The 56,372-nt window shown below is 62.6% G+C and carries 59 protein-coding genes and 1 pseudogene (1 of these 60 running past the window's edge); 37 read left to right on the top strand and 23 right to left on the bottom strand.

Annotation, left to right across the window (positions count from 1 at the left end; genetic code table 11):
* Positions 1–142 precede the first annotated feature (142 nt).
* The 3 genes from KIH76_RS05610 to KIH76_RS05620 are packed head-to-tail and all read left to right on the top strand — an operon-like array spanning position 143 to position 1,772.
* Positions 143–334, top strand: coding sequence for a response regulator transcription factor (locus KIH76_RS05610; RefSeq protein WP_236036854.1), 192 nt, complete (start codon positions 143–145; stop codon positions 332–334).
* 59 nt (positions 335–393) lie between these two features.
* Entirely contained in the window at positions 394–894 is a 501-nt protein-coding gene (locus KIH76_RS05615; RefSeq protein ID WP_214374919.1) for a VOC family protein, read from the top strand.
* Positions 891–1,772 (top strand): deoxyribonuclease IV, encoded by an 882-nt coding sequence (locus tag KIH76_RS05620; protein WP_214374920.1) that lies wholly within the window; start codon positions 891–893, stop codon positions 1,770–1,772. The genes KIH76_RS05615 and KIH76_RS05620 overlap by 4 nt, the downstream gene beginning before the upstream one ends.
* Positions 1,773–1,794: 22 nt before the next feature.
* Here the strand turns inward: KIH76_RS05620 and KIH76_RS05625 are convergent, their stop codons facing one another.
* Positions 1,795–1,974 carry a hypothetical protein gene (locus KIH76_RS05625; RefSeq protein WP_214374921.1) on the bottom strand — a complete coding sequence of 60 codons (180 nt, stop codon included), beginning with the start codon at positions 1,972–1,974 and terminating at the stop codon, positions 1,795–1,797.
* A 178-nt stretch (positions 1,975–2,152) separates the two neighbouring features.
* Here KIH76_RS05625 and KIH76_RS05630 point away from each other — a divergent pair, with 178 nt between their 5' ends.
* The 14 genes from KIH76_RS05630 to KIH76_RS05695 all read left to right on the top strand — a co-directional run bounded on the left by KIH76_RS05630 (position 2,153) and on the right by KIH76_RS05695 (position 13,455).
* Positions 2,153–2,917 carry an SDR family oxidoreductase gene (locus KIH76_RS05630; RefSeq protein WP_214374922.1) on the top strand — a complete coding sequence of 255 codons (765 nt, stop codon included), beginning with the start codon at positions 2,153–2,155 and terminating at the stop codon, positions 2,915–2,917.
* 129 nt (positions 2,918–3,046) lie between these two features.
* Entirely contained in the window at positions 3,047–5,134 is a 2,088-nt protein-coding gene (locus KIH76_RS05635; protein ID WP_219069792.1) for a bifunctional indole-3-glycerol phosphate synthase/tryptophan synthase subunit beta, read from the top strand.
* A 21-nt stretch (positions 5,135–5,155) separates the two neighbouring features.
* Positions 5,156–6,025 (top strand): tryptophan synthase subunit alpha, encoded by an 870-nt coding sequence (gene trpA, locus KIH76_RS05640; protein WP_214374924.1) that lies wholly within the window; start codon positions 5,156–5,158, stop codon positions 6,023–6,025.
* Positions 6,026–6,138: 113 nt separating this feature from the next.
* Entirely contained in the window at positions 6,139–7,068 is a 930-nt protein-coding gene (gene lgt, locus KIH76_RS05645) for a prolipoprotein diacylglyceryl transferase (protein ID WP_214374925.1), read from the top strand.
* Positions 7,069–7,132: 64 nt separating this feature from the next.
* Positions 7,133–7,801: a ribulose-phosphate 3-epimerase gene (gene rpe, locus KIH76_RS05650; RefSeq protein WP_214374926.1), complete on the top strand. Its 669-nt coding sequence runs from the start codon at positions 7,133–7,135 to the stop codon at positions 7,799–7,801.
* Between the two features lie 45 nt (positions 7,802–7,846).
* Entirely contained in the window at positions 7,847–8,110 is a 264-nt protein-coding gene (locus KIH76_RS05655) for a phosphoribosyl-ATP diphosphatase (protein ID WP_214374928.1), read from the top strand.
* Positions 8,111–8,182: 72 nt separating this feature from the next.
* Entirely contained in the window at positions 8,183–9,034 is an 852-nt protein-coding gene (gene hisG / locus KIH76_RS05660) for an ATP phosphoribosyltransferase (RefSeq protein ID WP_214374929.1), read from the top strand.
* 12 nt (positions 9,035–9,046) lie between these two features.
* Complete coding sequence (locus tag KIH76_RS05665) at positions 9,047–9,691, top strand: CDP-alcohol phosphatidyltransferase family protein (protein WP_214374931.1); 645 nt, start codon at positions 9,047–9,049, stop codon at positions 9,689–9,691.
* A 114-nt stretch (positions 9,692–9,805) separates the two neighbouring features.
* Positions 9,806–10,732, top strand: a complete 927-nt coding sequence (locus KIH76_RS05670; RefSeq protein ID WP_236036872.1) for a DUF881 domain-containing protein — start codon at positions 9,806–9,808, stop codon at positions 10,730–10,732.
* A gap of 2 nt (positions 10,733–10,734) precedes the next feature.
* Positions 10,735–11,067, top strand: a complete 333-nt coding sequence (locus tag KIH76_RS05675) for a small basic family protein (protein WP_152357535.1) — start codon at positions 10,735–10,737, stop codon at positions 11,065–11,067.
* 3 nt (positions 11,068–11,070) lie between these two features.
* A complete protein-coding gene (locus KIH76_RS05680; RefSeq protein ID WP_214374932.1) occupies positions 11,071–11,904 on the top strand; it encodes a DUF881 domain-containing protein in 834 nt (277 codons plus the stop codon).
* A gap of 15 nt (positions 11,905–11,919) precedes the next feature.
* Entirely contained in the window at positions 11,920–12,357 is a 438-nt protein-coding gene (locus KIH76_RS05685) for an FHA domain-containing protein (RefSeq protein WP_214374933.1), read from the top strand.
* A gap of 66 nt (positions 12,358–12,423) precedes the next feature.
* Entirely contained in the window at positions 12,424–13,011 is a 588-nt protein-coding gene (locus KIH76_RS05690; protein WP_214374935.1) for a MerR family transcriptional regulator, read from the top strand.
* Between the two features lie 81 nt (positions 13,012–13,092).
* Positions 13,093–13,455, top strand: coding sequence for a C4-dicarboxylate ABC transporter (locus KIH76_RS05695; RefSeq protein WP_214374936.1), 363 nt, complete (start codon positions 13,093–13,095; stop codon positions 13,453–13,455).
* 309 nt (positions 13,456–13,764) lie between these two features.
* On the opposite strand, the gene KIH76_RS05700 is transcribed toward KIH76_RS05695, so the two are convergent.
* The 6 genes from KIH76_RS05700 to KIH76_RS05725 form a co-directional block, all read right to left on the bottom strand.
* Complete coding sequence (locus KIH76_RS05700; RefSeq protein WP_214373821.1) at positions 13,765–14,481, bottom strand: HAD hydrolase-like protein; 717 nt, start codon at positions 14,479–14,481, stop codon at positions 13,765–13,767.
* Positions 14,482–14,621: 140 nt separating this feature from the next.
* Positions 14,622–14,969 (bottom strand): RNA polymerase-binding protein RbpA, encoded by a 348-nt coding sequence (locus KIH76_RS05705; RefSeq protein WP_214373820.1) that lies wholly within the window; start codon positions 14,967–14,969, stop codon positions 14,622–14,624.
* A 106-nt stretch (positions 14,970–15,075) separates the two neighbouring features.
* Entirely contained in the window at positions 15,076–17,718 is a 2,643-nt protein-coding gene (locus KIH76_RS05710; RefSeq protein ID WP_219069794.1) for a DEAD/DEAH box helicase, read from the bottom strand.
* 4 nt (positions 17,719–17,722) lie between these two features.
* A complete protein-coding gene (locus KIH76_RS05715; protein ID WP_214373818.1) occupies positions 17,723–18,034 on the bottom strand; it encodes a hypothetical protein in 312 nt (103 codons plus the stop codon).
* Positions 18,035–18,077: 43 nt separating this feature from the next.
* Complete coding sequence (locus tag KIH76_RS05720) at positions 18,078–20,027, bottom strand: helix-turn-helix transcriptional regulator (protein ID WP_219069796.1); 1,950 nt, start codon at positions 20,025–20,027, stop codon at positions 18,078–18,080.
* Between the two features lie 148 nt (positions 20,028–20,175).
* Positions 20,176–21,570 (bottom strand): UTP--glucose-1-phosphate uridylyltransferase, encoded by a 1,395-nt coding sequence (locus KIH76_RS05725; protein WP_219069894.1) that lies wholly within the window; start codon positions 21,568–21,570, stop codon positions 20,176–20,178.
* A 287-nt stretch (positions 21,571–21,857) separates the two neighbouring features.
* On the opposite strand from KIH76_RS05725, the gene KIH76_RS05730 reads away from it, so the two are divergent.
* The gene (locus KIH76_RS05730) at positions 21,858–22,349 is read left to right on the top strand and encodes a winged helix-turn-helix transcriptional regulator (protein ID WP_214373816.1); all 492 of its coding nucleotides are present in this window, start codon (positions 21,858–21,860) and stop codon (positions 22,347–22,349) included.
* A 60-nt stretch (positions 22,350–22,409) separates the two neighbouring features.
* Here the strand turns inward: KIH76_RS05730 and KIH76_RS05735 are convergent, their stop codons facing one another.
* The 3 genes from KIH76_RS05735 to KIH76_RS05745 are packed head-to-tail and all read right to left on the bottom strand — an operon-like array spanning position 22,410 to position 25,122.
* On the bottom strand, positions 22,410–23,057 hold the full coding sequence (locus KIH76_RS05735; protein WP_219069798.1) for a pyridoxamine 5'-phosphate oxidase family protein: 648 nt from the start codon (positions 23,055–23,057) through the stop codon (positions 22,410–22,412).
* The gene (locus tag KIH76_RS05740; RefSeq protein WP_219069800.1) at positions 23,054–24,457 is read right to left on the bottom strand and encodes a sensor histidine kinase; all 1,404 of its coding nucleotides are present in this window, start codon (positions 24,455–24,457) and stop codon (positions 23,054–23,056) included. The genes KIH76_RS05735 and KIH76_RS05740 overlap by 4 nt, the downstream gene beginning before the upstream one ends.
* Entirely contained in the window at positions 24,454–25,122 is a 669-nt protein-coding gene (locus KIH76_RS05745) for a response regulator transcription factor (RefSeq protein WP_219069802.1), read from the bottom strand. Before KIH76_RS05745 ends, KIH76_RS05740 begins: the two co-directional genes overlap by 4 nt.
* 173 nt (positions 25,123–25,295) lie before the next feature.
* Between KIH76_RS05745 and KIH76_RS05750 the strand changes: the two genes are divergently transcribed.
* The 6 genes from KIH76_RS05750 (at position 25,296) to KIH76_RS11560 (ending at position 30,639) form a co-directional block, all read left to right on the top strand.
* Positions 25,296–25,937 (top strand): hypothetical protein, encoded by a 642-nt coding sequence (locus tag KIH76_RS05750; protein WP_236036855.1) that lies wholly within the window; start codon positions 25,296–25,298, stop codon positions 25,935–25,937.
* A gap of 70 nt (positions 25,938–26,007) precedes the next feature.
* The gene (locus tag KIH76_RS05755) at positions 26,008–27,051 is read left to right on the top strand and encodes a peptidoglycan-binding domain-containing protein (protein ID WP_338023588.1); all 1,044 of its coding nucleotides are present in this window, start codon (positions 26,008–26,010) and stop codon (positions 27,049–27,051) included.
* Positions 27,041–27,643: an ATP-binding cassette domain-containing protein gene (locus KIH76_RS05760; protein WP_214373812.1), complete on the top strand. Its 603-nt coding sequence runs from the start codon at positions 27,041–27,043 to the stop codon at positions 27,641–27,643. Before KIH76_RS05755 ends, KIH76_RS05760 begins: the two co-directional genes overlap by 11 nt.
* 11 nt (positions 27,644–27,654) lie before the next feature.
* Positions 27,655–28,737 (top strand): hypothetical protein, encoded by a 1,083-nt coding sequence (locus tag KIH76_RS05765; protein ID WP_236036856.1) that lies wholly within the window; start codon positions 27,655–27,657, stop codon positions 28,735–28,737.
* 487 nt (positions 28,738–29,224) lie between these two features.
* Positions 29,225–29,905, top strand: coding sequence for a helix-turn-helix domain-containing protein (locus KIH76_RS11555; protein WP_236036857.1), 681 nt, complete (start codon positions 29,225–29,227; stop codon positions 29,903–29,905).
* Complete coding sequence (locus KIH76_RS11560) at positions 29,902–30,639, top strand: hypothetical protein (protein ID WP_236036858.1); 738 nt, start codon at positions 29,902–29,904, stop codon at positions 30,637–30,639. The genes KIH76_RS11555 and KIH76_RS11560 overlap by 4 nt, the downstream gene beginning before the upstream one ends.
* A 40-nt stretch (positions 30,640–30,679) precedes the next feature.
* Here the strand turns inward: KIH76_RS11560 and KIH76_RS05780 are convergent, their stop codons facing one another.
* The 7 genes from KIH76_RS05780 to KIH76_RS05810 form a co-directional block, all read right to left on the bottom strand.
* A complete protein-coding gene (locus KIH76_RS05780; protein ID WP_214373810.1) occupies positions 30,680–31,354 on the bottom strand; it encodes an ABC transporter ATP-binding protein in 675 nt (224 codons plus the stop codon).
* A gap of 14 nt (positions 31,355–31,368) precedes the next feature.
* Positions 31,369–32,439, bottom strand: coding sequence for a hypothetical protein (locus KIH76_RS05785; RefSeq protein ID WP_219069804.1), 1,071 nt, complete (start codon positions 32,437–32,439; stop codon positions 31,369–31,371).
* A complete protein-coding gene (locus tag KIH76_RS05790; RefSeq protein WP_219069806.1) occupies positions 32,436–33,509 on the bottom strand; it encodes a hypothetical protein in 1,074 nt (357 codons plus the stop codon). Before KIH76_RS05790 ends, KIH76_RS05785 begins: the two co-directional genes overlap by 4 nt.
* Positions 33,485–34,141, bottom strand: a complete 657-nt coding sequence (locus tag KIH76_RS05795) for an ATP-binding cassette domain-containing protein (protein ID WP_214373807.1) — start codon at positions 34,139–34,141, stop codon at positions 33,485–33,487. Before KIH76_RS05795 ends, KIH76_RS05790 begins: the two co-directional genes overlap by 25 nt.
* 3 nt (positions 34,142–34,144) lie before the next feature.
* Positions 34,145–36,241 carry a hypothetical protein gene (locus tag KIH76_RS05800; RefSeq protein ID WP_219069808.1) on the bottom strand — a complete coding sequence of 699 codons (2,097 nt, stop codon included), beginning with the start codon at positions 36,239–36,241 and terminating at the stop codon, positions 34,145–34,147.
* 13 nt (positions 36,242–36,254) lie between these two features.
* On the bottom strand, positions 36,255–36,908 hold the full coding sequence (locus KIH76_RS05805) for an ABC transporter ATP-binding protein (protein ID WP_214373805.1): 654 nt from the start codon (positions 36,906–36,908) through the stop codon (positions 36,255–36,257).
* A gap of 96 nt (positions 36,909–37,004) precedes the next feature.
* Positions 37,005–39,209 carry a hypothetical protein gene (locus tag KIH76_RS05810; protein WP_214373804.1) on the bottom strand — a complete coding sequence of 735 codons (2,205 nt, stop codon included), beginning with the start codon at positions 39,207–39,209 and terminating at the stop codon, positions 37,005–37,007.
* A 232-nt stretch (positions 39,210–39,441) separates the two neighbouring features.
* Between KIH76_RS05810 and KIH76_RS05815 the strand changes: the two genes are divergently transcribed.
* From KIH76_RS05815 to KIH76_RS05845, 7 genes are all read left to right on the top strand, one after another.
* Entirely contained in the window at positions 39,442–40,077 is a 636-nt protein-coding gene (locus KIH76_RS05815) for a GNAT family N-acetyltransferase (RefSeq protein WP_214373803.1), read from the top strand.
* Between the two features lie 219 nt (positions 40,078–40,296).
* Positions 40,297–41,556: a Fic family protein gene (locus KIH76_RS05820; RefSeq protein WP_219069810.1), complete on the top strand. Its 1,260-nt coding sequence runs from the start codon at positions 40,297–40,299 to the stop codon at positions 41,554–41,556.
* Between the two features lie 49 nt (positions 41,557–41,605).
* Positions 41,606–42,307 (top strand): response regulator transcription factor, encoded by a 702-nt coding sequence (locus KIH76_RS05825; protein ID WP_214373802.1) that lies wholly within the window; start codon positions 41,606–41,608, stop codon positions 42,305–42,307.
* Entirely contained in the window at positions 42,286–43,662 is a 1,377-nt protein-coding gene (locus tag KIH76_RS05830; protein ID WP_214373801.1) for a sensor histidine kinase, read from the top strand. Before KIH76_RS05825 ends, KIH76_RS05830 begins: the two co-directional genes overlap by 22 nt.
* Positions 43,663–44,318: 656 nt before the next feature.
* Positions 44,319–45,017: an ABC transporter ATP-binding protein gene (locus KIH76_RS05835; RefSeq protein ID WP_214373800.1), complete on the top strand. Its 699-nt coding sequence runs from the start codon at positions 44,319–44,321 to the stop codon at positions 45,015–45,017.
* Positions 45,018–45,022: 5 nt separating this feature from the next.
* Positions 45,023–45,835, top strand: a complete 813-nt coding sequence (locus KIH76_RS05840) for a hypothetical protein (protein ID WP_214373799.1) — start codon at positions 45,023–45,025, stop codon at positions 45,833–45,835.
* A gap of 13 nt (positions 45,836–45,848) precedes the next feature.
* Complete coding sequence (locus KIH76_RS05845; RefSeq protein ID WP_214373798.1) at positions 45,849–46,532, top strand: hypothetical protein; 684 nt, start codon at positions 45,849–45,851, stop codon at positions 46,530–46,532.
* Between the two features lie 119 nt (positions 46,533–46,651).
* Here the strand turns inward: KIH76_RS05845 and KIH76_RS05850 are convergent, their stop codons facing one another.
* Positions 46,652–47,218 (bottom strand): hypothetical protein, encoded by a 567-nt coding sequence (locus KIH76_RS05850; protein ID WP_214373797.1) that lies wholly within the window; start codon positions 47,216–47,218, stop codon positions 46,652–46,654.
* Between the two features lie 226 nt (positions 47,219–47,444).
* On the opposite strand from KIH76_RS05850, the gene KIH76_RS05855 reads away from it, so the two are divergent.
* Complete coding sequence (locus KIH76_RS05855) at positions 47,445–48,332, top strand: DsbA family protein (protein WP_219069812.1); 888 nt, start codon at positions 47,445–47,447, stop codon at positions 48,330–48,332.
* Here the strand turns inward: KIH76_RS05855 and KIH76_RS11565 are convergent.
* Positions 48,329–49,765: pseudogene (locus KIH76_RS11565) on the bottom strand (DUF2142 domain-containing protein). The gene KIH76_RS05855 and the pseudogene KIH76_RS11565 sit on opposite strands and share 4 nt — an antisense overlap.
* 152 nt (positions 49,766–49,917) lie before the next feature.
* Here KIH76_RS11565 and KIH76_RS05870 point away from each other — a divergent pair.
* The 4 genes from KIH76_RS05870 (at position 49,918) to KIH76_RS05885 (ending at position 53,363) form a co-directional block, all read left to right on the top strand.
* Positions 49,918–50,439, top strand: a complete 522-nt coding sequence (locus tag KIH76_RS05870; protein ID WP_219069818.1) for a GNAT family N-acetyltransferase — start codon at positions 49,918–49,920, stop codon at positions 50,437–50,439.
* Entirely contained in the window at positions 50,432–50,896 is a 465-nt protein-coding gene (locus KIH76_RS05875; protein ID WP_236036859.1) for an ASCH domain-containing protein, read from the top strand. Before KIH76_RS05870 ends, KIH76_RS05875 begins: the two co-directional genes overlap by 8 nt.
* Positions 50,897–50,928: 32 nt before the next feature.
* Positions 50,929–51,417 carry a GNAT family N-acetyltransferase gene (locus tag KIH76_RS05880; protein WP_219069820.1) on the top strand — a complete coding sequence of 163 codons (489 nt, stop codon included), beginning with the start codon at positions 50,929–50,931 and terminating at the stop codon, positions 51,415–51,417.
* Between the two features lie 611 nt (positions 51,418–52,028).
* The gene (locus KIH76_RS05885) at positions 52,029–53,363 is read left to right on the top strand and encodes an MFS transporter (RefSeq protein WP_219069822.1); all 1,335 of its coding nucleotides are present in this window, start codon (positions 52,029–52,031) and stop codon (positions 53,361–53,363) included.
* 131 nt (positions 53,364–53,494) lie between these two features.
* On the opposite strand, the gene KIH76_RS05890 is transcribed toward KIH76_RS05885, so the two are convergent.
* Positions 53,495–54,199, bottom strand: a complete 705-nt coding sequence (locus KIH76_RS05890; RefSeq protein ID WP_219069824.1) for a GNAT family N-acetyltransferase — start codon at positions 54,197–54,199, stop codon at positions 53,495–53,497.
* Positions 54,200–54,285: 86 nt separating this feature from the next.
* Here KIH76_RS05890 and KIH76_RS05895 point away from each other — a divergent pair, with 86 nt between their 5' ends.
* Positions 54,286–54,702: a peptide deformylase gene (locus KIH76_RS05895; protein WP_219069826.1), complete on the top strand. Its 417-nt coding sequence runs from the start codon at positions 54,286–54,288 to the stop codon at positions 54,700–54,702.
* 145 nt (positions 54,703–54,847) lie between these two features.
* Here KIH76_RS05895 and KIH76_RS05900 read toward each other — a convergent pair whose 3' ends face one another.
* The 3 genes in view from KIH76_RS05900 to KIH76_RS05910 are tightly spaced (at most 48 nt apart) and all read right to left on the bottom strand, a layout consistent with a single transcriptional unit that may run on beyond the window.
* A complete protein-coding gene (locus tag KIH76_RS05900) occupies positions 54,848–55,312 on the bottom strand; it encodes an aminoacyl-tRNA deacylase (RefSeq protein WP_219069828.1) in 465 nt (154 codons plus the stop codon).
* Positions 55,313–55,345: 33 nt separating this feature from the next.
* Positions 55,346–55,711: a phage holin family protein gene (locus tag KIH76_RS05905; protein ID WP_214373787.1), complete on the bottom strand. Its 366-nt coding sequence runs from the start codon at positions 55,709–55,711 to the stop codon at positions 55,346–55,348.
* A 48-nt stretch (positions 55,712–55,759) separates the two neighbouring features.
* Positions 55,760–56,372: the end of an MATE family efflux transporter gene (locus tag KIH76_RS05910; RefSeq protein ID WP_219069830.1), read on the bottom strand. It continues 770 nt past the right edge of the window; 613 of the gene's 1,383 nt are visible here — the last part of the coding sequence; the start codon falls outside the window, past its right edge — the gene reads right to left on this strand; its stop codon occupies positions 55,760–55,762.

A 56,372-nucleotide genomic window follows, 5' to 3' on the forward strand; every position in this document is an offset into this window, starting at 1 on the left:
GACTCCACTTTCCAAGGAGACTGAAGCTGCAACGCGGCGGTGAACAGACAAGAGGTATCCATGCCTCCAACCTACCCGACCGGCATCACCTCACACCCAAACCACCCACCACAAACAGCGAATAGCCGCAAAATTCGGCACTTTGGGTCCACGCGAACTGGAAATCGCCGCACTGGTCGCCGAAGGATTGGACAACACGGAAATCGCCGGCCGGCTCTGCATCCAACCCGATTCCGTAAAGAAAACCGTCACCCGCATCCTCGCCAAACTCAATGCACGCAGCCGCGTCAACATCGCCGTCCTGTGGTACAAGGCCGGAATGGACGGCATGTAACACCGTCAGCACTCACATCCAATCGAACGCATGTGCGAGATCCGCGCTACAGTGACAGTATGCTTGACCATCTGACGCTTACGGTGCGCGACATCGACCGCAGCATCGCGTTCTACACGAAGGCGCTCGCGCCGCTCGGATACTTCGCCAAAGCCCACCACGAACCCACCATCGGATTCGGACTCGACGACGGCACGCCCCACTCCGACTTCTACGTGTCGCCCATGGACGAGCCGACCGCCGCAACTCGACCGGACGACGCCACGGCCGCCGATCAAATCGCAACAGACGCGACGCCAGCCTGTCCGGTCACCCACATCGCGTTCCTCGCCGACAGTCCCGCCGCCGTCCGCGCATTCCATACGGCCGCGCTCGCCGCCGGAGGACAAGACAACGGCGCACCCGGGCCGCGCGCCTACCATCCCGGATACTATGCGGCATTCGTCCTCGACCCGGACGGCAACAACATCGAGGCCGTCACCGACTGGAGCGGCTGGCCCAGCGCAACGAACGACAAGCACAACCAGAAACACGAAAACCAGGAAACGAGACGATCATGACGCAACTCCTCATCGGATCGCATCTGTCCACCAGCGGCGGCTGGAACAAACTCATCGAACGATCCCACAATGAAGGCGGCACCACGTTCGCGTTCTTCCCACGCTCGCCATACGGCAAAAAATCCACATCCCTCACCACCGACGGCGCGACCGACTTCGCACGCCGACTCGTAGCCGAACACTACGGGCCGCTCGTCGCACACGCCCCATACGTCTACAACCTCGCCGCCAAAGACCAAGCCAAACGCGAATTCGCCATCCACGCGCTCGCCGAAGACCTCGAACTGCTCGCGCCCATCCGCCACGCTGGACAGGAGATCTACCTCAACATCCACCCCGGCTCACACGTCGGACAAGGAGCCGCGGAAGGATGCCGGCTCATCGCCGACGGGCTGAACCACGTATACGACCTGCTCTCCGAAGACGGCGACACGGACGACAGCGTGCCGATCCTGCTTGAAACGATGGCCGGCAAAGGCACCGAATGCGGACGCGACTTCGACCAGCTCGCGACAATCATCGGCCACGTCGACCCCGACCATACGGCTCACCTCGGCGTCACGCTCGACACCTGCCACGTCTACGACGCCGGATACGACCTCCTCAACGATTTCGACGGAGTCCTGCGCCGACTCGACGACGCCATCGGGCTGAACCGCGTCAAAGCCATCCACGCCAACGACTCGCAATACGGCCTCGACTCGCACAAGGACCGCCACGCCAACATCGGCGATGGACAACTCGGCACCACGTTCTTCACGCAACTCGTCAACGACCCACGCATGGCCAGCCTGCCCATGATCCTCGAAACCAAGGAACAGACGGCCACCACGCACCGCGACGAAATCGCACTGCTACGCGGACTGCGCAACGCCTGACCGAACCGATCAGACCGACCGTTTACTCGGCCCGATCGGGCGATCCCTCACGATGGAACACCAGAATCCCCTTGGCCGAATTCGTCACCGAAAACGACACCAGCCGCCAACCCTGCGACTCCATCTCATTCGACTTCGCCTCCACCTGCTGCGCCATACTCGCGGCACGCGGCGCATAACCAACGACGACAGACTTATACATGGCAACCTCCCCGAACCTACAAACAGCCCCCACCATAGTCGGCATATCTTGCCAGCCAGTGACCCTCACATGAACAATCACACACGGCTGCACCACCACGACGCGACTATCATGGACCAGGGAGACCGTGAACGATAACACCCGCACGGTCGCAACCCTTGAACCAAGGAGGTTCACAATGAACACCACCAGCAAACGCGCCGTCGTCACCGGCGCATCCAGCGGCATCGGCGCCGCAAGCGTACGCGCACTCGTCAACGATGGCTGGACCGTCGTCGCCCTCGCACGACGCGAGGCAAAACTCAAGGCGCTCGCCGACGAACTCGGCGACAAGGTCAGCTACGAGGTGTGCGACATCACCGACGAGGCGAGCACGCAGGCGGCCGTGGACAAGGTGCTGGCCGGCGGGCCGGTCAAGGCGCTCGTCAACTGCGCGGGTGCGGCGTTCGGCAAGGATCCGGTAGCCACCGCGAACCTCGACGACTGGCGTAACATGTACGAGCTGAACGTGATCGGCACGCTGCGCATCACGCAAAAGCTTCTGCCGGCGCTCAAACAGGCGCCCGGCGGCGGCACCGTGCTCGTCATCTCCTCGACGGCCGGCATCGAACCGTACGAGGGCGGCGCCGGATACTGCGCCTCGAAGTTCGCGGAAAAGGTGATGGCACGCGTGCTGCGCCTTGAGCAGATCGGCGAGCCGGTGCGCGTGATCGACATCGCCCCGGGCATGGTGCACACCGACGAGTTCTCGCTCAAGCGCTTCGGCGGCGACGAGGCGAAGGCCGCGGCCGTGTACGCCGGCGTGCCAGATCCGCTCACGGCCGAGGACATCGCCGAATGCGTGCGCTGGGCGCTCGGCCAGCCCGACACGGTCGACATCGACTCCATCGTCGTGCGTCCGCGCGCCGAAGGCTCCTACACCAAGGTGTACCGCGAACGGTGACGCATGCGGCATGACGGGTACACCGGACGACGGGGACGGCCGATCGCCCAGAATGTAGGACGACGGAGGCGCCCGCCGCGTCCGGTGCCCTAGAGTGACGCATGATCGACCACAGACAAAGGGAGGATCATGTCGGTATTGGACGAATTGGTGGCGGGCGCGCTGGAGGACCAGCAGACCCGCGAGCGCACCGTGTCGCTTGAAGATGTGAGGAAGGCCGCCTTGGCGGCCCCGGCGCCGATCGATGCGAAGCGATGGCTCAAGCGCGCCGACGGCATCCCGGTGATCGCCGAAATCAAGCGCGCCTCCCCGTCCAAGGGCCATCTGAGCGACATCCCGGATCCGGCCACGCTGGCCCGCGAATACGAGGCTGGCGGCGCGAGCGCGATCTCCGTGCTCACCGAAGGCCGCCGGTTCCTCGGCTCGCTCGACGATCTCGACAAGGTACGCGCCGCCGTGCACATCCCGGTGCTGCGCAAGGACTTCATCGTCACCGACTACCAGATCTATGAGGCGCGCGCCCACGGCGCCGATCTCGTGCTGCTCATCGTCGCCGCGCTCGACGACGCGACACTGAAGCACCTGCTCGGCCTGGCACACGAGCTGGACATGACCGCACTCGTCGAGACACACACCCGCGAGGAGATCGAACGCGCGATCGCGGCCGGCGCGAAGGTGATCGGCATCAACGCGCGCAACCTCAAGGATCTCAAGGTCGACGTGAACAAATACAACGAGCTGGCGGCGAACCTGCCCGACGACGTGATCCGGGTCGCCGAATCCGGCGTGTTCGGCGCGGTGGAGGTCGAGGACTACGGCCGGGCCGGCGCGGACGCCGTGCTGGTGGGCGAGGGCGTGGCCACGGCCGCCGATCATGAACTTGCAGTGGAACGACTAGTAAAGGCAGGAGCAAGAGTGAAAGCATCCGAAACCACCCCGTTAAGCGAGCACCAGGGACCGTACTGGGGCCAGTTCGGCGGCCGGTACGTGCCCGAGGCGCTCATCACCGCGCTGGACGAGCTCGAACGCGTCTACGATGAGGCCAAGGCCGACCCCGAATTCCACAAGGAATTCATGACGCTGCAGCAGCGCTACGTCGGCCGTCCGTCGCCGCTCACGGAGGCGCCGCGCTTCGCCGAATTGGTCAAGTCCAAGACCGGCCTTGATGCACGCATCTTCCTCAAGCGCGAGGACCTCAACCACACCGGCGCGCACAAGATCAACAACGCGCTCGGCCAGGCGCTGCTCGTCAAGCGCATGGGCAAGACGCGCGTGATCGCCGAGACCGGAGCCGGCCAGCACGGCGTGGCCACCGCGACCGTGTGCGCAATGCTCGGCCTCAAGTGCCGCATCTACATGGGCCAGATCGACGCCCGACGCCAGGCGCTCAACGTCGCCCGCATGCGCATGCTCGGCGCCGAGGTCGTGGAGGTCACGCTCGGCGACCGCATTTTGAAGGACGCGATCAACGAGGCGCTGCGCGACTGGGTCACCAACGTCAAGGACACGCACTACCTGCTCGGCACGGTCGCCGGCCCGCACCCGTTCCCGGCGATGGTGCGCGACTTCCAGAAGATCATCGGCGAGGAGGCCAAGGAACAGCTCAAGGACTGGTACGGCATCGACCACCCGGACGCGATCTGCGCGTGCGTCGGCGGCGGCTCGAACGCGATCGGCATCATGAACGCGTTCCTCGACGACGAACGTGTCAACCTCTACGGCTACGAGGCGGGGGGCAACGGCCCCGAATCCGGACGTCACGCGATCCGCTTCGCTCCCGGCACCGGCCAGCTCGGCATGTTCCAGGGCGCCAAGAGCTACCTGCTGGAAACCGACGAGGGCCAGACGCTCGACACGTATTCGATCTCGGCCGGCCTCGACTACGCGTCCGTCGGCCCGGAACACGCGTGGCTCAAGGACATCGGCCGCGTGAACTACAGCTGGGCGACCGACGACGAGGCGATGAACGCGTTCCGCGACCTGAGCCAGACCGAGGGCATCATCCCTGCCATCGAAAGCTCGCATGCGGTCGCCGGCGCATACAAGGCCGCCGCCGATCTCAAAGCGAAGGGATACGACAAGGCCGTGATGATCATCAACATCTCCGGTCGTGGAGACAAGGACATGGCGACGGCCGGCAAGTGGTTCGGTTATCTGACCGACGAGCAGGCGGCCGCGCTCGACGTGACCGGCGCGCACGGCGACACCGTGGCCTGAGGAACGAGGGGAGAATCGATTATGACGAACACAGCAACCACGCCGTCGGGCCAGCCCCTCGGCATCAGCCACAAGCCCAGCCGCACCGAGGCGATGTTCGACGCGTTCAAGGCGGAGAACAAGCCCGCGTTCATCGGCTACCTGCCGTACGGCTTTCCGAACCCGGACGTCTCGCTCGACGCGCTGCGCACGATGGTCGAGCACGGCGTCGACGCGGTCGAGATCGGCCTGCCGTACTCCGACCCGGTGATGGACGGCCCGGTCATCCAGGCCGCCAGCCAGATCGCCCTGAACAACGGCGAAAGCATCCATGGCGTGTTCAAGGCCGTCGAAACCGTGGCGAACGCGGGCGGTGTGCCGCTCATCATGAGCTACTGGAACCTCATCTACCACTACGGCGTCGAACGCTTCGCCCGTGACTTCGAGAACGCCGGCGGCGCCGGATTGATCACCCCGGACCTCATCCCGGACGAGGCGGGGGAGTGGATCGAGGCGTCCGACCGTCACGGCCTCGACCGCATCTTCCTCGTGTCGCCTGATTCGGCCGACGAACGACTCGCCGTCGTGTCGAAGAACGCACGAGGCTTCGTGTATGCGGCCGCCCGCATGGGCGTGACCGGCGAACGCGCTTCCATCGACGCGTCCCCGGAGACGCTGGTCGAGCGCACCCGCAAGGCCGGCGCGAAGAACGTGTGCGTCGGCATCGGCGTGTCCACACCCGAGCAGGGAGCGAAGGTCGGCGCGTACGCCGACGGCGTGATCGTCGGATCCGCGCTCGTGCACACGCTGCTGAACGACGACGACCGGACCGCGAAGGACCCGGCCGAAGGGCTCAAGGATCTCGCAGCCAAGACCGAATCGCTCGCCGACGGCATCCACAACGCGCGCTAGGGCGCGACGGGTCCGTGGTCTCGGCTGGAACCGGTCCCCAAAGCCACCGGTTCCGGCCGAACTGCGGTAGGCTGGCAGAGGCAATCCAAAAGTAGAGAGGCGAGCATTCCACGATGAACCTGGCTTATATTCCATCACCGACGTTCTCATACTTCCAGATCGGACCGGTGACCATCCGCATGTACGCGATCTGCATCCTGATCGGCATCTGCGCGGCCGTCGCGATCCTGACGACACGTTGGAAGCGCGTCGGTGGCACCTTCGACCAGGTACTCGACACCACACTCGTCGCCGTGCCGAGCGGACTCGTCGGCGCGCGCCTCTACCACTGCATCACCACGCCCGACCAGTACTTTCCGCCCACCGGCAGCCTCGTCAACATCCTCAAGGTGTGGGAGGGCGGCATGGCGATCTTCGGCGGCATCTCCGTCGGCGCGCTGGCCGCATTCCTGTGGTGCCGCCACAAGCGCTACCCGTTCGCACTGCTCGCCGACGCACTCGCCCCGGGGCTCATGGTCGCGCAAGCCATCGGACGCCTCGGCAACTGGTTCAACCAGGAGCTGTACGGCAAACCGACCACCCTGCCGTGGGGGCTCAAGCTCAACGACGCCGACGCGATCGGCAAAACCGAGATCTGCTACGACGGCCAGGCATGCCCGACCGGCACGCTGTTCCACCCGACGTTCCTGTACGAGATGATCTGGAACCTCATCGGCGCGGCCATCATCGTATGGCTCGGACACAAGTTATGGGGAGTGCTCAAGGCCGGACAGCAGTTCGCCATGTACCTCATGTGGTACGGACTCGGACGCACCTGGATCGAAATGATCCGCATCAACTACTCGACGATCATCCTCGGCCTGCGCATCAACGTGTGGACCGCGATCCTGTGCTTCATCCTCGGATGTGTCCTGTTCGTCCTGCTCTGGCGCTTCGGCGGCGACAGCGAAGCGCTGTCCCGCAGGCTTACCTCGGTCACGGCCGACGAGCTCGAACGCCAGTCGATCGCCGACGGCGGCAAGCCGAAGACGAACAATCAATGAACAACCGCGACGAACGGCGCCGTACAGGGTCGTTCGTCGCTCAGACTCCATAGAATAGGCAACCATGACTACGATTCAAATCGCTCCCAGCATCCTGTCCGCTGATTTCTGCAACCTCGAGCGCGATCTCAAGGCCATTTCCAATGCCGATCTCGTTCACGTCGATGTGATGGACCACCACTTCGTGCCGAACCTCACCCTTGGCGAGCCGATCGTCGGCCGCATCTGCCAGGTCACCGACCTGCCGGTCGACGTGCACCTCATGATCGAGGACCCGGACCGCTGGGCCCCCGAATATGCCAAGCTCGGCGCCGCGTCCGTCTCCTTCCACATGGGCGCCACCCATGCGCCGGTGCGTCTGGCCCGCCAGCTGCGTGACATGGGCTGCAAGGCCTGCTTCGCCGTGCGCCCGGCCGAGCCGGTCGAACCAATCTTCGACATCCTCGACGAGTTCGACATGGTGCTCGTCATGACCGTCGAGCCCGGCTTCGGCGGCCAGAAGTTCCTCGACAACCAGATGGCCAAGGTGCGTCGCCTTCGTGACGAGATCACTCGTCGCGGCCTCGCCACCAAGATCCAGGTCGACGGCGGCGTGAGCCCGAAGACCGCGCACATCGTGGCCGAGGCCGGCGCCGACGTGCTCGTGGCCGGCTCCGCCGTATACGGCGCCGAGAACCCGGCCCAGGCCATCGACGACATCCGCGCCAAGGCCCAGGCCGCGTTCCGCGCCTGAGTCCACGCACATCAGCCGTATACCCGCATACCAAGGAGACAAGGCATGAAGACCTTCGAATCGTTGTTCGCCGAGCTGAGCGACAAGGCTGCCACCAAGCCGGCCGGATCCCTCACCGTGGACGAGCTGAACAAGGGCACCCACTTCATCGGCAAGAAGATCGTCGAGGAGGCGGGGGAGACGTGGATCGCCGCCGAATACGAGGGCGCCGACCGCACCGCCGAGGAGATGAGCCAGCTCATCTACCATCTGCAGGTGATGATGATCGACCGCGGCATCACGCTCGAAGACGTATACAAGTACCTGTGAAATCGAACCGGGCCGGTTGCCCCGCATCGCCGCACGAGAGCGGATAGCCACCGGCCCAAGGGGAGGAAAATCATGTTGCGAATCGCCGTACCCAACAAGGGCATGCTGTCGGAACCCGCATGGAACATGCTGTCCGAAGCCGGATACCGTCTGCGGTCGAACCCGCGTCAGCTCGTCGTGGAGGATCCGGACAACGACGTCGAACTGTTCTACCTGCGCCCGCTCGACATCGCCGTGTACGTCGGTCGCGGCACGATCGACGTCGGCATCACCGGCCATGACCTGCTGCTGAATTCGGGAACCGAGGCGAAGGAACATATGGAGCTCGGCTTCGGCGCGTCCACGTTCCGTTTCGCCGCCCCGAACGATTCCCCGATCAGCACACTCGAGGACATTCAAGGCAAGCGCGTGGCCACATCCTTCGACAAGCTCGTGCACGACTACCTGGCCGCGCACGGCATCGACGCGGAGACCATCCACCTCGACGGCGCGGTCGAATCGTCCGTGCAACTCGGCGTCGCCGATCTCATCGCCGACGTCGTGTCCACCGGTACGACGCTGCGCAACGCCGGCCTGCGCATCTTCGCCGATCCGATCCTGCACTCCCAGGCGGTACTGATTCGTTCGCCGCGTCTCGATGAGCACGACGAACGTCTGGTCAAGTTGTCCCGTCGTCTGCAAGGCGTGCTCACCGCGCAGCGGTACGTGCTCATGGACTACGACATCCCAGTGTCCAAGGTCGCCGCCGCGGTGGACGTCACCCCCGGTTTCGAAAGCCCGACCATCTCGCCGCTGCACGACAAGCAGTGGGCGGCCGTGCGCGTCATGGTACCCAAGGCGAAGGTCAACCACCTGATGGATCAGCTGTACGAGGTCGGTGCGCGCGGCATCATCGTGACCGCACTGCAGGCTTCGAGAATCTGACGCATCCGCCGCATGTTCGATTTCAAACGCAAGTTCAGCAAGAAATACAGTCCGGAACCCCGTGACATCTACGTCACGGTCCCGAACATGATCAGTCTGCTGCGCATCATCTCGATCCCGATCATCGCGGCGCTGGTCGCGCAGCATCACATGATCGAAGGGCTGGCCGTGCTCGCCGTCTCCGCCATTTCCGACAGTGTGGACGGCATCCTTGCACGAGTGCTCGACCAGGTGAGCAAGGTGGGCCAGATCCTCGACCCGATCGCCGACCGTCTGCTGATCCTGTGCAGTGTGCTCGCGCTCGGCATCGCGGGCATCATCCCTTGGTGGATGATCATCATCGTCGGACTGCGCGACCTGCTCATGGGTGTGCTGGTGCTGGTGCTCGCCCAGCACGACTATGGCCCGCTGCCGGTCAATTTTGTCGGCAAAACCGGTACTGCGATGCTCATGATCTCCATCACCGCGCTCATTTTCTGCGACATCTGGACCAACCCGATGGTCGATCTGCTGCATCTGGCCGCGTTGGCCGCCGGCATCTGGGGTGTCGGACTGTACTGGCTTGCAGGATACATTTACCTGCGTCAGGGCATCCGTCTGATACGCGTCGCGGACACCGCCGGCACCGCAGTCCGCGTGCGCGACGAGGTCGACTGACCCATGACCGACGTGATGCAGCAGGAGCCGGAAACGTTCGATTCCGCAGAGACGGAACGCTCCGAACCAGAAGAGCGCCCCGTCTCGTTTCCCGTACCGGTCGACGCCGCCTCGATGCATCGCAGGGCGGTGTTCTCCAGCTCGGTGTCCGCGATCGCGTCGCATCACGCCTCGCTGCCCCTTGATGTCGGACAGGCGTCCCGTCGGCACCGCCGCAAGGCGCACGACGGCTCATTGCAGTTATTGGATGATTTGACGAACCGTCCGATGGATCCTCTGTTCTCGGACTCCCGTCTTGCCTCACGCCGCAAGACGCCCACGTGGGAGGTCTGGCTCACCCGCGTCGTGGTGTTCCTCATCTGCATCGTGGTCGGGTTCTACAGCTGTTTGTTCGTGCAGCAGCTGCACACCGATCCGCGTAAGGAAGTGCGGCAGAACTGGGCCAACGAACTGGAAGGACTGAACACGCGCGTCGACGCGCTCAACGGCGAGGTCGCCAACCTGCAGAGCGAGGTGACCAAGCAGTCGAAACAGCTGGGCGATGTATCGCAAAACGACACGCTCACCCAGGACGAAATGGTCAACGGACTGTCCAAGGTCAGCGGCGAAGGCATCGTGCTCACGATCGCCAACCCCCTGGCGACCGACGACACTTCGGCGAATGGCACCTATCATCGCGACAGCACGGCGTCGCAGATCCGTGTGGTCTCTGACGCCGACCTGCAGCTGCTGGTGTCGCTGCTGTGGCAGTCGGGAGCCGAGGCCATCTCCATCAACGGGTTCCGCATCGGCGTGCAGACCTCGATCCGCACGGCCGGTCAGACGATCATGGTGGGGGTCAACCCGGTGCAAAGCCCGTACCGGATCGAGGCCATCGGTGACAGGAATGCCCTCGCCGAGGCGCTTGGCTCGTCCCAGCAGCCGAAACTCTACGAATCATTCGCCAAAGCGGGCATCTATCCGCAGGTTTCGAAGTCCAGATCGCTTACACTGGAAGCGGCATCTTTAGGCAATCTTTCCTATATGAGAAAGGACGAATGACGATGGCAGCGGTGTTGGGATTGATCATTGGCGTGGTCGTCGGCCTGTTCGTCAAACCCGATATTCCGGTCGTACTGCAGCCGTATCTGCCGATCATGGTGGTCGCCGCGCTGGATGCGCTGCTTGGCGCGGCCCGCGCATATTTCGAACGGAGCTTCTCCGACAAAGTGTTCGTGATCTCGTTCATCTCCAATGTGGTCACGGCGACGTTGCTCGTGTTCCTCGGCAACCAGCTTGGCGTCGGCTCGCAGCTGCAGACCGCCGTCATCGTCGTGCTCGGCATCCGCATCTTCTCCAACGTATCGGCGATCCGCCGGTTCATCTTCAAGGGCTGAGCCATGGCACGACGCAAACGTCATCCGCAGGACATGCTGACCAGGTTGCACCTCCAGCATGCGCAGGACAAGGCAAACGACCATACCGAAACCGGCTCGTTCCCGGTCGTGCGCAAACGCAGAGGAGGGAAGCGTTCGCTCAACGCGAACGCGACACGCATGCGGCTGGTTACCAGCCTGCTCATAGCGGTCATGTGCGCGTTGCTGTCGTTCGCCTACATGATCCAGATCAACAACACGAAATCCACGTACGAGACGATGAGCGAGGACGAACTGGTGCGTCTGATCAACGAGACCAGCAATCAGGTGCAGAGCCTCGAACAGCGCAAAAGCGAACTGACCAGCCAGCTCAATTCGCTCAAGGCCACGGCCGACAAGCAGGCCGCCGCCCAAAAGATCGCCAAGCAGAACGAGGAGACGAACGGTATCCTTTCCGGCCGACTCGCCGCGAAGGGCGAAGGCGTGATCATCCACATCACCAAGGGATCCAAGGCCAATGTGGACGCGTCAACGATGTTCACGCTCCTCGAGGAGCTGCGCAACGCCGGAGCCGAGGTGATCGCCATCAACACGGTGCGCGTGGTCACGTCCACCTACATTAGCGAAACGACTGACGGCACGTTGATCTGCGACGGCGAAACGCTGGACACGCCGTATGTGGTCAAGGCGATCGGCGATCCTCAGGCGCTGGCGAATGCCGTGAACATCGCCGGCGGCGTCGGCTCCCGACTCAAGGTGAAGTACGGTGCGGACGTGTCCGTATCCACCGAAGACGAGGTAAAAATCGACGAAACGCGACAGGCGCGGCAATATCAGTACGCAACGCCGATCGAATAGGTACAATGGAGCATTATGACGAATCCGATTCCTACCGCAGGCGAAACGACCATCATCGGCCTGCCTGCCATCACCATCCCGATCACGACCACCGGCGATCGTCCGCTGACCCAGGAGGATCTCGACACGATCGCGCGTCTGTCCGAGGGCACGGCGTTGCTCGTGTCCACCCGCGGCGCGGTGTCCGGTTCCAGATACCTGCTGGACGAGGATGAAATCACGGTCGGCCGTGACCCTCGCGCGGATATCCTGCTCGACGATTCGACCGTGTCACGCTCGCATGCGGTGTTCCGCCGCACCGGGAACACGTTCGAGGTCGTCGACGCGGGCAGCCTGAACGGCACGTACGTGAACCGCCAACGGGTGGATCGTGCGACGCTGCGCAACGGCGACGAGATCATGATCGGCAAGTTCCGTCTGGTGTTCTTCACCAAGTCCGCCGTGATCGCCTGATTCACGGTGACGAGCATCCCCGTGTCCTGACGGTGACGGAGGAGTCCTGCAGAAGGGAGCTGTGCCATGAGCGTGCGGCAGGCCATCCAAGGTGAGCTGTTCACCGCGGGGGAGGAGCAGGACGCCAAGCGTGGCTACAGGGGCACTGTCGCGTCGAAGGTCGCCGGCATCACGTATCGGCAGTTGGATTACTGGGCGCGCAAGCAGATCGTCGAGCCCTCGATCACTCCGTCGCACGGTTCCGGTTCGAGACGCCTGTACTCCTTCAAGGACGTGTTGATCCTTGCCGTCTCCAAGCGTCTGCTGGATGCCGGAGTGAACCTGCAGAACGTGACGGCCGCGATCGGGTTCCTCGCCCAGCGGACCGCCGGACAGCTCGAGCACATCACGATCATGTGCGACGGGCAGCACGTTCATGAATGCACGACCAGCGAGCAGATGCTCGACCTGCTGCAAAGCGGCAAGGCCGTCTTTGCCGTATCGGTCAGCTCATTGTGGTACCAGATCGAAAAGGCGCTGGAAAACGAGGATTACGTCGATCTGGACAAGACTCCGATGACCATCGTGACGGGACGTCCGATCGACGAGCTCACCGCGATGCGCATGCGTAAGAAAATCGCCGAGAACAAAGCCCGACGTCAGGAAGCCGCATAACTGCCCGCATGTGGCATCATCGTGCAATTGCTGCGACTGTGCTGAAACGACGAACTGAACAGGGGCGGGGAGAAGGACTGTATGATCGATCTGCTGCCGTTGCTGCTGTGGCTGTTTTCGCTGTGCTGGTCCGCGGCGGTATGCGTGATATGCGTGGTGCGAGGCCATCTGTTCGCCGGCGGTCATCCTGAGGTCGAGCCGGTCAGCTGGACCGTGATCTACGCACAGGTATGTTCCGTGGTGCTGTGCGCCGTGCCATTTCTAGCGCTGATGCTGCTGCAGCACGACATCGACGCCGTTATGCTGGCTTGGTACGACCGCTATCAGATCGTCGGTGCGATAGTCGCCATCATCCCGGTGATCGCCGAATGGGTGCTGATGTTCATGCAATCCAAACGCGCCGAGCGCACGCAGATCGACCGCATACTACATGCCAAGCGATGATCGCACATTCCTGTATGAGAATTTTTCCATATGCGGCGTCGTCTCCGGCAAACCCACCAAGGTAAGCCAGCGAAGCGAAGCTTGCCAAAGACGAGCGGTTATGTCAGCAAGACGCAACGCCCAGTGACGTCTCGCGACATAACCGTGAGACGTTATGTCCGATTGCTGCGCAATCTGACATAACGTACATTATCGGATAATATGATGCTGTCGTGTCCGTACGTCTCCGCGCATATTCGTCCCGGGCCTACGGTCTTCTGACACTGCGGAAACGGCCGTAAGCCCGGGATCAATCATTGAAAAACCCGCTCAGCCGAAGTAATCCTCGACCGCGCCTGACAGTTCGGCCACGGTATCGAGGATCCGGTAGCAACCGTGCTGCGCGAGTTCGCCGGGTTCCGAATAACCCCAGCCGCAACCGAGGCAATCCAGACCACATGCCGAGGCGCCGTCCGCGTCGGTCCAACGGTCGCCGACCATCAGCGCGCGGTCACCTGCCGCGGCATCGAATCCGATGCGATCGAACGCATACCGGATCACCTGATCCTTGTCGAGGCGCGAATTGTCGCGGCTGGCCCCGTACACGCCGTCGACCATGCCGGTCAGGCCGAAATGATCGCAGATCGGCACGGCCTGATACTCGGGCTTGCAGGTGGCGATGGCGAGATAATATCCGGCCTTGCGCAACGTAGCCAGCTGCTTGGGAATGCCGTCGTACACGCGGTTGTACAGGCGTCCCGGCACCAGATGCCCAGGATCGTTCGGATCGTCGAACACGGCCTTGTCGGCGTAGTATTCGCGGTAGATACGCACGGCCTCATCCAGTTTGCCGTCAGGGATATGGTTGCGCTTGAACGATTCAATAATGGCCGGGCCGATGAACCGGTGTAGCTCGGCGTCGTCCGGCACTGGCAGTCCCAGTGCCTCGAACGCCTTGACGACGCAGGCGATGATGCCGAAATGTGACTGCGTGAGCGTGCCGTCCAGATCGAGCAGCACAACGTTCAGCGGATGGTTCTGGGTCATGGTCATCTCTCCCCTGTGTTCGGCGGCAAACGCAACGCCGACGATTGCAAACGCATACAATTATGCCCGGCCATCATGACCGGGCATCAGTTCACGTGTTGTTCAGCTTGTGCGGGTCGGCCGCGTCGGCGCACGCGCGATCACTCGTAATCGGGGATCCATCCTTCGCGGTGCATCTGCAGTCGCTTGTCGAGCAGGGCCTTGAGTTCCTCCTCGCTGCGGCGTTCGAGCAGCATGTCCCAGTGGGTGCGGGTCGGCTTGGTGATCTCGTCCGGTTCCTGGTCCCCGTCGCCCTCGCGATGCGCGGTGGCGCCGCAACGGCACTCCCATTCCTCGGGGATCTCCGCACCGTCGGCGAACGGCAGGATCGTACGATGCCCCTTCGGGCAGATGTACGCCACTTCCGTACGCGCCGCGAAATCGACGTTTTCGTCGGATTCCAGCGATTTCGCGCCGATGCTCATGCCTCTGAGACTACGTTCCGCCATGAGTTCCTCCTTATATCACAATCCGTACTACGTTATCGAACAGTTGGGACGGGCGTTCTATTCCCGTTCGGCCTAGTATCGACTGATCGCTGTGATTGTCGGCCGGTCAGTCCACGCCGGAATACGAGACGATGCCGCGGTTGACCTGATCGGCTGCCTCATGTGCGGTGCGGGCCAGTGCCTCGCCTTTCTCGCCCAGCAACGGAGCGGCTGTGGCGATCTGCTGGAGCATATCGGCCAGTCGTTTCGCGTTGCGTACGAAGTCGCCTCCCGTCAATTCGGTGCCGCGCAGGATCGATGCGAGTTCCTCGCCGTCCGCCCATTCGTACATGATGTCGGCGATGCCGAAATCAAGTTGAGCCGGCGCGTCCAGGCTCGCGTCCTCGCATTCGATGCGGATTTCGCCATGGATGCCACGTAGCTCCTGCGCCGCCCATGCGACAGGCCCCTGCGAGCCGCCCGGATAGTAGCGCGGTTCTCCCCCGCCGCCTCGCCGCGCCTCGTAGATCAGCGACGACAATACGGATGCGAGGCACTGCGGCGGCAGCATGTCGAGTGTGCCGGCGCAGATCGCTTGGGCGAGCACCAGATCCTGCTCGCTGTACAGGCGGCGCAGCAGCTGGCCACGTTCGGTCAGCCGGTATCCGAGACGGGTATCCGCCGTCGTATGGCCGGCCGCATTGCCGGTGCCGACTGACGCGGCCGGCGAACCGTCCTCACGTTCGAGATAGCCCAGCCGGTACAGGATGTCACAGATGCGGTCGAACTGACGTGCGACCGATCCGGTGCGTGAATCGTACCGGTCCCGTACCCGTTCTAACTCTCGCGTCTCACGCGCCCAGCGATGTCCCCACTTGAGATGCTGTTGCAAGTCGGGGCAGCTGCGGCATGGATGCTCGCGGTCGGCTTCCTTGAGTTCGGCGATCTGCCGATCCAATTCGCGGAACGCTGCTGACCGCTGCTTGTCGGTGCGGAACGATGTCTGCTTGAGCTTTCGGCGGCCGGCCTTCTCCAGATCAGACAGTTTCATGCGGATCGTCATGAAGTCCTTGAAATCGCCGTGATCGCATATGAACGCCTGCTCGTAACCTGCAAGGGCCTTCTCGAGCGTGTCGATCTGCGATTCGAGTTGCCACGCAGACTCGTTGGCCTCCCACTGTGCGAACGAATGGTCGAGCGTGACGCGTGCCGTCTCGTAATCGCTGGAATTGAGCAGGTTGACGGCCATGTTGAACGTCGGACGGAAACTCGAATGCAGCGGGTAGACGCGCTTGCTGGACAGTGCGGCGGCCGTGGCCGGAATGAACCCGCGATGATCCACAACGATGGCATGCCCGATGGTGTCGATGCCTCGGCGCCCCGCGCGACCGGTCAGCTGGGTGAACTCCCCCGGCGTAAGCTGCACGTGCCCGGTTCCGTCGAATTTTTCGAGCTTTTCAACCACCACACAGCGTGCCGGCATGTTGATGCCGAGCGCCAGCGTTTCGGTGGCGAACACCATTTTGATCAGACCTTCTTCGAACAGTCGTTCGACGATCTGGCGGAACAAGGCGATCATGCCTGCGTGATGCGAGGCGAAACCCTCCTCGAGCGCGAATCGGAACTTCGAGAAGCCGAGCGCCTTGAGATCGGTTTGCGACAACTGGCCTTCGACCATTTCGTCGACGATGCGGCGAATACGGCGCACCTCATCCTCGGTGGTCAGCTCCAGTCCGGCGTTGATGCACTGTTCGACCGCCTGGTCGCAGCCGTTGCGTGAGAAGATGAAGTAGATGCCGGGCAGCATATCGAGATAGTTGAGCTCGTCGACGACCGCCCAACGTTTGGGCGTATGCCGTTCCGGCTTGCCACGCTCCGGTTTGCCGTTCGCGCCGCCACGCCCACGGCCGTTCTTGCCGCCGCGTTTGGACGGGCGCTCCTCGCCGCGTCGGCGTGCGGCCCTGCGATCGAGCTGGTCGAGGCGGTTGACGAGTTCGGCGTTGAGCTTGGTGGTCTGCCGGCCGTATTCGTCATGCTGGTAGAGGTCGATGAGTTCCGGTTCGGTATGGTCGTCCGCCTGCACCAGCACATGCTGTTCGAGCGGCACCGGACGCGTTTCGGAGACGACCAGCGTCGTCTCGCCACGCACGGAGGTGATCCACTGCGAGAAATCCTCGACGTTCGACACGGTGGCCGACAGTCCAATGATACGCACGGACTGCGGCAGGTGGATGATGACCTCCTCCCACACCGGTCCGCGGAACCGGTCGGCGAGGTAGTGCACTTCGTCGAGGATCACGTAGCCGAGCGCGGTGAGCGTGGTCGAATGCTCGTAGAGCATGTTGCGCAGCACTTCCGTGGTCATGACCACGATGTCGGCCTCGGAGTTGATGGAGGTGTCGCCGGTGAGCAGGCCTACCTTGTCGGATCCGTACACGGCCACGAGGTCGTGGTACTTCTGGTTGCTCAGCGCCTTGATCGGCGTGGTGTAGAACGCTTTGACATTGCGTTCCTGCGCCAGATACATGGCGAAATCGGCAACGACGGTCTTGCCTGCGCCGGTCGGTGCGGCGACGAGCACGTTGCGGCCGGCCTCCAATGCCTCGTTTGCCTCACGCTGGAACTCGTCGATTTCGAATGGCAATGTCGCCGCGAATCTTGCGGCCAACGACCGAGCCTGAGCCTTGGTCTTCTGGAAGGCGGCATAGCGTTGCGACGGAGACGGAGAAACCGTGGAATCGGTACGGGAATTGCGATGATGACGCGGCATGATCCTACTTGCTGTTCCATTCCGCCCATTGGCGGATATGACGTTCGCGCTTGGCGGCCTGTCGTTCGACGACTTCGGCATGTGCGGTGGCATACCGGTCGGCGACATCGGCCAACGGTTCGGCGAAGGACGGTGTCTGCATGGTCTCGGCTGTCGATTCCGGCTCCTGCATCGCGTTTAGCAATTCGCCGATACGCGCGCCGACGCCACTGACGTTACGAATGCCGCGCATCGCATGGATGACGGCATAAGCCACGCCGGCGACGATCATGGCGATCATGAACAGTGCCAACAGCAGCCATATCCACCACGGCATGGTTCCCCTCCTTCACCTGTCCGCTACGCGGTTTCCGATACGACTACTCGCCGGATTCTTCGCTGTCGTGTTGGCTGACGCTGAGCTCACGCTGTGCACGGGCCACGATCATCGTGCGTAACGTCTCAGGGGCCACTGCGGTGATGTGACGGGCGTGCGCGATGCAGAACGCCACGAACCACGAGTCGGACGACACGGTCAGATGCACCTTCTGCCCGTCGCCGTACGGCTCGACGGTGGCGCCGGACAGCGTCTTGGGGAACGACAGATCCGGCTGATCGGTGATGAACACCGCGGCGGTGCCATTGTCGAAGCTCCACTTGCGCAGTTCATTGACCGGCACATCGGGAATACTGATCGGCTTGGTCGGCTTGACCAGTTCGGCCCGCTCGATGCGGGCGAGACGCAGCACCTGCCAGATGCGCGGCTTGCCGTTCGCCTTGTTGATGCGCGTGTCCTTGACGACCAGATGCTGTTTGTCCTTCGGTGCGACATCCGCGACGTCGGTCCATACGGCCGCATAGTACACGCCCTCATCCACGAAGATCTTCGCAGGGGCGACGAGCTTGCGACGGGTACGGCCCGCGCCGTCCGTGTATTCCATGTCGAGCAGCGAATCGGTGGAGATCGCACGCTTGACCGCGGAGAAGCTGCGCGGCTCAAGCTCGTACCCGGTCAAGCTCAGCCACGGGGTCTCCCCCGGCACGACGTGCGCGTGCAACCGCTCGTACAGCGAACGTGCCTGATCGCGTTGTTCTTCGGGCAGCAGCGGCGAATGCGCCAAGTAGCTCACCGATGCGGTCAGCAAGCTCAGATACTGTGGCGAAATGCCGGCCAGACGCTCCAAACCGAGCGAATTCGTAGCCGAGACGATGCCTTCGGCGTCAAGCAGCGACCAGTCGATGTCGAAGAACTGGCTACCGGCCATCTCCCCGTCATCGGACACGGTGGTGAGCGTGTTGATGTCCTTGTGGATCACGTTCACGAACTTCTTGAGCTCATCCTCGCTCTTCGCCTTGCCGATGAAGCGTTCGGCGAGTTCCGCAAGCGAATATTCCTCGCCAAGATGCGCGGACAGGAACAGCATGAGACGCAGTCGACGATCGACCTCGCTGCCAGTCTGGAACGAGGCGCTCTTCTTCTGGTGCGCCTTCGACAGCTCGGGATCGTCGTCATCATCCGCCCCGGAACGGTCGTGATGGCTGCTGATCGCCGAGGTGACGACGGTCGCGCTGTTGTCACCGGACGATTCGTCGGCGATCGCGAACTGTGTGGCTGCATCAAGACGACGATGGAACGCAGCCACCGCTTCGGGCGGGCTGACCACATAAGCTCCCGGATGCTCGAGCACGAACATCGCCAGATCGTCGGAGTCGGTGTACGCGACGTTGATATGCTCGCCGTCGACGTCCACAGTCGCGGCGAACCGGCGCGAATCGATCACCTTGACCAGTGTCTCGGGAATGGTCTGTGTACCTAGGCCGGGAGCGATCGAATCAAGACCCAGACCTGGGATGGGGGTTTGCGGCACGCGAGGTGTGGTGCGTGAGGCATGTTGCTGCGCCTGCTGCTCCTGCTTGGCCGACGTGGAGGACACGGAGATGGAACGGGCGAGATAGTTCGCCGCAGCCAGCACCGGCAGATCCTCCTGCTCGAAGTGCAGACGGATACGCGGTTCGTCGCCAAGCTGCAGACGGTACGATGCGAAATCCTGACCTTCCGACTTGGACGAATACTCCGGCTGTCGCGATTCGATGGCAATGCCCATAGCCGCCAGTTTGGCACGGTCACGCTGGAATTGCTTGGCGAATGCCGCCTTGGCCGCCTGATCCGCAAGCTCACCATACGAATCCGCGTACGCCTTCACGCGCTGCGCGATCTGACGGGAGGTAAGCCACTGCGGAAACGCGGATGACAACACAGCCAGTACGTCGAGCTCGTGCTTGCCCCACTTGTCGGAAAAACGCCGCCTTCCGTTGGTTCCCTCTGCCATTAGTCCTCACGTATCGTTAACGTTTCGTTATAAGTGCGCGCCGTAACGGCAACACCTCACTCTATATTAGAGGCAATTTATGCAAAAGGCGGCATTTTCGAGAAAAAAACCGCCTTTTTCCTGTCGGCCTACTTTCTCAGACCCCCGATCACACCCAATCGTCCGGCTCGATGCCCTGCGGTCCGACGTATTCGCCGTTCGGTACGTAGCTCGGCTCTCCTTGGTCGGCGAGCTTCGCATCCGAGAACAGGATCACGTCGCGGCCAAACGTCCAGTCGCCGGCGATCGTGACGGAATTGGCCGCTGCTAGGGAAGGCACTCCGTAGGGGAACCGCTCGTCGAAATCGGCGATGGTCTTGTAGTAGCGCGGATCCAACGTGACGTTTGGGAAGATGTAGTTGCCGTCCTCCATCTCATACGAGTCCGTCAGATGGAATCGGTCGGAACGCATGATGAACAGGTCGTCGGTGGTCTTGACCGGCAGGAAGCGCATGCGGTCGACCTGCACGCAGATCGCGCCGTCGAACAGGCTTACCGCCGCGCCCATCGCGGTCTCGAGCTGGATGACGGGGGTCGAGTCGGGATCGGTCGGATCGACGGTCTTGTGATTGCGGATCACCGGCAGCGGCAGCACGCCGTTGTATTCGGCGAGCTTGGCCTTGAGCGCATCCACGCGGATCCACAGGCTGTTCGTGTTGAAGTACGGGTGTTTGCGGATGTCCTGGGCCGCGGCCTTGTCGTCGGGATGCACCTGGCTCATCTCACGCAGCACGAGACGTCCGGTGGCCTTGTCTCGCACGATGTGACCGCCCTTGCGGTCGGCGTAGGTTCGTGTGGCGACCTCGACCATGAACGGTGCGCCGGTGTTTTCGAAATGCTGGGCCAGGGTGCGTGACGGCCGGGCGCCCAGATTGTCGGAGTTCGAGATGAACAGGTACTTGAAACCGTGCTCCTCGAGCTTGTCGAGCAGACCCGACTCCCAGATCGTGGAGAACAGGTCGCCGTGCCCCGGCGGGCACCATTCAAGCTCCGGGTTTTCGGGGAACGAGACCGGCTCTCCGGTCGCGGCCACGATCTTCGGCTCCTGATGCTGCACGATCTCCACCGGGATGTCGTCCTGGTGGAACTTGCGGTTGCGGTGGATCACCTTCATGGTGTCGGCCGACGTACGGAACGAGTTCATGAGCGTCAGGGGCAGCTGAACGCCCAGGCGTGCGCGGGTGGTGAGCACCTGGCCGAGGATGATGTCGATGAAGCGCACCTGCTTGGCCTTGTGTCGGCGCACCGGCAGCAACGACTTGGCACATTCGAGGCCCATGGAGGTGCCGAGGCCGCCGTTGAGCTTGAGGAAGGCGGTCTTCGAAAACGCGTCCACCGCCTTGTCGTGGTCGATGGTCTCATAGACGTCGTGGAAGCTGGGTACGCCGGTCAGCGGCTCCACATCGGATTCGCGGATCCAGCTGCTGGCCTCCTCGTTGCGCCATACGTCGTACAGTCGCTTGAACTGCGAGATCGCCACATCGCTCATGCCCTTGGCATGCATCTTCTCTGCAGAGAGATCGAACACGTCGGTCACTGCGCATCCTTTCGGAAAACGAACAAAACTGATGAACAGTCTAGCCGAAAATCGTCTGACGGTCACACATGGATAAGGGGGTGTTCGTAAACAATTGGTGAACGCGACGGCACGCTGCGTGTCGCGCCATGCCGCAACGCGCGCGTGTCGATGTGCCAGTGTCTTTTGTCAAAGCTTGCCGTATGCTGGAAAAATGTTTATGACAACCTTGGCATAGACAGAGATAGCACAACGACGTGAGAATGGAAGGTTATATGGCAGGTCGTCATAACGTGAATATCGACGAACATCATTATTTTGATTTATTTGAAGCCGTTTCCGGTAAATGGTCGGTGCTGGTCATCGAACTGTTGCGAGCAAGGCCTCTGACATTCAAGGAAATATGCGAACGTTTGCGTTCCATGCCCGAGAGTGAGGCGAGAAACACGTTGACACGATTGCAACGAGCGGGAGTGGTGGCCATTCGGGCGAACAGTTGCATGCGTACGAACGCCCAATACATGCTGACTGATGTCGGCAAAAGCGCGTTGCCGCATGTCGCCGCACTGCATTTGTGGGCCAAAGCCAATTACGAGTACGCCGTGATATACGCCGATGCCGCCCGCTGCGCGCAGCGTTACATCCTGATCCACAGGCAGGTCATCGGGTATGAAGAGCAGCCGGACGCCGACACACTGGAGCGCGAGGAGACCGAGGAACAGTGTGATTCTTCCGCGAACCAGGAATGCGCGGACGCCGAGGAATGAGCAGATCCGGCATTGCCCCTTCACGTTGCAGCGGCAACGCCGGATCTGTAACGTCATTTGTCATGCAGCGGGAGCGCTGCCATCCGGCCGTTCGGTACGGACACGGCTGCCACGATCCGGTTTTGCGTGTGATTTGGCAGTGAGCCGGGTTGCCGTGATCTTCCACACTGTGACGCTCATCACCTGCGCATCGGTGAACTCGACGTGCGGCATGTGCGCCTGATGCGCCATGAGCAGCCGCAGTCCGCGCCGGCGTTCGTCGAGATCGTCCACGATCGAGGCGACGCCGTTGCCGACGATCGACGTGAACGCCTCACCCCAGTTGCATGCGGCCCGTCCCTCGATCACCTCGCAATCCGTGCGCATGGCGAACGATACGGGCAGCCGGTTGCCGGCCGCGCGGATCGCGTCGAGCTTGCGTCCGCGTGAAGCCGAATGCATCCACAATGTCAGGTCGCCGGTCGCCGGATCATAGTCGTACCCGAAGTTCAACGGCACGATCGTCAGCCCCTCTGCATCCACATACGCCATGTCGACGATGTCGCACCGGCCGATGATCTCAGCTATCTGCTCACGGTCGACGATCTCCCGATCCGCCCGCCGCATACGCCGATGCTCGCCGGCGACCGTACGCTCGTCATCCCGGCGCTTCGGCCGGCATCCGCCGTCAATCGGATCGTTGGCGTTGCCGGTATTGTCCGCGCTCATAATCGGTCGTTCCCCCCGTCTTCGGTCGTCGTTGTCGATGAGGAACATGCTATACCGACGGGCTGCATATCCGATGACACAGCGCTGTCCATGTGCGGTTTCGGCTGCATAGATCGGCGTGCATTCGTGTCAGGCAGTCGCACGGTGACGGTCAGCCCTCCGTGCGGGTTGGCGTGCAGGTTCATGGTGCCGTGGTGGAGTCGGACGATCTCGTCGCAGATGGATAGGCCGAGTCCGTGGTTGGGGGTGCCGTGCCGGTTGCTGATTCTGCTGTCCGGGCCACGGTTGAACGTGGCGAGCAGTTCCGTCGGGTCGATCCGGGTGAGGTCCTTGCCGGTGTTGGCGATGGTGAGCGTCGCATAGTCGTTGCCGTTGCCGTCGTCGTGACTGGTTGCGGTGGAGATATCAATGCGACCGCCGGGAATGTTGTGCTGTGCGGCGTTGAGGATGAGGTTCATGACCAGTTGGCTGATAAGCATGTGGTCCGCCGATAGTGTCGCGGGCGCGAGCGACGCCGTCACCGTCAGCGGGGCAAGGGCGTCGTGTTCCTTGTCGAGAACGTCTGAGACGACGTCGGCGAGATCGATGCGGGTGAGATCCGTGTGGTCGAGGTGCTGGATGCGGGCGAGTTCGAGCAGTCGGAGCACGAGCGTCGTGCCGCTGCGGTTGGCGTCGAGCGCCTTGCGCACGAATGGGCGGGTCGCGTCGTCGAACAGTCCCGCGTCGAGTGGGATCTCGAGGGCGGCCGAGGTGGCGGCGAGCGGGTTCTTCAGTTCGTGGGATGCGTTGGCGATGAACTGTCGCTCCCGTTCGATGGCGTCGTTCAAATCGTGGAGCATGGTGTTGTAGGCGTTGGCGATGGTCGTGGCCTCGTCGTTGCGTTCCGGGATGCTGACGGCATGGCGTGCGGACAATGGCCCGTCCACGTTCGTGATCTGCCTGGCCACCATGTTGATGCGTTTCTGGCTGTTGGTGGCTATGGTCCAGGTGAGGATGGCCGCCAGCACGCCGAACACGAGGATCGGCGCGATGGTCGTGGCGAGTATGAGATCGCGCGTCCGGTCGTTGCCCGCCGTCGCCTTGAGCGACAGTCCGTTTCCCCTGTCCTCATTGACGTGGATGGATGTGTAGCCGGAATCGTCGCCGTCGGAAGAATGCGACTCTGGTTGGCGGAGAGACTTGTCCGCGGTGTCGGAGTCCGTGCTCGTGTCGATGCCGCCGACCGTTATGGTGGACAGTTGCCGGTCCACGATGAGGAACGTGCCGGCGGTGCCGACGGTCGTCAGCAGCAGGAACGCGATGACGATCGTGGCGGTCAGACGGCCGCGCGTCGACCATTGTGATGGGCGAAGAATGCGCGGACATGATTGCGGTTCGTGCATGGTGCGCTGTTGGTTCATGATATGCGGTATCCCTGTCCGGGCACGGTCTCGATGAGGTCCGGGTCGCCGATCTTGGACCGCAGCGTGTACACGGTGCTTTTGACGATGCTTTTGACGATGCTTTTCGTGTGCGCGTGGTCGTCCTGCCAGACCTCGTCGTACAGGCGGTCGACGCCGACCACCGCGCCGTGCGCCTCCACCAGCATGCGCAGCACGGCGAGCTCGCGTTGGCCGAAGCGCAATAGCTCGCCGTTCATGCTGATGTCGCCGGTGCGGAAATCGGCCCGGAACCCGCCCCGCACGAACGGTCCGGTATCGGCCAGGCCAAGCCGTCGCTGGACGGCTTCGACGCGGGCGAGCAGTTCGGCGTACGCGAACGGTTTGGTCAGGTAATCGTCCGCGCCGAGTCCCAGTCCCTGCACGATGTCGTCGGTGCGGGAGGCGGCGGTGAGCATGAGGATGTGAACGGGATCGCGTCGCGCCCGCAGCCGACGGCAGATCTCGTCGCCGTGCACGCCGGGCAGGTCCCGGTCGAGGATCAGCAGATCCCATCGCGCGCCGTCCAGTTCGTCGATCGCGTCGCGCCCGTCGTAGACGACCGTCGTGTCGAAGCCCTTCATGCGCAATCCCATGCCGACCACGTCGGCGAGGTTCACGTTGTCTTCGACGACCAGCACGCGCATCGACGTCTCCTTTCCGGTTGATTGGCTGCGGCACATCATATCGGCCGTGGCGAACGAGGTCGGAAATCGGTCAAAAACGGTCGGAACCGGGTCGAAACCGGCAAAACCCATCGAACCGGCTCATACGGTGTGTTCCCGTCACATCAATGTTCAAACGAAAGGAGCACATCATCATGCTGTCGAAGCGGATGCTGCGCGTGGTTGCGGCTGCCGACGTGTTGTCGGTGGTGTTGGGTTTGGGGGCGTGTTCGATGCCGGGTTCCGGGAATGCCGGCGCGTCGGACGGGGCTTCCTCCTCGTCTTCGTCGTCTTCCGGATCGTCGTCGTATGAGGCGGAGTTGAAGCAGGCGTTGCAGTCGGCGTCGAGCGATTTCGAGCGCGGTGTGCTGGAACGCGCGGTCAAGGCGGGCAGGATCAGCGAGTCGGATTACCGGGAGGCGAACGAGAAGTACCAGGAGTGCATGGCCGCCAAGGGCGATGACGTGGAGTTCGACACGGACCAGTCCACCGGGTTGATGCAGGAGCACATGAATACGGACGACAATTACGATTCGGCCAGGGCGAACGAGGACAGTATGGCGTGCGCGAAGGGCACGAACCTGCAGATCCGCGACCTGTACGAGCGTATGGTGCAGAACCCGTCGGACGCGGACGAGATCGAACTGGTCGTGGGTTGCCTGAAGCGGCGTAAGCTGGTGCCGGACTCGTTCACGAAGCAGGATTACCTGACCGAGATGGGCAAGCCCGAGGGGTCGTCGAAGCTGGACACGTCGTCGGACGCGTTCTCCCAGTGCCTGGCGAACCCGAGCAAGTAAAGAGGGGGTGCTGCTCGTGTTTCGATCCGGAAAGAATAGTAGTGCTCGCACACGTCGTCGGGTGAACGGCGTGGGGTTCGTGGTGGCGTGCATGGTCGCGTGCCTGGCTGCCGGCATGGGATTGGCCGTGGGGTTGGAGCGGATGGCGACGCCGCCGTCCCTGTCGGCTTCCCCGGATGCGGGGAGTCTTGCGTTGGGGTCGGAGGAGTTCGACGACGCGCGTTCCCTGAACGTGGACGTGACGGCGTCGCCGGCCGGCGGGGTCGCGTTCCCGGTGTCGGGCAGGGTCACGTTCGCGTCGTGTCCCGCGGACGGCGTGGTGCGTTCGGGCTCGCACGAGTACGACGTGGACGGCACGCCATTGGTGAGCCTGCACACGGACACGCCCTTGTATCGTGATCTGACGTACGGGGACAAGGGCGACGACGTGACGGCGTTGCAGGACGAGCTGGCCGCGCTCGGCTACGGGGGCTCCCGGTCGGGCGTGTTCGACTGGGCCACGTGGGACGCGTGGCGTCGCCTGTACGCGGCGAACGCCGGCACGGCCGCGGCGACGGCCAGGGTCCAGCAGGGCGCGTTCTCCCGCGCGTTGGCGGTGTGGCTGCCCGCGCAGGCGATGAGCGTGTCGTGCGCGGCGTCGCTGGGTTCGACCGTGACCGGCGATTCGACTGATTCGCCCGCGTTCCAAGCCACGGCCGGGGTCGCGTCGGTCAAGGCCGCGTCCCTGCCGGACGGCCGCATCCAGGGCGATCGCGTGGTCGAGATCAACGGCAAGGACTATCCCATCGGCGACGACGGCATCGTGTCGGACCAGGCCGCGTTTCAGGCGATGGCCGGATGGTCCACGTACACGGGCGCGCGCAAGGACGGCGAGGACGTCACGAGCGTGACCGTGACCTACAAGCTCAAGGAGCCGATCGGCGTGTACTCGGTGCCCGCGGCCGCGCTCACCGGGCTCAAGGGCAGCGACGGGTGCGTGGTGGCGACTGACGGCACGAGCGTCAAGGCGCACGTGGCCGGCAGCTCGTTGGGCCGCACGCTGGTCACAATCGACGGCAAGGCGCCCGCGCGCATCAAGGCCGATCCGGGACAGGCGGCGTGCGATGCGCGTTGACCTCGACCACGTCGGCCACCGGTACGCCGACGGCCCGCTCCTGTTCCACGATCTGACCGCAAGCCTCATGCCCGGACACGTGTACGCGTTGACCGGGCCGAGCGGCGCGGGCAAGTCCACGCTGCTCGGCATCATCGCCGGCTGGACCACGCCCGCCGAAGGCCAAGTGACCCGACAGGGCATCGACTCGATGCGCTGGATCTTCCAGAACCCGCACGGCGTGGCCCAACGCACCGCGATCGACCACGTCAGCCTGCCCCTGCTCGCCAAGGGGCTCCCGCGCCGCGAGGCCGAGGAACAGGCGCGCACGCTCATGGACCGGTTCAACCTGACCCGGGTCGCCGACCGCAGGTTCGCGGAACTGTCCGGCGGCGAGGCCCAGCGCCTCATGCTCGCCCGCGCGTTCGCCGCCCAACCCTCGCTCATGCTCGTGGACGAACCCACCGCCCAGCTCGACATGCACACCGCGGCCACGGTCAGCGAATCCCTCTCCCGCATCGCCCGCAACGACACGATCGTCGTGGTCTCCACCCACGACCCGAACACGCGCGACGCATGCACCGACATCATCGATCTGAAGAACTACCAATGAACCACACCACGATGAAAGCAACCTCCGTCATCTCCGAGGCATGGCGCTCCATCACCAGCGGCGCCGCCCGCCTCGCCCCGGCCGTCCTCGCCCTGGCCCTGACCGCCGCCGGCATGGGCATCATGGACATCGCCGCCGGATCGGCCATCCTCGACCAGGCAAACGCATACCGGCAATCCGGGGCCGACATCCTCGTACTCAACGCGCCCGACGGCATCGACGCGGCATCCTGCGAACGCCTCACCAGCCTCACAGGCGTCCAGGCCGCCGGCGCAATCCGCGCAGCCGACCCGCTCACCCTCGCGGCCCTGCCCGACACCACCACGCCCCTCTACCAGATCACCCCAGGACTGGCCAAACTCCTCGACACGAAACAGGACGCGAACACGACCGGACTGATCGCCTCCCAGCAAGTCGCCGACACGCTCGGCACCACCACCGGAGGCACGATCGGCCTCGCGGACGGACGCACCGCACACGTCAAGGGCGTCTACCAATACCCCGACGACGGACGCACCCCCGGATACGCGTACGCGCTCATGGAGGAAACACCCGCCACCGGCACGTTCGACGCCTGCTGGGCCAAGACCTGGCCGCAAACCAGCCAGACCCGCAACGCCCTCTGGTCCACCCTCACCCCGAACGCGAAAACCACCGGCGACGACGCACCCACCCTCGGCCAGCTCAACACCACCAAAGGCGACGGCTTCGACGGACAAACCCTCTACCGGCAACGCTCCACACGCATCCTGCCCGCCTGCGGCGCGCTCATCGCCCTCATTATCGGATACCTGCTCATACGCGGCCGCCGGCTCGAAATCGCCTCCGCACTGCACTGCGGCGTCCCCAAACCCGCACTCGCCACGCAGATCATCATCGAAACCGGCATCACCATCCTGCTCGCCACCGCCATCAGCCTGCCCATCGACATGACCGCCGCCAGACTCCTCATCGACGCCACCGACCGAACCACCATCACCCTCAACGCCATACAAACCACCATCACCACAGGCGCCGCCTACCTACTCGCCACCACCATCACCACCCTCCACATCAAGGAACGACACCTCTTCACCTACTTCAAAGAACGCTGAGGCATGTCGGAGCAAAGAAATCGATCACATCTGATTTCTTTCTTACTTCTTGAATCACAATCAGATATGTTCGATTGCCGACGATCGTAGCCATCGACGGCGATACGGCGGGAATAAGACGCATCCTCTTCTGCCGCACCGCAAGAGGTATCTCTACTCCTCCATTCAGCTGGTGGGACCTTGTGCAGGTCATATTCGGGGAGTGCTACGCGCGGGGATGACCGGGACGAGAAACACTATGACGGCGATTTCCGCGTGACATCCCGCAACGGCAGAGGTTATTCCGATCACGGTTTGACGTACATCGCCATCCAATGCCGTCACTAAAACGCAACCAATCCGCTGCAGACTTCATTGAAGTGGGATGTTGGCCGCTTATGCTCGAATGAGCATTGAGATGTCCTATTACTCGTTGTATACAGAACTATTCATGATCAAGAATAGTTCTGTATACAATAGGGGCATGGCTATTAGAACGAATCGGACATTGCTCACACGGCAGGAAGCCGCACGCCGACTCGGAGTGAGCGAGAGACGAGTCAACGCGCTTTGCGCCACAGGCCAGCTTGAATCGTTTCCCGTAGGGAACAGCACGCTGATCACCGAGGATTCCGTACGCCGTCAAGCACAGTGGCAAGGTGCGGACGGGCGTCCGTATTCGCCGGATATGGCGTTTGCCGCGTTGTATATGATCAGCGGGCTCGACACCCCGCGGCTGGGCCGGCAGCAGCGGTACCGGCTCAGGGGATATCTGAGGCAGATGGATGTGGAGAGTCTGGTCCGTCTCACGCGCAGGCGCGCGACGATGGTCGAATACTGGTGCCGGGATTCCAACCTCACCAAGGTCGAAACCCTCATCCGTCCCTCCGCCGCCACCGGAGCATTGGCCACCTCGTTCCAATTGACCGCCACAGACGTGGTGGAAGGCTACGTCACCGCCGATGCTCTGGATGACGTCATTCGGCAATGTCGGTTGAAACAGGGTGCGACGCCAGTCCGGGTGCGGCTCCATGTCGTCGATAGTCTTCCCGCCGGTGAGGGTCCTATGCCTCTCGGCGTATGTGCGGCCGATCTGGCCGAATCCAACGACCCGAGAGAATGTCGCGCCGGCTTGGAAACCCTCCAACAGCTGATCGACGACTACCACTGCAAGGAGCATCAGGCATGATTCCGACGATCCACATCCCCAACACGGGCCATCCATGGAGCACCGTGTACGCGGTCGCCGCGGCGAACATCCCGGAATCATGGCTGCTCACGGGCGGACTCATGGTCCAACTGCACGCCATCATGGGAGGATTGACCGCGCGCCCCACCACCGACGCCGACCTGCTCGCCGACCTCATAGCCGACCGACGCGGCATCGCCAAGCTACGCGGTATCCTCGCTGCCCGCGGGTTCGAGACGCAACCGGGCACGCTGACCGGATACACGACACGCATGAGCGCGCCAAACGGAGACATTGTGGACCTGCTGGTCGCCGATCACCTGCCCAAGTTCCTCGGGACTGACGCGACCATAGCCGGTACGCCGGTGCTGTCCATGCCGGGCGGCGCTCAGGCCGTGGAACGCAGCATGCAGGTCGGACTCATCGACGACCAAAGCGGGATCGAAGCCGCAATCCGCATCCCGGACCTGCTCGGCGCACTGATACTCAAGAGCGCGGCCTACAGCGCCGACCACGCCGGCTACGGTGAACGTCACCTCTATGATGCAGCCATGCTTGCGTCGCTCATCCCGGACCCTGACGCTGAACTCATGCGCCTGCACAGCAACACCGATCGCAGACGCATCAAACTCCTGCACGACAAGCTCACCGAGGATTCACCTTATTGGGACAACCTTGACGAATCACACCGTCAAGACGGGCTCGACACCATTGAAACGCTTGCCACATGGTAAATCATCTCCTGTAGATTTGGTCGATACCTTGCGGGCGACCTCAGAGGAATGCGCCGTCTCGCATGGTGAGGGTGGTGTCGCATTGGGTTGCGACGCGTGGGTCGTGGGTGGCGAGGATGAGCGTGGCGCCTTGCTTGCATTGCGCGAGGAGCATGGTCATGATGGTGTCGGCGGTGTGCGTGTCGAGTGCCGCGGTGGGTTCGTCGGCGATGATGATGGCCGGGTGCATCACGGTCGCCCTGGCGATGGCGATGCGTTGCCTTTCGCCGCCGGACAGTTGCCCGGGCATGCGTCGCGCCTTGCCGGCGAGGCCGACCTGTTCCAGTGCGGCCGTGGCGCGTTGCCGGCGTTCGGCGCGCCTGATCCTGGGGTGTGCGTATTCCATGGGGATGGCGACGTTGGCCCATGCGGGCTCGTCTTCGAGGATCGCGTAGTCCTGCGGGATGAAGCCGAACATGCGGTTGCGCCATGCGGACCGGTCCTTGTCGTTTTCCGGTGCCGGGCGTCCTTGCAGGAGCAGGGAGCCGGAGGTGGGTTTCATGGACAGTCCGATCATGCGCAGCAGGGTGGATTTGCCGCATCCGGACGGTCCCATGATGGCGATCGACTCCCCGGCCGAGGCGTGCAGGGATACGTCGTGCACGGCGAGGAGCTGCGCCTGCCCGTCCGTGTATCGTTTGGTCAGGTTTCTGGCGTCTATGGTCGTCTGTGGCATGGTCGGTGCTTCTTTCATTGGATGTGTGTGGTTGCGCGTCGTACGGCGATCGTCCAGACCAGGATCGCCATGGCGAGGATGACGGCGATCATCGTCCGGGATGCGGTGGCCACCGGTTCGCCTATCAGCTGGAAGCACGCCAGTACCACGGCGGCGGGCAGCAGCATGCTGAGGATGAGTCCGGCGACGCGGACCGCCTCGCCTACGGCGGTGGCGCCGTAGAGCCGGCGGACGAGCATCGGCGGCTGTTCCCTCGCGAGGGTCACGGACAATGATTGGATGATCACGATGACGGTGAGCGCGAGGAAGGCGGACAGTCCGAGCAGGTACATCAGCGCGCGCACGATGAGGTCCTTGTCCCGTTGGGGTTGTTCCGTGTTCAGCCGGTGCGGCACGAGTATCAGGCCGGCGTCGCGGCTTCCCGTGATGAATTCGTCGAGCTGGGGCCGGGATGGGTTGAACATGACCGTTTTGGTCACCGCCTCTTCGAGTTCGATGTCGTTGAGCCGGTTCAGCGAACTCGGGTCGAGTCGGATGACGATGGTCCGGTCCAGGTTGAGGCCGGCGGTGTTCGGGTCGAATATGGCCGCCGAGGCCGGCAGCGTGCCGGTTACCTTGACGTCGGCGCCGGCGATATGCACGCTGTCGGGCGCCTGCGCCCGGTCCACCCGGTAGCCGATGGACGCGCAGGGCGCGTGGGAGCACAGGCCAAGCCGGGGGAACACGTCATCGACGTTGCCCATCAGGACGATGGCCGGTATGCCGTTGGCGAACCCGGGATCGTCGATCCCGATGTTGTTGACGATCGCGGTGTACGCCCTGCCCTGCTCCAGCATGTCCCGCAGGCCATCCGCCACCTTGGGGTCCGTCTTGCTCGGGGACTGCAGGAGGTATTGCGGGGAGAACGTGACCGCGTCGGCGGCCCGCAGACGAGCCTCGCCGCCGATCACGCTGGACTCGGTCAGCACGTCGCTGAGCGTCATCGTGAACACGCTGCCCGCAAAAACGACGAGGAGCGTGATGCCGAGGATCGACCCCCATCGCCTCAATCCCATGCGGACGCCGGTCATCAGTTCATGGATCATCGTTCCACCTCGTCATTCGATCGTATGCCGAGCCACTCGGCCAACGCCGTCGCGCACACCGTCAGAATCGTGCCGACGGCGAAGGCCGCGACGAACGCGACGGCCGGGCCGATGCCGGTCCTGCCCGACACCACGGTGATGAGCACGGCGCTCAACGCGGTTCCCGCCAGCACGCCCGTCACGACCGGGACGATGGCCGCGCGCACCCGTCCCGCCCACACCTGCCTGCCGGTGGCGCCGAACAATCGCCTGACATGCAGGTCCGCCCTCCTCGCCGTCTCCATCGTCATGACGCACACGCAGGCGCAGACCAACGCCAGTACCAGAAACAGCAAGGTGATGCCCACGAAGGAGTCACCGGCAAGGGACGACCACAACGACTGAGCCTGCGGCTGCGTCACGTCCATGCCGCAGCGCGCGAACAGGTCCGAGATCTCCCGGAGCCGCTGCGGGTCGCTCGTATTCACGTACACGCTGCCGGGAAACAAGGGAACCGCACCCAACGGGAGCACATACTGCAGGTTGCCGCCCGCGTTCACCCCCGGAACCCTGACGACACCGCCGATCGAGAACCCCGCGGGCAGCAACGGCACGTCGCCATGTTCGCGCCATTGGCCGGCCGAGAACGACGACTCGATCACACAGGCCACGCGACTGTTCATGTTCCGGCATTCTTGCGGAAGCGCATCAGCCCATCCGATAGAGGACCCCGACGACTGGAACACGATCGCCGGCCAGCCATCCCCCACGGAACCCTCCACCAAGGAAATACCATGACCGGAAAGATACTCGGCCAGATCACGCGTCGCCTCAAGACTCTTCCCCTCGTCGTGCCCGGCATCCGCCGACGCGGTCAACACCAGCTGCGCCCGCGCATCGGACATGCCCCATTGCGAACCACGCCAATCAAGAACGCCCCAGTACACAGCCCACGCAAGAAATGAAGACAACACACCCAACAGCAACGACACCACGGCAATGGAGACACGGAACCCATTCGGAAATGACCTATCCATGCAACGCCCTCCGACCTTGTGCCGGCGCATCACAGTTGGATGGTCCAATCGCATGCTTCGGCCACGTGGTCGGAGTGGGTGGCGATGATGACGACGGCGCCGTTCTCGGCCATGTCGCGCAGGGTGTGAATGACCATGTCGGCGTTGTCATGGTCGAGGGCGCCGGTGGGCTCGTCGGCGAGGATGACGCCGGGCCGTTTGACGATGAGGCGCGCCAACGCGACGCGCTGCTGTTCGCCGCCGGAGAGCTGGAAGACGGGGTCGTGCTCGCGTCCCTTGAGTCCGACGCGGTCCAATGCCCGGCTGATTCGGTCTCGCCTGTCCTGCCGGATGGCTGTGCCGTGCATTGCCACGTCGAGGTTCTGTTCGATGTCGGCGTTGTCGATCAACGCGTAGTCCTGGAACAGGTAGCCCAGGGTGCGTTTACGGAACAGCCTGGCATGACGCGGGTTCATGGCCGTCAGGTCGTCCGGGCCGCATTCCAGGGTTCCGGCGGTGGCGTGTTCGAGCAGGCCGATGATGTTCAGCAACGTCGATTTGCCCGAGCCGGACGGTCCGGTCAGCGCGATCATCTGTCCCGGTTCGATGCGGAACGTGAGGTCGCGCCACAGGGTTCGTTTCCCGAAGGTCTTCTCGAGTTTGGTGGCGGTGATGGGAGCTCCGGGCAGGGAGTGGTGGTCGTGCATGGTTTATTCCTCTCTGGAGTGATTGGCGGCGAGGGCGCGCTCGTAGCGCGCGGTCGCCAGCAGGTAGATGAGCATGTTCACGATGGTGACCATGGCGATGAACGCGGGCTGCCAGCCGCCCAGCAGGTAGATGTCGGCGACGCTCTGGGCGCCCGTGGGGGTTCCGGAGCGCAGCCCGCTTTGGATGACCAGATATGCCGAGTAGAGGATCGGTGTGAGGGCCAGGACGGTTTCGACGGTGATCGCGAACCGGTGGGTGGCCGGGAAGCTCCAGCCGTGCACGTAGCGGGCGAAGATGCGTTGGGCACCGCTGCGCACATGCGTCTGGGCGGCGGCGATGGCCGAGGCGATGAGGATGGCGATGGCGACGAGCACGTTCATCAGGTGGGTGCGCAGATTTGCCCGGAGTTTCGCGAAGTCCGCGGCCGCTTTTGCGCTGACGCTGCTCACGGCGTAGATGAACGGCTGCAGTCCGGCCTCGCGCAGCGAGACGAGCGCCTGATCCGGGTCGGTGAGCATGGCATTGCCTCCGGAGGCGTAAGCCGTGTAGTCGTCGGGCGAGAACACTCCGGTGCCGGAATCCACGCCGACGAGCACCGCGTCGTGGAACAGGGTCTTCTGGTTCGGCATGTTCTGCTGTCCGTAGCCGAACAGGGACTGGCCGGGCTTGCCCGTCAGCACGGTGATCCGGGGTGCTGCGACGCCATGCATCTGGCTCTGCGAGCCGATGAACGCCCGTACGATGTTCTCGATCCTCTCGCGTTGATCCTGTTTCGAGGCGGGTATCACCACCAGCACCCCATGGTCCGGCACTCGTGTGATCCGCCGGCCCGAGGCGTCTTGCACCGTCTGCGCGTGCAGATAGTTCGAATTCACCATCAGCACGTCCCCGGACAGGGAAGACTCACCGTCCGCAGACGAGCCCGTCTGGTTCGCAAAGGCGGAAAGCTGCTCCAGCGTGTATCCCTCCTCGGCGAGGATCATCCTGCCTTGTCGCTCCTGCGAGATCAGCCATTGGCCCGTCGCGGCCGAATACCGGTCCTGCTCATCCTGGGAGAGCCGGGGGTTGAGTCTGATGGCGCTGGCACGGCCCGCCGTGGCCCATGCCTGTTGGGCTTCGGCCTGGTCCAAGGCCTGGCCTGCGGCCATCCCCGCGTAGACGGCCGCCCAGACGGCCAGGATCACGGCGGGCACGCGCACGCAGTAGACCAGCCCGGACGCCAAACGCGCCGGCAGACGTCCCTTGAGCGCGGCCAGCATCGACGAACGGGACGCCACCGCAAACCCGACGAGATACGCCACGACGATCACCATGAGGAACACGGCGAACACACCGGCCGCCAACGCCAACGCCGCGCCCATATGCGACGCATGGTTGTACATGGCCAGGAATCCCATGAACCCCAGCAGCACAGCCAGAGTCGAGGCCAGGGCCTGGCGGATGTTGGCGCGGACGTCACGCGCGATGACGCTCCAGTCGGAGTTGCCCTGCAGGCGCTGCACGGCATACCCTTTGACGTTCATCAACGCGAACATGCCCGCCAGCATCGCGCACAGCAGAACCGTCACCGCAAAACTCACCCCCAGCGGCTGATTGCTCAGCCACTGCGCGTACGAAGCCGTGTAGTCGGTCTTGACATCCACGTCGTATCCGTCCGTGCGGAACCGCTCGGCGAACGCCCGGGTCGAGGCCGGATCGCCGTACACGTAGTAGCTGCCGCGCGGGTCCTGCCCCGAGAGCCGGCCGAAAGGCAGCACCGTCGTGTTCATCGAACGCGTGAACCCCGGATACCCGTCGGCCAGCCAACGGGCCGGTTCTCCCGACCGGTTCCCGACGGCCACATACAGCGTGCGGGCCCCGCCCGGGTCTTTGATATCCTCCACCAGCTTGACGATGTCGGCGCCCGTGTCGCCGGCCGTCCGTTCGATCCCCACGATGGTCGACGAACTGGGCGCGGACGGCGTCGACCCCGACACCTGCACCGTGCCCTGCACACCCAACGGCGCCACGGCATCCAACCCGCTGAGCATCACGAACGAACCAATAACGGCGACCAGCACCGCCACCAGCACCGCAAGCTGAATGGTCCTACCTCGCATCACGATCTCCTTGTCATGCCGCGTGGCGCAGTTCCAGTACCCGGTCGCATTGCTGCGCGATGCCGGTGTCGTGGGTCACGACGATCAGCGTCTTGCCGTATTCGTGCTGCAGGGCGAGCATCTCGTCGAAGACGTGCTGGGCGAGCGTGTGGTCGAGCGCCCCGGTCGGCTCGTCGGCGAGGAGCACGTCGCCGGGTTTGAGGATGCACCGGGCGAGGGCGACGCGCTGCTGTTCGCCGCCGGACAGGGTCGCGACCTTGTCGTCGATGACGTTGCCGAGGCCGAGTCGCGTGAGCATGGCTTTGGCCTTGCGCTGCTTGACCTGCTTGCCGCCGGGCATGAACGCCATGCCGAGCATGACGTTGCCGAGGGCGCTCAGATCGTTGATGAGCGCATACGATTGGAACAGGTAGTTGATAGTCGTGCGGCGCAGCATGGTCGCCTTGCCGCTGTTGATGTCCGGCAGTTTTTGCCCGTCGAGTGTGACCGTGCCGCCGGTGGGCGAATCCAACAGTCCGATGATGTTGAGCAATGTCGATTTGCCCGAGCCGGACGGGCCGATGATGGCCAGACTGCCGCCGGTCGGCACGGTGAAGGACAGGTGCTGCAGGATGGTGCGGCTGCCGTAGGTCTTGCACAGATCGTTGACGATGATGCTCGTGGACATGGGATGCTCCTTGTATAAGCGCTGGTTGAAAACGGCTGAGTGTGGTTGAGTGATGGTTGAAACGACGCCGGAATGCCGGTCCGCGAATGCGGCGGTTCATTCCGTTTTGATCATGGTCTGCAGCTGGCTCGTGGCGAGCGTCCGCGACTGGACCGTCATGAGGACCAGCTGGAACAGCATGGTCACGGCGGCCGCGATGACGCCCGCCTGCGACCCCAGCAGCAGCGCTGCGAGCAACACGATGGCCGATACGGTGATGATGAGCGTGAAGGCCGGCGCGAAGATGCGTCGCAGTGGGTAGCCGAGTAGTCGTTTGACGGCGATGGTCTCCCGGTAGGTCATGGCGTAGATGCGGCATAGGGTGGCGACGCCGATGAGTTGGAAGATCATGGCGGTAATGGCGAGGCCGCCGAAAAGCTGCATGAATTCGGTGAGGCTTTTGCGCATGCCGGCGATGAAGTCGGCGGTCGTGCGGAAGACCGGATTGTTGTCTTCGAGATGGTACTTGGCGAGGTAGCCCGGTGCCGTGTACCGTTGGGCGGCGGCCGCGTCGAGTTTGATGTAGCTGTTCGTCAGACCGACCGCGCCGAGGCTTTCCGTCTCGAACGGCGTCATGTTCGCGCCGGTGGCCAACAGGATCACCGGGTCGGTGACGTCCGAAGGCTGGTCGGGGTCGTCGCTCCACGTGAACAGCGGCGTGGACGGATGGTAGGTGACGAAGCCGACGGCGCCCGTGTTCATGAAAGTGGTGTGGATGGGGCTTTCCCAGTCCTTGTATTTCATGCTGGTTTCGGTCAGGTAGCCGCGCATGCGTTCCTGTTCATTCTGCGGCATGGTGTCGGGGATCAGGTAGACGCGTTCGCCCGCTTCGGCCCGCGCCGCCACGTTCGGGTCGACGGTGAATCCTTGCGCGGCGAGGTAGTTCGGGGACATGGTGAAGTACCAGAACGCCTGTTCGGGAACCTGTTGGTAGAGGTGCCGCCAGGATGCGACGAGGCTGCGGCCGTAGTATCGGGTGTTGGCGAGGTATACGCCGTCTTCCCGTTCGATCGACGTGTACCAGTCGTAGATCTCCTTCGCATGGTCGTCGGACAGGCCGGACGTCGACGTGTGGTTCGTGCCGCGCGAGTCCTTGTACAGGATGCGCATCGACCGGTATCGGCTCCATTGCGCGCTCACCTGCGTCAGGTTGCGGACGCCGGCCATCGGCGCGTCCACCGCGTGCGCGCCGGCGACCAGTCCGGCCGACGCGAGCACGTACACGATCGCGATCACGACCAGCATCGCCCGTTTCGATACACGGTTGCGGATCGCCGCCACCGGCCGCACCGACAGCAACGCCAGTACGCCGCAACCCAACGCCAGCAGCACGATCGCGGCCGTGGCTAGGCTCGGCGCCAGCATGGCCAACGCCAGTTGCGGCGTGAACGGGAATCCGCTCAACCCCCAGCCGATGATGAGGACGGGGATCGGGATTATCACCGGCAGGAACAGCAGGAACGGACGGTACAATACGGCCCCGTACCCCAGTCGCGACCATCCGAGCAGCATGTACACGCCCAGGCGAGAGAACTCCTGGAACGTGCCCAACACCACGATCAGTATCAACGCCAGCGACGCCACGGCGATCAACGCCAGCGTGACCAGCGTCATGAAACTGTCCGTGAACGACGAACCTGACGAAGCCGACGTCAACTGGTCGCCGGCGATGCCGCTCGCCTCGCTCACGCGGGACACCAGATCCCGGAACTGACCGTCGTCCAATCCGACGATGCGATAGTCGCCGTTGACGGTGCCGGACTGACGCACCAACGCATTCAGCTGCATCACCACCAGACGTACACCCGTACGCGTGCCGGGCAGGTCGGCGATCATGTCCGGACGCACCTGGTCCAATCCCAACGTCGCGTTCTCATTCGTCGCCGTCATCAGCCGGGAGAGATTATGCTCATCCAATATCGATGCGCCGAGATACCGCAGTCGCATCGTCGAGGCATGCGCCGTCACGTCACCGTACACGCCCAACCGGTACCCGCCCGCGGAACCATCCACCGGCGACGTCAGCAAATCCGAACGCACGACCACACCACCGTCAGCGCCGACCGCATCCAGCAGCACGTTCAGGGTCCGGTCGGACCGGTCATGCGGCACATCGGACAACGACAACAGGCGACCCTGTTTCGGATACTCGCGTATCGCCGTGAAATACCCGTCACCCAACACGAACACCGACATCAACCCGGCCAATGAGACCAACACCACCATCAACACACAGACGGCGACCTTCAACAGCCTGTTCATGCTGCTCCCCTTCCCCGCCGCAACCTCGCGACGAATGTTATGGCTCCATGATCTTCCGGTTCGCAGGAGCCATCCATCGGGCGCGGGGATGAACGCGCGCATCATCCGTAAGGACGATGCGCGCGGTTCTCGCTGTGCTTGGTCCGCCGGCCGGGGACGGGTCTCCCCCATATCCGAGTGCGCTGTTGTAACGTTGGTCTGGAATTCGCATGCCAAATAGTTGGGAGGTACGATGAGCGACATTATCGAAACCGCGCGTCTGCTGCTTCGCCCATGGAAGATCGAAGACCGTTCCGAGGCCGCATCCCTGTTCAGGTACGCTTCGGACCCGCGGATCGGTCTGCCGTGCGGCTGGCCACCGCATCAGGACATCGAAGAAAGCATGCGCGTCATCCGTGACGTGTTCTCCCCGACCGAGCACAACTGGGCCATCACCATTCGGGACGCCGCGGCGGAAGACATCGATGCCGACGTTGACGAACCCGTCGGCTGCGTCGAATTGAAGCCGCTCCGCCACATCGATAACGGGCCGGACTGCACGATTGACGAACGCTACGCCCGGCACGTCGGCGGCAACGCGCTGGAACTCGGCTACTGGATCGGCCGCCCGTTCTGGGGCAAGGGATACATGCCCGAGGCGTTGCGCGCCGTGCTCGGCTACGCGTTCGACACGCTGCACGTCGACGCCGTGTGGGGTGCGCACTACACGGACAACACGCAGTCCGGCCGCGTGATGAAGAAATGCGGCATGCAGGTCGCCGGCGAATCGAAGCACAACCATTTCCCGCTCATCGACGAATACCATGACGAGACCCTCCGCATCATCACCGCCGGCGAATGGCAGACGGGGCGCGGAACCATCCGGTAGGTTCGCGGCAGACGATTCAGCGCTAACCCAAATCGTTCGTCGAAACGCCGTGGGGAATCGTAAACATCCGATCCTTCCCCGTGAATATGCGTCGCCATGACCAATACCAACCGATAGCCACCACGATATAGACTGTCTATAGGTCGATATTGCCAAAAACGACCTATAGCATCATTGTTGCGACCCTTGCAATGGTCGACTGACTGGAAAGCGGCGCATATGGGAACAGGCTACAAAAGCATCAGACAGACCGCGCATATGAGCCGGTCAACGAAGAGGCCGGAGGAAATCGCCGACGAAGAATATTTGCGGCGTCTTGACGGGTGGAGCACGTTCCGCTCCGGCATCACCCTGCGCGGGCATGAACTGTTCGTCGTCAACTTCCGCGAACTCGCCACCATCACGGACGATATCCGGGAGCGGGAGACGCGGGTCGCGGCATTATGGGACGCGCTGCCGCCGATCGCCAGACGCGCGTACCTGTACGATCTCATCGGCGAGGAGATGCAAAGCACCAACGGCATCGAGGGCGTGCGATCCACCAGGCAGGAGATCAGCCTCGCGTTGGAGGCCGCCACGGAACATGGAGGGCATGCGCGGTTCAGCGAGTTCGCCCGCCTGTTCCTCGCGCTCAGCGACGACGACCCCGCACGCTACGCGCTGCCGGAAACGCTCGAGGACATCCGTGGCATCTACGACAAGGTCGTCGCCGGGGAACTCGACGACAACGACAAACCGGACGGCGACCTGTTCCGCAACGGCCCCGTGTACATCGACGAGCCCACGACCGGGCGGCGCGTCCACACCGGCGTCACACCGGAATCCGAGATCAAGGTCGCGCTCACGCAATGGCTCGCGCTCACCCGCAACCGGGACGTGCCGCCATTGATCCGCGCCGCCATGTGCCATTTCGCGTTCGAGTACATCCACCCGTTCTACGATGGCAACGGTCGTACCGGCCGGTTCCTGTTCGCCCTCCAGCTTCGACAGCATCTGAGCGTGCCGACCTCCATCAGTCTCAGCCCGGTCATCTCCGACGGCAAGAACCGGTACTACAAGGCGTTCGAGGACGCGCAGCACCCGTTGAACCGTCTCGACGCCAGCCTGTTCTCATATCGGATGATGGAATTCGTCACCGAAGCGCAACGGCGCATCATCGACGATTTGTCCATCAAACGATCCATACTGCTGCGGTCGTTCGCGGCACTCGACCGACTGCGTTCGGAACGGGACTGGAACGACGATGCCACGAACATCGTAGCCGCACTCATCCAAGAAGAACTCTTCGGGATCGCCCCCCCCCACAGCGTAACCAGACCGCGGCTGCGAGAATCGATGGGATTGGGGCGGAACAGAACCAATCATGCGCTGGATGCCCTTGTCGGAGACAAAACCATCATCGCCACCGGGCAACGACCGGTACGATACGAATTGTCGGGCGCCATGCGCACCGCGATCATGGGAGAAGACCAACGATGAGCCGTCGATATGATGTCCGTTGACCGGATTTGTTATGGGATGGTGGCGTATGTACGACAGGAGACGGTTCCGTCTTGGGATGGTGGACAACGACCAGTTGACGTTGACGATGCTGACGTTGCTGGTTCATCGCGATCTTCCCGAGGTCGACGTGACGTGGGCGTGCCGGCGTGGCCGGGATGCGGTCGCCCGCTGCCTGTCGGCCGATTCGCGTCCGGATGTGCTGCTGGTGGATATGTCGTTGGAGGGGTTGAGCGGCGTCGAGGTGTGCCGGCAGGTGCGTGCGGCGACGGCCGATGTCGCGTTGATCGGCGTTACGTCGTTCTCGCTGGAGCATTACGCGGCCGACGCGCTGGCCGCGGGCGCGCAGTGCGTGATGGACAAGGCGCGGGTGAAGGATGTCTGCGATGCGGCGGTCACGCTGGTCAACGGTCGTATGCCGCGCACCCGGTATGTGTCCGATCTGACGGCCGCGCAGTCGCATGCGCTGCTCGCGAAACATGATGATACCGGCGCTGATAGCGATTCCGCTACACGCTCGGCGACTGCGGCCACGGCCGTCGCGTCGTTGACGGAGCGTGAGCGTGAGGTCATGCGCTTGTGCGCGCAGGGCCGGAGTTCGCGCGAGATCGGCGAGCTGCTTGGCGTTGGCGAGTCGTCGGTGAAGACGTATGTGATGCGCGCGGCGAGGAAACTGGGCGCGCGGAATCGGACGCAGGCGGTGGCCGAATGGCTGATGTTGCAGGATTAGTTCGCCGCGCGGGTGAGCGTGTTCGTGCCGCTGGCGTAGGGCCGGTCATGTGGTGCGTCGTGTTGCTGTCCGCCGGTCTGACGGTGTTGGAGATGTTCGAGTATCCCGCGCAGCTCGTGGCGACCACGGTGCTCACGGTCATCCATATCCTGTGCCTGCTGGTGTTGCCGTTCTTTCCGTTGCCGATGAGCGTGGCGGTCGCAGTCACGTATGTGGGGTGCGCGTTCCTGCCGGATATGAGCGGGGCGAGCCTGTTCTACGGCATGTGGGTCGCGCTGGCGGCTGCCGGACGGTACGGTCGGTCGCGATGGTGGCGGCTGTTGCCGCCGTTGATCGCCGCGGTGCGTTGGATGGTCTCGGCGCGCGCCGGCATCCCGTTCGGCGACTACGTGATACTACTGGTGTCGTTCTTCGTCGCGTATGCATTCGGCCGTGCGATGTCGTGGAGGGCCGTGGCCATACAGGCGGAACAGGACCGGCTGCGCTATGAGCGAGAGCGTGAACAGGTGGAAGCCATGCGCCGCGACGCGCGGGCTGCGAGCCGCATCCACGACGCGGTGACGAGCGAGCTCGCGTACATGGCCATGCGATTGGACTACGAACGGTCACGTTCGACGAACGACGAGCAACATACGGCGTTGTTCGATGATCTGTACCGGCGCACGATCGACACGCTCGGCGAGGTGCGCACGGTCATCGACATGCTCGACGGGGACGGTGAGGACACTGATACCGGATCACATCACGATCGCATCGGGGATGATCACGGCGACGGTGACGCATATCGGAGAGATGGCACCGACGACGGCAACACCGGACATTCCGGAGACGACGATATCGAAATCGGAAACTCGACTGCGGCTTCTTCGTCGTGCGTCACGTTCCCCGAGCGTATCCATGACGTACTGGACCACGGCGACCGATACCTGTCCCGGCTTGGTTTCGCCGGCGATTCAACGCTGATCGACAATCCGACCACGGACAAGCCGACGGATACGGCTGACGTTACCCACGAACGCGAGTCCGCCGTGATCGACCTGCTGCGCGAGCTGTACACCAACATCGCCGTGCATGGCGACCCGTCCGGCGAATACCGTGTGGTCGTGCGCCGCAACCGTGATGGCCTGTCTGTCGATCAGGTCAACGACATCGCCACACGATCGCTGTTGCCGGACAAACCCCACTCCGGCAAGGGACTGGCATTGCATCGCACCTGGTTCGCCACTCTCGGCGGTTCGATCAGCACGTCCGCCGAAGACGGCACGTGGATCCTGCATGCGGCTCTGCCGGCATCATCGAAGATGATGAAACCGTTACGAAACGACGGTCGTCCGTTGCATGACGACTTCCGATGAAGGCGCTCATCCATTCCTTTCCGTGTCCGGCGCAAGAAATTCGGGAAATCAACTCCATACTCCCGAATTTCCTGCACTGAGCAATCCGCAGCGCAAGGATTTCGGGAAATCAGCCCAGTCGTCCCGAATTTCTTACACTGACTGACGCTCACCGCAAGAAATTCGGGATGATCGGCCTCTTTCCCCGAATTTCTTGCACCCGGAGGCGTGCATGTGGTCGGATTGCCGGATTCCGTTTGCACAAGCATAGAGCGCACCACCTCCGTCGCTCCCAAGTCATCGGGCCACTCGAGAATGATGTGCCGCAAGCCCGCCCGGTGAGGATACGAGGTCGACCGACGCCCCCTGTCATTCATGGGACCCGGCCTCCACGTACCTCTGTCAGGGTCAACCTGTTCATCGATGAATCCGTCAACGCGGCACCATCATTCGGCCTCCACATGCACCAAAACATCAACCGAGGTTCTGCATCCCTATGAAGAATCCCCTCGCCCACGTCGGTGGATGACCGCCGACGCCCTTGTCGTCTTTGGTTGACGAATACTTCCCCGATTGGCACGATCCTGCGTTGACGATCATCATGGAGGAGTGAAACGCAGCAGTACACAGATGAGACTGTCCCAAAAGTCCATGGTGTTTTAAGAGGGAAGATTGCGATGATCGAGATTTCGAGGCTTTCCAAGACCTATGACGACAAGCGTGTGTTGGATGACGTGTCATTCCAAGTTGAGCAAGGCAAGGTTACGGCGTTGATCGGGCCGAACGGCGCCGGCAAATCGACGCTGCTGCACATCCTGCTCGGATTGGAACCGGCCAGTAGCGGTACAGCCTCGTTCGACGGCAAACGATACAACAAACTTGGCCCCGATCCGCTCATGGTCGTCGGTTCGTTCATTGACGGGCTGATGCCGTATCCATCACGGACGGGGCTCAATCATCTTCATTGGATCGCGCTGGCCGCCGGCATCCCGTTCTCCCGTTGCGATGAATGCCTGCGTCTTGTGGACCTGTACGAGGCACGCAACCGCATGTATAAGACCTATTCACTCGGCATGAAGCAACGGCTGGGCATCGCGACCGCGATACTGACCGATGCCCCGTATCTCATTCTGGACGAGCCGTTGAACGGTCTCGACCCGGAAGGCATCAAATGGGTGCGCGACTTCATCAAGGACTACGTCTCGGATCACAGGACCGTCCTGGTCTCCAGCCATTACATGGCCGAACTGGAACTGGTGACCGACCGCGTCGTGGGCCTGTCGAACGGGCGGAAGGTGCTCGACGATGACATCGACACGCTCCTCGACGGTTATGGCAGCCTGGAACAGGCGTACTTCAATGTGGTGAAGGAGTGAGCGTCATGGGAACGAATGTTTCATCATCCCGGTATGTGTCCTGCTCGCTGGTGCGGTACTGCGCGAACCGGCAGTTCTATTGGTCGGTGTTCGCTGTGCTGGCGCTCACCGCGCTGTTCGCGGTACTGGACGTGCAGACGATCTCCTCGACGGTGTCCATTGCCGCGGATGGCGCCATACGATCGGCTGATTCCCTGGACCCGGATCCGGCGCATATCGTGTCCGACGCCGTACTTGCCTCGCCCTACCAGACCTCGATCATCCTTATTCCGATCATCATGGCGTTGAACGTCGCGGCAGGATTCCGCACAGGAGACGAACGACAACTGCGACTGCTGGTCAACCGGCCTTGGCCGTTCGCGATCGGGGACGTGCTCGCGACCGTGATTTACTGCGCTGGCGTCTCACTGCTGTCATCCGCACTGAACGCGGCGATACTCGCCGCGACATTGAATCCTGCCTTGCGGCCCATGTTCCTCACCACGACCGTCGTCACGACGCCGTTGCGTGTCATGGTGTTCGCCGTGGTCATGGGACTGGTCGGATACATCGCGGCCGTGGCCACGAAACGCGACGTGCCGGCCTTGGTCGTGATCTTCCTGCTGCTCATGGTCTCGCTGTCCGGCGTGCTGAAGGCGATCCACGCGGACGTGCTGCTGCCGATGATCGGAGGCAAGAGCTTCGCGTTCGGACGAGTCGATGAAGCGGGCGATCTTCCGGTGAACGTTTCCGCAATCGTCATGGCCTGCTGGCTAACAGTGACGTTCTGCGCTGCGGCGACCATTCGTGGGCGGCTTCTTCGGCGGTTACAGGCGTAGGAGGCGGTCTCGTATGATCAAGGCCCTGCTCTACAAAGATATGACGTCACGCTCCCTGTGGATCGCATGTCTGGCAGCCGTGTGCTGGGTGATTGTCGTATACACGGTCGCGCTCATGCCGGTCAGCATGGATGTGTCCGGGAACAACCCGCTGAACGCCGGAAGCAGCATGACGCTTGCGTCGCAGGCGACGGTGATCATCGCCATTGTTCTGTCGCACATCGAGATTGGTTCAGGAGAAACGGTGATGGCAACGCTTATCGTCGGTTCCCACCGTTGCATGGCCTATGCCTTGATAACAGAGAAGATCGCAATCATTCTCATTGCCGGACTGTTTCTGGCCATGTTGGACACCATCGGCAACGTCATCGTCTACGGAGACGGCGATGTCTTCGGCCATCTTTCGTCCCGATGCCTGCTGTTAGCGGTCATGAACGGCATCGCAGTGCTGTCGCTGTCCATGTTCGTTGGGAACGTGCTGCTTGGCTTATCCATTTACCTGTTCGTACCCATACTGCTCAAACCGTTCATCATGTATCTGATACCTGCCGCGAACAGGCTGTTCTATCCGGCGGCGATACGCGAGGCAACTGCAGTGAACCGTCCACTTACCGGGACGTTGGTATTGCTCCTGTGGTTGCTTGCCTTCCTGATCATGGGTTATGCAGCGGCATTCAGACATGCATGTCATCGGTAACTGGCATGACATATTCACGTCAGCGGGCTGCTATAAGATAATTTATAGAGCCAGCCCTGCGGGGATATGGAAGTTGAGACCGGTGCTCCCGTGATTCACGGGACCCGGTCTCCGCGTATCTACACCAGTGCAACCTGCTCGTCGATGACTTTGGCGTCGGTAAACCGATCGAAATCCTGCAAACCCAGTCTGGTGTCCACATATGCTCCAAGAGCCTGATCCGGCAGCCACAGGAGCGGTTCGGCATCTCCTCGCATATGGGTGATTCTGATTCGCGAGACTACGCCCATACGCTCCAGCTGCATCCTGTGTGCGTTATCCGCCTTATTCAGGGCATCGGTTCTTGCTTCCAAGACCAGCTGTTCGATGCCGTAGCCCTCAAGGATGGGAAGCAGCCGTTCCAGACACTTGCGACGCGCACGTTCGTCCTTCATATGCGTCATCCGTTCGCCGACCACGATGATGTGAAGCGATTCCATTCCCTCCAAGGATTTGATTACCTCGTTTTTGAATCGTGGCGTCATGTCGTGCCAGTGCAGTTTCTTCGCGCCGGCGGGTTTCAACCGCATGAGTTCGCTTCTGATAGAGTCCAGATTCCCCTCGATCAGAGATGCGCCCATCAGATACCAAGAGTGATCCAGATCCTTGTTTCTGATGCTTTCGTCGCCCCAGGCGGTAGATAACATCGTAAACCTCCTGAAAGCGGTACCAACCGATAAATTCACCATGGTATCAGAACATGACATGCGCATTCGGCCTGTTGCAGGCCTCCTTGCAAGACGACGAAATAGCTTGTGAAACCCAACAAGAATTCCTTCTCAGGCAGCCGATCATATGGCGCTTTGTGTCGTCTTTGGTTGACGAATACTTTCCTGATTGGCACGATTCCTCGCGGCCGATCATCATGGAAGAATGAAACGCAGTAATACGCAACGGCAGGGTTATCGAAACGACACGACGGTTTTGGAGGCGGAACATCGTCAGCAGACCATCATCGGAATGTTGACCGTCGCGATCATTGCCGTTCTGCTGGTCGTGTGCGGCGTTGCCCTGTATCGCAGCATATCAGCCAATCGCTCGGTGACGGAGAACGCCCCGCAATCGGAACAAGCCGCGTACGATGCCCTGCGCAAGGTCAAGGCCAAGCCGTCGCTCGCGGACGATCAGGGCGGCATTCTGATCTCCAAGAACGGGTACGGCAGCAAGGTTGATGGCGTGCCGACTGTCGGCATGTATCTGGAGCCGCTGTGCCCGGGCTGCGCGCTGGTGAGCCGTACGCTCGACCCGACGATCAAGAGCATGCTGGACGCGGGGCAGATCAATCTCGACCTGCATTTCATGACGTTCCAGGACTACAAAAGCAGCGACGAGTATTCGACCCGAGCGTTCAACGCGGCCGTCACGATCGCGCAGCAGGACCCGAACCCGGACCACCTGCTCGGATATCTGATGAACATCTACCGCGAGGACTTCCAGCCCGGCGAACTTGGCGAATACCACAGCGTGACCGACGACCAGCTCAAACGGCAGGCACCCGATGCCGGAGTGGACGAGGATACGGCAGCCAAGGCGTTCAATGGCCAATACCGGTACCGGGCATGGCTGAAAGCGGCGGACGACTACACGATCCTTCGCCCGGAACTCTATGCGCCGGGCAGGAACGGCTTCTCCACGCCGACCGTCACCATCAACGGCCGCCGCTGGCAGATGGATGGCAACGATCTGAAAGACAGTTTTCTCACCGCCGTCGGTCTGGACGAGAACGAGGTCGGCGATCCCGCTACCAAGCCGAAAAACTAATCAAGCACACACTCACGTTTGAGGAGACGCTGATGGAACCGATACACACTTGTCGATTTCACGCGCCGATAACGGAGCCAACCCATCACGTACCATGACCGGTTATCATTCTCTCTGATCTCGCGTAGCGCGTCAGCGCATTGCATGATCAACGGCGGCACCAGCGGCAGGAAGTATCGGCTGTTGATGCCGACGACGCCGGCCTGTCCGGTCAGCGTGAATTGCGTCCATATCGCCGCGTACACCAGCGTCACGCATCCCATGATCGCCGTCCACGAGATCAGCCAGAACATCAGTCGCCGTCGATCTCGTCTCCATGCGATGACGGTCAGCGTCAGGGCCGCAACGGTCAGCGTCCAGAACAGGAACAGCAGCGGTGGCTCCCACCATGACCATCCCTGCAGACGGACGATGCTGGAGAACATCCGCGGCAGGAACCTGTGCGGGGCGGTCAGCAGTTCCCGTTGCCTTTGCCGCACCTCGTCGTACGGGACGCGTGACGGGTTCGTGGCGAATCCGGTTCCCAGCTTCAACCACGCCAGCAACAACATAACCGGCAGCACGCATCCGGCGACGAGGATGAGCCGGGAGCGCGCCGGTATGCGACGGCGGGCGATCATCGGCAGCAACGTCATGAGCAGGCACGGCGCGTACGCGAACTTCGACAACGCCAGCACCCCGGTCGTTCCGACCAGCAGTATGCAGTCGCCGCCACTGAGCCGGTTGGATTGCAGGCATCGGATCAGCATGCAGGCCAATGGCAGGGATAGGGCGACCACCGTCGAGTCGGGAGAGAACATGAACGAATCCGGCACCGCTAGACACACGGACAGTAGCCCAGTCAACAGTCGAAATCAGCGTGACAAAGGAATCCCAGCCAACAAACGCAAGCCGATCCACACCGCCGCGAGATAGACGACCAGCTGGAACACTTCGGCGAGATAGAACCGCCATGCCGCGTCTAATCGCAACAGGCGTCCGACGGCGAAGGCGGCCAGCTGCGGCAGGTACGCGATCGGCGGGTACACGGCGGTGTTGTCGAACGGCACCTCGCTGCGCCGCCCGTCGCGGACGGTGACGGACGAGGCGTTCACCAAACCGGACACGTAATGGCGATCGTTGGCCAGCGAGAACGCGATCACATCGTCATCGACCCAGCCGCCAGTGTTGTGTTCCGCGTCGGGATGATAGTCGGACGCCGTGCGCACCGGGCGGGCGATCACGTCGCCGTTGAGCATCGCGTCCACACGGTACACGTGCGCCCACACGTCCGGCGTCGACCCCGGAGGAGTCAGTACAATGCCCAACACGCCGCACAGCACCACCAACGCAAGCACAATGACCGTCGTCCGACCTTGACGCGACCGGCCATCGTGACCATTCGGATACGGATTCATGACAAACCACCACAGGACTCCGCGGACCGGCACCATACCGGACGGAATCCATGATGACCACACGCCGGCGATTCACGCCAATCGAAGCGGAATACGTCATCTTTAGACGACAGCAGACAGCGAGAACGCGATAATCCGGCCGGCCGAGTGTAATGTAATCCACATCGCAATAAGGGAGGGAGGCGACTATGCGGTTGGTCGAGACATGGCTGGCGGACCCGGAGCGCGCGTTCGACCTGTTCGCGAAGTTCCCGGCGGAGGAGACGGGATTCGAGAACCCCGCGGCCGGCATGAACCGCGAGCAATTCGCCGCATACGTAGAAGGTTTGCGCAACGAGTCGCTGGGCGTCGGATTGCCGGACGGCTGGGTGCCGGCCACCAAATACATCCTCGTCAACGACGAAGGTGACTACGTGGGCATCTTCAACCTGCGTCACCGGCTCACCGACTTCCTGCGCAACGGCCCGGGCCACATCGGCTACGGCATCGCCCGCGAATACCGCGGCCGCGGCTACGCGACTATCGGGCTGAAGCTTACGCTCGTCAAGGCGCGCGAACTCGGCATCAGGGAAGCATATCTGAGCGTGCACAAAACCAATCCGGCGAGCCTCGCCGTGCAGCAACATTGCGGCGCGCGCATCGACCACGAGGACGAGCGGGAATACTACACGCGCATCGACACGAGCGAAGGAACAATGCGCGATGAGTGACGATACGACGATGTCACCCTTGCCGTTGCCGCTGCCATCGGAATACGTCGATCTTCCAAAAGCTGAGTTCATGATGCCCGGACCGGAACGTGATCGGCTGGTCCGGCTGATTCTCGACGGCGTGAAGACCGCCACGGCCGCGCTGCTGATCGACTATACGGAATGCGGCGAGCCGTTGCCTCGCATCGGCGATCGTTCCGTACTGGTCGATTCCGACGGGCAAGGCGTGGCGGTATTGGTCACCACCGATGTCACGGTGACCCGTCTGGCCGATGTCACCGACCGGCACGCATTGGCCGAAGGCGAGGGCGATACGACCGCGGCACAATGGCGGCGCACGCACGAGGAGTTCTGGAACTCCGCTGAATATCGCTCCTATTTCGCCGATCCAACGTTCCCGATCGACGACGACACCCTCGTCGTACTCGAATATTTCAAGGTCGCTGAACGGCTCTAGCATGGCATAGAACATCGGGAAGGAAGTCTGATATGACGATTCGTATCGCTCCGATCGAACCTCGATGGTTCGAGGAGAAGGCGCAAGTGCAGTCGCAAACATGGCGGGAACTCAACCAAGGCAAGATTCCGCAGGAGATCGTGGATGCCATCACCCCTCAGTTCGCATTGAAACTCACCGAGGCCCACGCCAAGGACCCCGATCAGGTCGTGCTGGTGGCGCTCGACGGCGATCATGTGATCGGGTTCGCGGAACTGCTGCGCACGCCACGTCCGCCGGTCGACCGTCCCGAAGCGGCGGAACTGGCCTCGCTGTATGTGTTGACGGACAAGCATCGGCACGGCGTCGGGCGCATGCTGGTCGAGGCCGGCAAACAGGCCATCGGCAACGACCGGCTCGCGTTGTGGGTCGCCGGGTTCAACGCCAACGCGCAGGGCTTCTACCGGCATATCGGCTTCCACGAGACCGGCCGCACCCAAACCGAGGACATGGGACCGGAACTCGAAATGATCAACTACTGAATGCCGGCGAAGTCCGTCTCTTCGAGACGACGGCCAATGACCGTTGACGCCGCCTATCAGCTTTGAACGGCACCATCACGCTTCGGCAAGCCGCCGCGGCACGGCAAGGACATCATTGGCAGCGTCATAAGATTCCGCCGGCAATAATTCGGCCAGTCGACGACAATCATCGACGATATTGCCATGCGATTGACTGGCAGACGGATATCTTGCCGCCGATACGCCACGAGACGAAGGAACGTGGACCACGCGATGTCAACCATCGTCGACATGAACATCCCGAAACGTCGTGTCCGCTCTCATCACGGTTTATCATGGTCATATCACTCGCTGCGGGGCGTATCAATCAGACGATCCCGGAGCGGAACATTGTCATCATCGGTCATAGGAGACTTGCATGTACGTCGTTCTGGAATCCTTCGCATACGACTAAGCGGATTGACGGTTTTTCCTCCCGTCTCTTCCCTATCGCCGCGGGTCGATTCAGGCTCGCGCGATATGTCGTTATGCCTGATTCCCGAACGTATCCATGAACGCGGATTCGTGATTGCCGTATTCAGTCGGCCGTCGCATGCCGGTACCGTTCATGGCAGTCATGAAACGAGTTCACCATGAACACCGATACCCATTCACCCAACCAATCCTCCCCCGATTCCGCACGCAGCCCTCGTTCGCTGTGGAGCCTGACCGCGTATCGCAACTGGTTCATAGCCGACACGAGCGACGTGTTCGCGGTCAGCCTGCGCACGTTCGCCATACCGCTGACCGGCCTCGCCCTGTCCGGCTCGACATTCGTCTCCGGCCTGCTGGTCACCGTCGAATCGGCCATAGGACTCGTGCTGATGTCGATCGGCGGCGCGATCGCCGACCGACACGACCGCCGACGACTGATGATCCTGCTCGGATTCGTCGGCATGGGCCTGTCCCTTGCGACGACCGTCCTGCTTGCCGCCGACATGATGGACACGACGATGTTCGCGTTGTTCGTCGTCCTGTTCGCCGTGATGAACGGCCTGCTGGGACCGTCCAACGACGCGATGCTCAAGTCGATCGTGCCGATGGAACACTTCGCCAAAGCACAGGCGATACGCGAGGCGCGCGAATCCTGCGTCGAACTGTCCGGTGGTGCGATCGGCGGACTGCTGTACCAGCTCGCCGGCTGGTTCCCGTTCCTCGCGTCCACCATACTGTATCTGGCCGCCGCGCTCACCGCATTGATGCTGCCGAAGAAAGTGCCATCCGTATCCACATCCGCACCCGAGTCGGAGGATGCGTCATCAGCAAACCGACAAGCCGACGAACAGCCAACCGCCCCGTCGTTCCTCACCCAGTTCATCGAGGGCTGGCAATGGACGCTGACCAGACGGACGATCCTCGCCGCCATCATCCAGGGCGCGGTCATCAACATCGCCTGCTACGGGAGCATCATCGGCGTGCAGATCATGCTCGCCGCACAGGGCACGGACGCGGCCCTCATCGGCCTGATAGGCACGGCCACCGGCATCGCAGCCCTCATCGGCTCGCTGGCCGCCGGATGGCTGGTCGACCACATCCCGACCGGCAGACTCATCATCCTCACCTTCGCCGTGTTCACACTTGCGATGATCCCGCTGCTGTTCACCGACTCGTACGGGGTGATCGTCGCGTGCATGAGCGGCGCATCCCTGCTGTTCCCCGCGTTGAACGCCGGCGAACTCGGCTTCATCTACGGACGCACCCCGGACCACATGCAGGGCAGGGTGTCCACCGTGTTCGAAACCACGATCGGCGTTCCCGGAGCATTGACGCCCGCTCTGGTCGGCTGGCTGCTGCAAGCGCCCGGGCTTGGTTTCCGCGCGGTCATGCTGCTCGTCGTCGCATGTGCGGGTCTCGGCCTGCTGCTCGCCTGCGTTACTTCGACGAGAAACATTCCCCTGCCCGCGCGATGGGAGCAAATCGAACTCTAAGGTCGGCGGGGACTGGTGCAGGAGAGGTTCGCAACCGCCTGCACCATGTCATGAGCACATTTCGATACGTGTCTCGGCAAGACCGCAGTAGCCGTCCGTATCATTCGAAGCCGGTCGGGGAATACTGAAGCCTACGGCCGGCCTTCGTAGAGGTAGAACGTTTCCGTAGCTCCGCCGCGCAGGGCCGTCTGCCGCTCACGCAGCCGAGCCAGACCACGATGCTCGTAGAAGCCGACGTTGCAACTCGTATCGGTGAACAGGAAGTACCGATCTACGCCGGCATCCCGGAACCGGCTCATCGCATGATCGAACAATGCGCGGCCCACGCCGTGCCCGCGCGCGGCATCATCAACCAGCAGCAACGTCACCTCCGCGCCGAACCGCGAGCGCAACCCGTGCATCAGTCGCGCGTCGATGCGAGACAGCGACAGCATCTCATGCAGTCCGCGTCTTCCTTCGCCGGACAACAGCAACGGCATCGCCGAACCGATGACATGCAGACGATGCCATCGGAATCGATGCGCGCGACATGGCGCTTGCGAACGCGACCCGTCCGCGTCGCCCGATGTGCGTGGCATGTATGGTTGGCCGGTCTCGGATGGATTCTTGCGCTTGTCGATGCGCGTCGTGATGATGCCGGCCACCGTGCCGTTGCGTTGCGCGACGACGGCGTCATCCGAACAGTCCAGACTGTGGTGCAGGTCGATCATGGCGAGACGGCGGGAGTATGACGGACTCATGCCGGGATCGTCATACCACATGCGGCGCAGCATGTCGACGATGACGGGGTAGTCGTTGCGTCTCAGCGCGCGCAAGGTGATGGTTTCGTCGTTCACGGGGACCGCCTCGGATGGTCGGGTAATGATGGCTGGTACCATGCAGCTTACAGACAACGCATCGCATCAGCGGGAAAGGAACGACCATGCAGCAGCCGATCATGACCGACGAACGATTCCTGAGTAGACCGTCCGAACCGGCGAGCGAAGCCGATCTGGCCGTCGGCGTCGATTTGGCGGACACGTTGGCCGCGCACGCGGACTCGTGCGTAGGCATGGCGGCGAACATGATCGGCGTGTCCAAGCGGATCATCGTGTTCGCGGACGAGACGACCGGACGGAACATGGTCATGTTCAATCCGCGGATCATCGAACGTTCCGGCGAATACGAGACCGAGGAAGGATGCCTGTCGCTGACCGGCATGCGTCCGACCGTCCGGTATGAACGCATCACCGTCACGTACCAGACCCGCCGGCTGCGCGAGATCACCGCCACGTTCGAGGGATTCACTGCGCAGATCATCCAGCATGAGATCGACCACTGCGACGGCATCCTGATCTGATCAGTCCGTCATTCCAATCGGATTGTCGTCGGCCTGTCATGTGTTGCGCGGATATAGGGTCGAGCGGCATGATATTCAACGCATGACCGACAGTCGGCACGCCGCTCGACTGCTTGTCTCCCCCGGTTTTGCTCGTTTACATAGGCTACGCGAACTCGCCGCCGTCGAACCAGCCGGCGATGTCGTTGTGTTCGGCGATAAGCTGCGGGTTGATGGCGAGCGTATGATACGCGTCCTCGGTGCCGCAATAAACCATGTCGTGCGCGAGCAGCCGGCGATCCATGTATGCGGGGATGCCGAGAAACAGCGGCCCGACCGTGCCGACATCGTAGCCGGTACGGTCCTTCACCAGATCGGGCGACGCGAGGTGCAGCTGCCGCAGTCCCAACGCGCGGCCGAGCGCGCGCCATTTCAGATGCCCGGACGCCAGCGCGATCACTGCGAACACGCCTTCCTTTGCTTCCACGACGTATGTCGCCGCCGCGCGGGTCACGTCGAACACGGTCGCCGCGGACGCGAGATCTACGATCGCCGTGTCATGCTCGATGATCCGCGCACGATCCGCATGTTCGGCCGAGAACCGGACGATCCGTTCGTACTTGTCGTTCATTACCTATGACTCCAGTTGCTTGGCATTTGTCGGCTATTCGCCGATGACGTCGCCGACGAGGCCGGAGACGATCGCCATGATGAGCGAACCGAGCACCGACCACCAGAAGCCGTGGACGATCACGCCCACGTCGAACAGGGTGAGCGCCAGCCATGATGCGAGCTCCATGAACAGCCAATTCAGTATCAACGCGAACAGGCCGAAGCTCAGGATCGAGATCGGCAGAGCGAGCAGATGCACGACCGGTTTGATCGACGCATTGATGAGCGCGAGAAACAGCGAGAACGCGGCGATGCCGAGGATCGGCGGCTCGCCGACCGCCTCCATGCCGGGCAACAGGGCGACCATGACGCCCGCCGCGATCGTCAATACCAGCCAACGGGAAACGAAATGACTCATATCACTCGATTATTCCAGCCGAAATGTCATCGGAATGTGACGTCGGCATCATGCCGGTTGCTGGGTCGACGCATTGCGCCGGTCGCGCAGCTCGGGCAGCATCACGACGAACAGGACGACTGCCAGCAGCGCGGTGAGCAGATCAGCGAGCGCCTGTGCGGCGATTACGCCGGAGTATCCGGCGATGCGCGAGCCGGTGAACAGCGTGACGGCCAGGATCACGCCCTGACGGCTGATCGACAGCACGAATGCGCCGATCGCTTTGCCGGCCGACTGGAATGTGCAGGTCGTGACCATCACCACGGCCACGAACACGAGGCTGAGCAGCTGGACGCGCAGCATGCCCGCACCGAGTGCGACGATCGTCTCGTCGGCGATGAAGAAGCGCATGAGCATACGGTCGGCGAGGCTGAGCAGTACGGTCATGGCGAGCGCGAACAGGCACAGGAACGCGTAGGAGAACCGTATGATCGCGCGTAGGCGCGGCATGTTGCGTGCCCCGTAGTTGTAGCCGATGAGCGGTTGTGCGCCGAACGCGAATCCGGCGAAGATCAGCACGGCGATCATGATGATCTTCAGGGCGATGCCCATCGCGGCGACCGCGTCGGTGCCGTAGGGCAGCAGGAACAGGTTGATCATGACGATGCCGACGCTTTGCGTG

The sequence above is a fragment of the Bifidobacterium simiiventris genome, from assembly GCF_019331715.1.
GTDB classification, from domain to species: Bacteria; Actinomycetota; Actinomycetes; order Actinomycetales; family Bifidobacteriaceae; genus Bifidobacterium; species Bifidobacterium simiiventris.

Excerpts from the sequence above, each read along its gene's own strand:
- KIH76_RS05705 (WP_214373820.1), bottom strand. The coding sequence starts at position 14,969 with ATGGCGGAACGTAGTCTCAGAGGCATGAGCATCGGCGCGAAATCGCTG.
- KIH76_RS05830 (WP_214373801.1), top strand. The coding sequence starts at position 42,286 with ATGGCTGATGTTGCAGGATTAGTTCGCCGCGCGGGTGAGCGTGTTCGT.
- KIH76_RS05745 (WP_219069802.1), bottom strand. The coding sequence starts at position 25,122 with ATGCGCGTGCTGGTCGTCGAAGACAACGTGAACCTCGCCGACGTGGTC.
- KIH76_RS05625 (WP_214374921.1), bottom strand. The coding sequence starts at position 1,974 with ATGTATAAGTCTGTCGTCGTTGGTTATGCGCCGCGTGCCGCGAGTATG.
- KIH76_RS05875 (WP_236036859.1), top strand. The coding sequence starts at position 50,432 with ATGAGTGACGATACGACGATGTCACCCTTGCCGTTGCCGCTGCCATCG.
- KIH76_RS05665 (WP_214374931.1), top strand. The coding sequence starts at position 9,047 with ATGTTCGATTTCAAACGCAAGTTCAGCAAGAAATACAGTCCGGAACCC.
- KIH76_RS05670 (WP_236036872.1), top strand. The coding sequence starts at position 9,806 with ATGCATCGCAGGGCGGTGTTCTCCAGCTCGGTGTCCGCGATCGCGTCG.
- KIH76_RS05730 (WP_214373816.1), top strand. The coding sequence starts at position 21,858 with ATGGCAGGTCGTCATAACGTGAATATCGACGAACATCATTATTTTGAT.
- KIH76_RS11560 (WP_236036858.1), top strand. The coding sequence starts at position 29,902 with ATGATTCCGACGATCCACATCCCCAACACGGGCCATCCATGGAGCACC.
- KIH76_RS05885 (WP_219069822.1), top strand. The coding sequence starts at position 52,029 with ATGAACACCGATACCCATTCACCCAACCAATCCTCCCCCGATTCCGCA.
- KIH76_RS05780 (WP_214373810.1), bottom strand. The coding sequence starts at position 31,354 with ATGCCACAGACGACCATAGACGCCAGAAACCTGACCAAACGATACACG.
- KIH76_RS05845 (WP_214373798.1), top strand. The coding sequence starts at position 45,849 with ATGATCAAGGCCCTGCTCTACAAAGATATGACGTCACGCTCCCTGTGG.
- KIH76_RS05700 (WP_214373821.1), bottom strand. The coding sequence starts at position 14,481 with ATGACCCAGAACCATCCGCTGAACGTTGTGCTGCTCGATCTGGACGGC.
- KIH76_RS05715 (WP_214373818.1), bottom strand. The coding sequence starts at position 18,034 with ATGCCGTGGTGGATATGGCTGCTGTTGGCACTGTTCATGATCGCCATG.
- KIH76_RS05635 (WP_219069792.1), top strand. The coding sequence starts at position 3,047 with ATGTCGGTATTGGACGAATTGGTGGCGGGCGCGCTGGAGGACCAGCAG.
- lgt (WP_214374925.1), top strand. The coding sequence starts at position 6,139 with ATGAACCTGGCTTATATTCCATCACCGACGTTCTCATACTTCCAGATC.
- KIH76_RS05820 (WP_219069810.1), top strand. The coding sequence starts at position 40,297 with ATGGGAACAGGCTACAAAAGCATCAGACAGACCGCGCATATGAGCCGG.
- KIH76_RS05795 (WP_214373807.1), bottom strand. The coding sequence starts at position 34,141 with ATGCACGACCACCACTCCCTGCCCGGAGCTCCCATCACCGCCACCAAA.
- KIH76_RS05855 (WP_219069812.1), top strand. The coding sequence starts at position 47,445 with ATGAAACGCAGTAATACGCAACGGCAGGGTTATCGAAACGACACGACG.
- KIH76_RS05680 (WP_214374932.1), top strand. The coding sequence starts at position 11,071 with ATGGCACGACGCAAACGTCATCCGCAGGACATGCTGACCAGGTTGCAC.
- KIH76_RS05835 (WP_214373800.1), top strand. The coding sequence starts at position 44,319 with ATGATCGAGATTTCGAGGCTTTCCAAGACCTATGACGACAAGCGTGTG.
- KIH76_RS05760 (WP_214373812.1), top strand. The coding sequence starts at position 27,041 with ATGCGCGTTGACCTCGACCACGTCGGCCACCGGTACGCCGACGGCCCG.
- trpA (WP_214374924.1), top strand. The coding sequence starts at position 5,156 with ATGACGAACACAGCAACCACGCCGTCGGGCCAGCCCCTCGGCATCAGC.
- KIH76_RS05620 (WP_214374920.1), top strand. The coding sequence starts at position 891 with ATGACGCAACTCCTCATCGGATCGCATCTGTCCACCAGCGGCGGCTGG.
- KIH76_RS05815 (WP_214373803.1), top strand. The coding sequence starts at position 39,442 with ATGAGCGACATTATCGAAACCGCGCGTCTGCTGCTTCGCCCATGGAAG.
- KIH76_RS05810 (WP_214373804.1), bottom strand. The coding sequence starts at position 39,209 with ATGAACAGGCTGTTGAAGGTCGCCGTCTGTGTGTTGATGGTGGTGTTG.
- hisG (WP_214374929.1), top strand. The coding sequence starts at position 8,183 with ATGTTGCGAATCGCCGTACCCAACAAGGGCATGCTGTCGGAACCCGCA.
- KIH76_RS05790 (WP_219069806.1), bottom strand. The coding sequence starts at position 33,509 with ATGCGATTGGACCATCCAACTGTGATGCGCCGGCACAAGGTCGGAGGG.
- KIH76_RS05630 (WP_214374922.1), top strand. The coding sequence starts at position 2,153 with ATGAACACCACCAGCAAACGCGCCGTCGTCACCGGCGCATCCAGCGGC.
- KIH76_RS05685 (WP_214374933.1), top strand. The coding sequence starts at position 11,920 with ATGACGAATCCGATTCCTACCGCAGGCGAAACGACCATCATCGGCCTG.
- KIH76_RS05735 (WP_219069798.1), bottom strand. The coding sequence starts at position 23,057 with ATGAGCGCGGACAATACCGGCAACGCCAACGATCCGATTGACGGCGGA.
- KIH76_RS05870 (WP_219069818.1), top strand. The coding sequence starts at position 49,918 with ATGCGGTTGGTCGAGACATGGCTGGCGGACCCGGAGCGCGCGTTCGAC.
- KIH76_RS05750 (WP_236036855.1), top strand. The coding sequence starts at position 25,296 with ATGCTGTCGAAGCGGATGCTGCGCGTGGTTGCGGCTGCCGACGTGTTG.
- KIH76_RS05655 (WP_214374928.1), top strand. The coding sequence starts at position 7,847 with ATGAAGACCTTCGAATCGTTGTTCGCCGAGCTGAGCGACAAGGCTGCC.
- KIH76_RS05825 (WP_214373802.1), top strand. The coding sequence starts at position 41,606 with ATGTACGACAGGAGACGGTTCCGTCTTGGGATGGTGGACAACGACCAG.
- KIH76_RS05675 (WP_152357535.1), top strand. The coding sequence starts at position 10,735 with ATGGCAGCGGTGTTGGGATTGATCATTGGCGTGGTCGTCGGCCTGTTC.
- KIH76_RS05905 (WP_214373787.1), bottom strand. The coding sequence starts at position 55,711 with ATGAGTCATTTCGTTTCCCGTTGGCTGGTATTGACGATCGCGGCGGGC.
- KIH76_RS05895 (WP_219069826.1), top strand. The coding sequence starts at position 54,286 with ATGCAGCAGCCGATCATGACCGACGAACGATTCCTGAGTAGACCGTCC.
- KIH76_RS05765 (WP_236036856.1), top strand. The coding sequence starts at position 27,655 with ATGAAAGCAACCTCCGTCATCTCCGAGGCATGGCGCTCCATCACCAGC.
- KIH76_RS05695 (WP_214374936.1), top strand. The coding sequence starts at position 13,093 with ATGATCGATCTGCTGCCGTTGCTGCTGTGGCTGTTTTCGCTGTGCTGG.
- KIH76_RS05880 (WP_219069820.1), top strand. The coding sequence starts at position 50,929 with ATGACGATTCGTATCGCTCCGATCGAACCTCGATGGTTCGAGGAGAAG.
- KIH76_RS05690 (WP_214374935.1), top strand. The coding sequence starts at position 12,424 with ATGAGCGTGCGGCAGGCCATCCAAGGTGAGCTGTTCACCGCGGGGGAG.
- KIH76_RS05720 (WP_219069796.1), bottom strand. The coding sequence starts at position 20,027 with ATGGCAGAGGGAACCAACGGAAGGCGGCGTTTTTCCGACAAGTGGGGC.
- KIH76_RS05805 (WP_214373805.1), bottom strand. The coding sequence starts at position 36,908 with ATGTCCACGAGCATCATCGTCAACGATCTGTGCAAGACCTACGGCAGC.
- KIH76_RS05615 (WP_214374919.1), top strand. The coding sequence starts at position 394 with ATGCTTGACCATCTGACGCTTACGGTGCGCGACATCGACCGCAGCATC.
- rpe (WP_214374926.1), top strand. The coding sequence starts at position 7,133 with ATGACTACGATTCAAATCGCTCCCAGCATCCTGTCCGCTGATTTCTGC.
- KIH76_RS05725 (WP_219069894.1), bottom strand. The coding sequence starts at position 21,570 with ATGCATGCCAAGGGCATGAGCGATGTGGCGATCTCGCAGTTCAAGCGA.
- KIH76_RS05900 (WP_219069828.1), bottom strand. The coding sequence starts at position 55,312 with ATGAACGACAAGTACGAACGGATCGTCCGGTTCTCGGCCGAACATGCG.
- KIH76_RS05850 (WP_214373797.1), bottom strand. The coding sequence starts at position 47,218 with ATGTTATCTACCGCCTGGGGCGACGAAAGCATCAGAAACAAGGATCTG.
- KIH76_RS05840 (WP_214373799.1), top strand. The coding sequence starts at position 45,023 with ATGGGAACGAATGTTTCATCATCCCGGTATGTGTCCTGCTCGCTGGTG.
- KIH76_RS05740 (WP_219069800.1), bottom strand. The coding sequence starts at position 24,457 with ATGAACCAACAGCGCACCATGCACGAACCGCAATCATGTCCGCGCATT.
- KIH76_RS05710 (WP_219069794.1), bottom strand. The coding sequence starts at position 17,718 with ATGCCGCGTCATCATCGCAATTCCCGTACCGATTCCACGGTTTCTCCG.
- KIH76_RS05800 (WP_219069808.1), bottom strand. The coding sequence starts at position 36,241 with ATGCGAGGTAGGACCATTCAGCTTGCGGTGCTGGTGGCGGTGCTGGTC.
- KIH76_RS05785 (WP_219069804.1), bottom strand. The coding sequence starts at position 32,439 with ATGATCCATGAACTGATGACCGGCGTCCGCATGGGATTGAGGCGATGG.